The organism is Croceibacterium mercuriale, assembly GCF_000802385.1.
GTDB classification, from domain to species: domain Bacteria; phylum Pseudomonadota; class Alphaproteobacteria; order Sphingomonadales; family Sphingomonadaceae; genus Croceibacterium; species Croceibacterium mercuriale.
Genome location: NZ_JTDN01000001.1, coordinates 403,845 through 461,515, shown reverse-complemented (window position 1 = coordinate 461,515; position 57,671 = coordinate 403,845). Strand labels below are relative to the sequence as shown.

The following is a 57,671-nucleotide window of genomic DNA, read 5'->3' as shown; positions in this document are numbered from 1 at the left end:
GCCCGCATGCGGGAGCAGGTCGGCGAGCTCGGGATCGAGGTGATCGAGGGTCTGGTCGAGACGATCGGGAAGGCGGACGGCATCTTTACGGCGCAGCTGCCGGACCAGCAGGTGCGCGCCAGGACCGTGCTGCTGGCGACCGGAGTGGTGAACAATGCGCCGCCGATGGCGCCGGAAATCCACGACGCCGCGCTTGCGCGGGGACTGCTGCGCTATTGCCCGATCTGCGACGGGTTCGAGGTGACGGACAAGCGGATCGCGGTGATCGGGACGGAAACGCATGGCCAGAACGAGGCGGTGTTCCTGCGCACCTACAGCAAGGACGTCACACTGATCGCCCCGAATGCGGAACATGTGCTGGCGCCGGAGGAACGCAGCAGGCTGGAGGAACTCGGCGTCCGGATCATCGATGGGCCATGCCGGTCACTGCGCATTGATGGCGACCAGATCCTGATCCCGACGCCGGCCGGCGACCTGTCGTTCGATACCGCCTACCCCGCGCTGGGTTCGGTGATCCGCTCCGAACTCGCGATCTCGCTCGGCGCCGAGGCGACGGCGGATGGCTGCATGACGGTCGATGACCATCAGCGCACCACCATTCCCGGGCTCTACGCCGCCGGCGATGTCGTGAAGGGGCTGGACCAGATCAGCCACGCCATGGGCGAGGCCGGCGTCGCCGCGACGACGATCAGGAACGATCTAGCAAAGGAGATGACCCTGGCGCGTTGAGGACCGTCCGGTCGCACCGCCCCCGGGAAGCATGTGCGACCGGAATGACCTGAGCAGATGTCAGGCCAGCGCGCCGCCATCCACGTTGAGGATGGTGCCGGTGATCTGCCGGGCGGCCGGGCTGGCCAGGAAGGCCACCGCGGCCGCGACATCCTCCGGCTGGCCGAACCGGCCGAGCGGGGACAGGCCGCGCTGGAACTCCGCGAACTCGCCCGCATCGGGGTTCATGTCGGTGTTGGTCGAGCCCGGCTGGACCAGGTTCACCGTGATGTCCTTCGGCCCCAGCTCCTGCGCCAGTCCCCGCGTGAAGGACTGGAGCGCGGACTTCGTCATGAAGTAGACCGTGCCCGGCGTGCCGACAATCCGGTCCGCCCCTGCGGAGCCGATGGTGACGATACGCCCCCCTTCCCCGAGATGGGGGATGGCCGCCTTGGCCGTGAGCACCGGCCCGCGCACGTTGACCGCCAGCAACGCGTCGATATCCTCCACGGTGAAGTCGGCGATGTTGCTGTAGCGGGCGATGCCGGCATTGTTCACCAGGATGTCGAGCCCGCCGAGGGCGGCGGCCGCTTCCTTCACGGAGCGTTCGATCGCCGCAGGATCGGCGCTGTCGGCCCGGATCGCCACGGCCGTGCCGCCCCTTGCCTCGATCTCCGCGATGACCCCGGCCGCGCGTTCGCCGGATTGCGCATAGGTGATGGCGACGGCCGCGCCCTTTTCCGCCAGCGCAACCGCGATCGCCGCACCGATGCCACGCGAACCACCGGTCACGAGCGCGCGTTTGCCAACAAGTTCGTTCATTTCTGCAATCCTTGATTCTGTGTTGATCGACACAGAATAGATGCGGGCGTTGCCGGCAGGCGTCAACTGATTTATATGTCGATTGATGCAGAAAGATGATGCCTGTGTGAAGGAGCGTCGCGGCCGCGGCCGACCAAGGGCGTTCGATCGGGACGCGGCGCTGACCGCGGCGATGCGCCTGTTCTGGCAGAAAGGTTTCTCGGCCACCTCGATGAGCGAACTGACGGCCGCCATGGGGATCGGCTCGCCCAGCCTGTATGCGGCGTTCGGATCGAAGGAGGCGCTCTATGCCGAGGCGCTGGAGCATTATGCCCGGCTGAACGAGGCGGCCGCATGGGGCGGCTTCTTCGCGGCGACGACGGCGCGCGATGCGGTAAGCGCGCTGCTTCATGACTCGGCCGTCGGGCTCAGCCATGTCGCCAACGGGTGCATGGTGACCCTGTCGTCGGTCGGCCGGGAAGGCCATGCCGGGCTCGGCGCGCTGGTCGCCGCAACGCGCGACGCCCGGCTGACGCGGATCGTGGAACGGATCGAGGCGGGGCAGGCCGCCGGAGAGATCGGGCGGGCGGTGGACGCGAACAGTCTCGCCCGCTTCGTGCTGGCGGTGCAGAACGGCATGTCGATCCTGGCCCGCGACGGCGCCAGTTGCGAGGAGCTGACCGGCGTGGCAGAGACGGCGCTGCTGGGCTGGGATGCCCGCGTGAACGCATGATCGACACGCGGGCTGCCGGGCCCGCGGGGACATGCCTGCCCCATCGCTGACGAGGATCGCGCATGTCTGCGCGGCGCATTGACCATGACCGAAGACGACGAAGACCTGTTCCCGCGCGCATCCGTGCTGCGCAAGGTGCTCGCCTTCACCTTCCGGCTGTGGGCACGCGCGCCGCTGCTTGCCGGCGCCTGCGCCATGGCGATGCTGCTGGCGACGCTGACGGAAGTGTTCGTGCCGCTGTTCGCCGGCCGCATGATCGACGCGGTCGGCAGCGGGGACGGCGCTGCGGCATGGCGTGCCTTCGCCGCCATTGCGGGCCTGGGCGCCGGCATGGTCGTGCTGCGCCACCTTGGCTGGTGGGCCATCACGCCGCTGACGCTGAACATGATGCGCGACGTGACGCAGGAGGCTTTCGCCCGGGTACAGCGCCTGTCGACCGACTGGCATGCCAACGCGTTTTCCGGTTCCACCGTGCGGCGGATCACGCGGGGGATGTGGGCGCTCGACACCCTGAACGACGTCATGCTGCTGTCGCTGCTGCCATCGCTGACCGTGCTGGTGGGCACGGTGATCCTGCTGGCGGCGCACTGGCCGCTGCTCGGGCTGGTGACGGGTGTCGGGGCGCTGGCCTATATCGCGCTGACGGTCGGCCTGGCGACGCGGGTGCTGGCGCCGATCGCGCGCCTGTCCAATCAGTGGGACACCAGGATCGGCGGCGTGCTGGCCGATGCCATCGGCACCAACGCCGTGGTCAAGGCCTTCGGCGGCGAGGCAGGCGAGGACGTGCTGCTGGCGCGCACGGTCGCCAAGTGGCGCCGGCGCACGCACCGCACATGGATGGCGTTCACCTGGGCCGGGTCCGGCCAGTCCACCCTGCTGTGGCTGATCCGCATCGTCGTGACCGGCGCGGCGCTGTGGTTGTGGGCGGATGGAAGCGCCAGCGCCGGCGACATGGCTTATGTCATCACCACCACGCTGGTGCTGAACGGCTACCTGCGGGACATCGGCCAGCACATCCACCAGCTCCAGCGGTCGGTGAACGAGATGGAGGAACTGGTGCAGCTGCATGACGAGCCGCTGGGCGTGGCCGATCGTGCCGGTGCCCGGGCGATCCGGGTGACGGCGGGCGCGATCCGGTTCGAAGATGTGACGTTCCATTATGCCGGGCAGGACCGGCCACTGTACGATCGCCTTTCGGTGACCATCCCCGCCGGTCAGCGCGTGGGTCTGGTGGGGCCGTCAGGCTCCGGCAAGACCAGCTTCGTCAAGCTGATCCAGCGGCTGTACGATGTGGAGGGCGGCCGGGTGACGATCGACGGGCAGGATCTGGCGCAGGTGACGCAGGCCTCGCTCCGCCGGCAGGTGGCGATCGTGCCGCAGGAGCCGGTGCTGTTCCACCGCACCTTGGCGGACAATATCGGCTACGGCCGGCCCGACGCCACAAGAGCGGACATCGAGCGGGCCGCGCGGCTGGCCAATGCGCATGATTTCATCACCGCCCTGCCTCGCGGCTACCGCACGCTGGTGGGGGAGCGCGGCGTGAAACTGTCCGGCGGGGAGCGGCAGCGAGTGGCGATCGCGCGCGCGTTCCTGGTGGATGCGCCGATCCTGATCCTGGACGAGGCGACCTCCAGCCTCGATTCCGAGTCCGAGGCGGCGATCCAGCAGGCGATGGAGCGGCTGATGGTCGGCCGCACCGCCATCGTCATCGCGCACCGGCTGTCCACCGTGCGCGCGCTGGACCGCATCCTGGTCTTCGCGGGCGGCCGCATCGTGGAGGACGGCACGCACGATGCCCTGCTCCGCTCCGCCACCGGGCATTATCGCCGCCTGTTCGAGCGGCAGACCGGAACCGCCACGCCGGAGATCGTGGCCTGATCGCACCGGTCAGGCAGGGGCATGCCAGGCGGAGGGATCATCCTCCTGCGCCACCAGCGCCAGCCCGTGGGCGATGGAGGTCAGCTCCCCGCCCGACATGATCCGGCCGCTGCCGAAGCGGTCGGTGAAGATGCGGCGCACCGCCGGCACCAGCGATGTGCCGCCGGTCAGGAACACGCGATCGATGCCGCTCTCCGTCACGCCGGCATCGGCCAGCGCATCGTCCACTGCCTGCGCCATGCGGGCGATGTCGGCGGCGATCCAGTCCTCGAACTCCGCCCGCGTCACCTGCGCCTCGATCTCCACCTGCCCGCCGGCGAAGCGGAAGGTGGCGTGGTCGGCCTCCGTCAGCGCCCGCTTCAGTCCGGTCACCGCGTCGTAGAGCGGGAAGCCCAGCTCATCCTCGATCAGCGCGATCATGCGGCCGATCGCCGCCGGATCGACGGCGCTGCGCTGCAGCCGGACCAGCTCGTCCAGCGTGCGCCGGTTGCGCATCAGCGCCAGCTTCGACCAGTCGGAGAAATCGTTGAAGTAGGTGGCCGGGATCTCCAGCACCTTGTCGAAGGACCGGTACATCCCGCCCTTTCCCAGCATCGGCAGGACCAGGTGATCGACGATGCGCTGGTCGAACCGGTCGCCGGCCAGGCCCACGCCGGCATGGCCCAGCGGAACGCAACGCTGCGCCGCGCCAGGCTCGCGCACCTGCACCACCGAGAAGTCGCTGGTGCCGCCACCGAAATCCGCCACCAGCAGCGTCGCCGGGGCGGTCAGGCGGGCGGCGTAGCTGAAGGCGGCGGCCAGCGGCTCGTACACGTAGTGGATCTCGCGCGCGAAGCCGTCGAACATCGCATCATAGCGTTGCCGCGCGAGAGCCGGGTCGGGGCGCGAGCCGGCGTAATGAACGGGCCGTCCCACCACCAGCCGATCCAGCCGGTCCAGCTTGCCACCGGCGTGGGATGCCAGCTTTTCCAGGAACAGCCGGCCCAGTTCCTCGAACCGGTAAGGCCGGGTGAAGATCGACGCCCGTTCGAAGGAGCGGCTGGCGGCGACCGACTTGAAGGATTGCAGAAAACGGCTGTCGCCCGGAAACTCCAGATATTCGTGAATCGCGGCGGCGCCCGCTTCCACGTCCAGTCCGCCGCGCACACCCTCCTCGCGCCAGAAGCACAAGGCGGAGCGGAACACGTCGACCGGACCACCCTGCCCGTCCAGCGCAACCAGCTGCGGTCCCGTGCCGGCCCCGCCGGCCAGCGCCGCGACGCTGTTGGTGGTGCCGAAATCCAGGCCGGCATAGCGGGCGGTGGCGGATGTGTTCATCGGGCGGCGGCCGGGCAGTAGCGGGTCATGAATGCCGCCTACGTGCCGCACCCCCCTTCCGACAAGCCCGTGATCAGGCCGCCACGCGCCGGGTACGGCCAAGCACGCCGCCGGCGACATATACCGCCAGCCCGGCCCAGATCAGCCCGAAGCTCAGCAGCTTCGTCGCATCCAGGTGCTCGCCGAACAGGGTGATCGCCAGCACGAACTGGATGGATGGTGCCATGAACTGGAGCAGCCCCAGGGTCGCCATCTTCAGTTCCCGCGCGGCCGCCGCGAACAGCAGCAACGGCACGGTCGTCACCGCGCCCGCCAGCACCAGCAGCGTGGTCAGCCCCCGCTCCTGCCCGAAGCTGAGACCCCCATGAGAGGAGAGCCAGTACAGATAGCCGAGCGCGACCGGCGCCAGCAGCAGGGTCTCCACCGTCAGCCCCTCGAACGCCTCGACCGGCGCCAGCTTGCGGATCAGGCCGTAGAAGGCGAAACTCAGCGCGATCGCCAGGCTGAGCCACAGCCCGCCGCCCCCGGCACCCAGCGCCAGCACCGCCACGCCGGTCCCCGCCAGCACCACCGCACCGGCCTGCGGCCGGGTCAGCCGCTCCCCCAGCAGCGCCACGCCGATGGCGATGTTGAGCAGAGGGTTGAGGAAGTACGCCATGCTGGCGGCCAGCACCTGATGGTGCAGCACCGCCCAGACATAGATCAGCCAGTTCGCCGCGATCATCGCCGCACTCGTCGCCAGCATCAGCATGACGCGGGGCGACCGCAGTGCCGTCCACAGCGACCCGCCGCGGCGTAGCAGCAGGACCAGCGGCACCAGCAGCACCACCGACCACAGCACCCGCTGTGCCACGATCTCTCCCGCATCCACCTGGTCGACCAGATGGAAGTACAGCGGCAACAGGCCCCACAGGCCGTAGGCAGCGGCGCCATGGATCAGCCCGCGGCGGCTTTCAGGCATATGCGTCATGGATCGACCTGCAGTCCGGAAGGGAAAGTCCCGGATGCCGTGTCGCCAAAGCGCCGCCATGTCCACCCGCTGGTTACAAACTGTTGCTCATGGCCGGGCGCTCCGCTCGGCGGTTGACGCGTCCGGACACGTCTCTCAAAGGCGGCGAAGTGATCATGCGACCTAATCGCATTATCACCGGGGTCTGACCGGATATCCGGTCCGCTAACGGGGGAATTACCGATGTCGTTTTCACGATCGGCGCTGTCCGGCGCCGTATCCGTCCTGGCGTGCGCCAGTGCCCTGCCTGCGCTGGCCGACGATGCCGCCGATCAGGGCGCGCGCACGGACGAGATCGTGGTGACGGCGGCCGGTTTCGAACAGAAGATCACCGACGCTCCGGCCAGCATCACGGTCATTACGGAGAAGGAGCTGCGCGAGCGGCCCTACACCACGCTGATCGACGCGGTGCGCGACGTGGAAGGCGTCGATGTCGGTGAAACGTCGGACAAGACCGGTCAGCGCACGATCAGCATCCGCGGCATGGGGGCGGACTACACGCTGATCCTGATCGACGGGAAGCGCCAGAACAATCATGGCGACATCTATCCCAACAGCTTCGGCGGCAACCAGTTCAACCACATCCCGCCACTGGACGCGATCGAGCGGATCGAGGTGATCCGCGGGCCGGCCTCAACCCTGTATGGCGCCGATGCGCTGGGCGGCGTGATCAACATCATCACGAAGAAGGTGGCGGACCGCTGGACCGCGTCGGCCACGATCGGCCGGGTCATCCAGGAAGATCCCGTATTCGGCGACGACATGACCTATGACGCGACCGCGCGCGGGCCGCTGCTGCCGGGCCTCGCCGGCCTGACGCTGCGCGGCTCGCTGTACCGCCGGATGGCATCCAGTCCGGATTTCACCCCCGTGATCGACCCCGCCGGCGTCTCCCACGTCCGCAGCCTGGGGTTCGGCGGTGGTGGCCGCACGGTGGACAACACCAACAAGAATGCCGGCGTGTCGCTCAGCCTGACGCCGGTCGAAGGCCACAGCCTCATCTTCGACCTCGATTATTCGCGCCAGAAGTACGACAACACCGCGATCGTGGATCCGGATACCGGCGCGATTTCCTATCCGCTGGGCACACTGGACGGGATCGAGAGCATCTGGCGCGCGACCGGCGGCGTGGTGCAGCCGCGCGTGGGCTACACCGCTGACCAGGTGTTCGACCGGCTGAACTGGGCCGCGACCCATCAGGGCGAATATGGCGCGGTGCGCAGCTTCGTGTCGCTCGCCTATATCGAGACGAACAACAAGGGGCGCACCATGCCCTTCTCCGTCGCGGAGCGGCTGGAATTGCAGCAGATGTGGAGCGGCCGGGGCATCTATGCCGGCTTGCCCACCGCGGAACGCCGCCGCATTGCCGAGGAAACCTTCCTGCCGCGCCCGCTGCGCACGCTGGAAAGCAGGCAGTACACGCTGGATGCACGGGTCGACATCCCGGTCGATGGCTGGCTGGGCGAGCACCGCTTCATCGTCGGTGGCCAGTATATCGATGGGGAACTGGACGATGGTGTGTTCGGGCTGGAGGCCAGTACCGGCGGCGTGCAGGCGGTGCAGGACCATCGAATCTGGTCGCTGTTCGCAGAAGACAACTGGACCCCGCTGGACGGGCTGACCATCACCGGCGGCATCCGCTATGACGATCACAACCTGTTCGGCGGCCGCTTCAGCCCGCGGCTTTATGCAGTCTACACCGTGACCCCGACCGTCACCGTGAAGGGCGGCGTCAGCACCGGCTACAAGACACCGCGCACCACCGACCTGTATGACGGCATCCGCGGCTTCGGTGGCCAGGGCACCAGCCCGTTCATCGGCAATCCCGAACTCGAACCGGAAACCAGCGTCAACAGCGAGATCGCCGTCTACTGGAACCCGTCACCGTTCAGCGGCATCAACGTCACGCTGTTCCAGAACGACTTCAACGACAAGATCGCCAGCACCAACGTGCGGCCCTGCGCCGTGACGGACTTCGTGCGACCCTGCGCCAATCTGGGCGATTACTGGGAGGTGCTGGGGCTGGGCGGCAATATCAGCATTCCGGTGAACGTGGATGAGGCGCGCATTCGCGGGGCGGAGATCGCCGGCCGGTACGAGGTCTTCACCGGCCTGTCGGTCCGCGCCAACTACACCTACACCGACAGCGAACAGCTCAGCGGGCCGGAGATCGGCCTGCCACTGACCCAGACGGCCAGGCACATGGCCAACGCCACGATCAACTGGGAGCTGCTGCCCGGCCTCGCCACGCAGCTGATGGCGGAGCACCGGTCCGAACGGTATCGCGGCGTCGATGTCGATGGCAGCCACCTGTACTGGCGCCCGTACACGGTGCTGAACCTGGGCGGGCAATACCGCCTGAGCGACAATCTCACGATCGGCGGGCGCGTGAACAACTTGCTGAACCGGGATTTCACCAGCTACGACACCAGCTTCATCGACAATGGCGATGGCACCTGGACGCCCAGTTTCCAGGATCATTACAACAACAAGGACCGGGCACGCAGCTACTGGATCAACCTCAACGCGCGGATCTGACCCATCCGCGCAGGCTGGGTCGGGCCGGCTGACGGTTGCACGATGGTGCCGACCGTCCCGGTCAGGAGGTTCCCCGATGAAGGTCTGGCGTGATCGCCGCAGCGTTCGAGAAAGGCGCGGACCATCGCCGGTTCGGCCCGCCGGAGTTCACGCCCTGGTAGCGGAAACCCGCCCATTCACTCCTCGACAGATGGCGCCACCGGCGTGCGGCCGGGCTGCTCCAGGCGCTGTTCCGACAGGATTTGCCAGCAGGTGAGGAACAGGGCGGCGGCAAGCGGGCCAAGCACGATGCCGCTCAGCCCGAAGGCATCGATGCCGCCCAAGGTGGTGACCAGCACCAGCCAGTCCGGCAGGCCGGTGTCCCGCCCGACCAGGATCGGGCGCAGGATGTTGTCCGCCAGTCCGATCAGCAACACGCCGGACGCGACCACCACGATCGCCTGCCACACTGCGCCGGTCGCCAGCAGGTAGACCGCGACAGGTCCCCAGATGATCGCCGGGCCGATGGCCGGCAACAGGGCGGCGATCGCCATCAGCACGCCCCACAGCAGGGCCGCCGGCAGGCCGACGACCCAGAAGGTCACCGCACCCAGCCCGCCCTGCACCAGCGCGACCACGCCCGAACCCTTGATGGTCGCACGCACGACGCCGACGAACTTCTCGGCCAGACGCTCGGCCGCTTCCGGCTCCAGCGGCAGCGCACGCACCACGGCGGGGCCGATATGCTCCCCGTCGCGCAACAGGAAATAGGTGACGTACAGCCCGACGCCGAACGCCAGCAGGAAGGCCGCGGCATTGGCACCGATCGACAGCGCCCGGCTGGCCAGCTCGCTGGCGCTGCTGCTGACCGCCTGGGTGATGCGCGCCTGCGTCTGTTCGAAGCTCTGGAAGCCGGACCGGTCCAGCAATCCCTGCACGGGGGACGGCAGCCCGTCATAGAACCGCTGGAAATAGGTGGCGAAGTTGATGTCTCCGCTGCGGATCTGGGTGTAGACGCCAGCCGCCTGCTCGACCACCAGGCTGGAGATGATCAGCGCCGGGATGACGACCGCCACCGTGATGACCAGCAACGTCACCGCGCTGGCGATGTTGCGGTGCCCCGGCCACCGGGCCAGCATGCGCTGGAACAGGGGCTGGAACAGCAGCGCCGCCAGCGATGCCCACAGCAAGGCGCCGACGAAGCCCGACACTACAAAGGCCAGCGCGACGGTGACCAGCACCACAGCAAGGATCAGGCCGCCACGCTCCACACGCCCACGAACAATCATGACCAGCCTGCCTTTGCGGGAGAGAAGAAGTGGCGCAGCCGCGACTGGCGCCTGACCGTGGAGCATAAAGTAAACTTTGTCAGGATAGTTCCCCGCGGACGCCTTGGCGGCAGATCGGCTTGAACCCGTGCCGGCAGGGTCTAAGACCGGGACCATGACAGCACCTTCCAGCGACACGCTCCGCCACCCCCAACTCGCAGCCCGCCCGATCACCCGGCGCATCAGGCGCATCGCGCCACGGGCGCTGCTGCTGCTCTCCGCCTGCGCGACCATCGCAGCGACAGAACCAGCGGTTGATGCGGACATCTCGGCCGAGCGCCTGTCGCGCGACGTGCGCATCCTCGCCTCCGATCCGTTCGGCGGCCGCGCGCCCGGTACACCCGGCGAGACGCGCACGATCGAGTGGCTGGTCGGGGAGTTGCAGGCGATCGGCCTCGAACCCGGCGGCCCGGATGGCGCGTGGACGCAAGCCGTGCCCCTGCTGCGCACGCAGCTGGGGACCGGTACGCTGTCGGCCAGCATGCAGGGCACCACCCTGCCGCTGCAGCAGGGGGAAGACATCTACTTCAGCACGCTGCGGCCCGTGTCCGAGATCACGCTGGCGCAGGCACCGATGGTGTTCGTCGGCTATGGCGTGACCGCGCCCGAGCGCGGGTGGGACGACTTCAAGGATGCCGACCTCACCGGCAAGGTGGCGGTGTTCCTGATCAACGACCCCGACTTCCGCGCCGCGACCGGTGACGAAGCGGCAAACAGGTTCGGCGGGCAGGCGATGACCTATTATGGCCGCTGGACCTACAAGTTCGAGGAAGCCGCCCGCCGGGGCGCCATCGCCGCGCTGATCGTGCACGACACGGATGGCGCGGGTTATGGGTGGTCCACCGTCACCGCGCCCGGTGGCGAGAATTACGACGTGGCCGGCGCCACGAACCGGCTCGCGCTGCAGGGCTGGCTGAGCGGTGCCGCGGCGGACCGGCTGTTCACCGCAGCGGGGCAGGATCTCGCCACCCTGCGTACGCAGGCCGCCACGCCCGCCTTCCGCCCGGTGGAGCTTGGCACGACCTTCAGCGCCAACCTGCCGGTCACGCATGAAAGCCTGATGAGCCGCAATGTGCTGGCCCGCCTGCCCGGCACCACGCGACCGGACGAGGTGGTGTTCTATGGCGCGCACTGGGATGCCTATGGCGAAGGCGCGCCGGACGCGCAGGGGCGCACCATCCGCCCCGGCGCCAATGATGACGCGCTGGGCGTCGCCGGCCTGCTGGAGATCGCGCGTGCGTTCAAGGCCGGCCCGCCGCCGCAGCGCAGCGTCGCCTTCGGCTTCTGGACGGCGGAGGAGCGCGGGCTGCTGGGGTCCGAGACCTATGCCCGCGATCCCGTCTATCCGGCAGCCAGCACCGTGGCGAACATCACGCTGGACATCCTGAACACGGGCGGCCCGTCGCGCGACGTGCTGCTGGTGGGCGAAGGACAGAGCACGCTGGAGGACATGCTGACCGGTGCCGCCGCCGCGCAGGGCCGCACGGTCACGCCCGAGACCCTGCCCGAACGCGGCCTGTTCTACCGCGCCGATCACTTCTCCGTGGCGAAGCGCGGCGTGCCGACCCTGCTGCTGATGGCGATCAGCGGCGCACCGGACCTGGTCGAGGGCGGCCGCACAGGCGGGCAGGCGTGGCTGGACGGCTACATGGCCTGCTACCACCAGACCTGCGACGCCTGGACCCCGGAACTGGACTTCACCGGCGCCGCGCAGGACACCGCGCTCGCCTTTTACGTCGGGCGGGACCTTGCCATGTCCGACGTCTGGCCCGAGTGGAAGGAAGGGTCGGAATTTGCGCAGATCCGCAATGCGGACCGGCTGCGGAGCAATGCCTCGCAGCCCTGATCAGGGGCGATCGGCGGTCAGCATGCCACCACGTTGACCGCCAGCCCGCCCAGGCTCGTCTCCTTGTATTTGCTGGCCATGTCGATCCCGGTCTGGCGCATCGTCTCGATCACCGCATCCAGGCTGACGATGTGCCGGCCATCACCCTGCAGTGCCAGGTAGGCGGCGTTGATCGCCTTGACCGCACCCATCGTGTTGCGTTCGATGCAGGGGATCTGCACCAGCCCGCCGATCGGGTCGCAGGTCAGGCCCAGATTGTGCTCCATCCCGATCTCCGCGGCGTTCTCCACCTGCTGGTTGGTCCCGCCCAGCGCCGCCGCCAGCCCGGCCGCCGCCATGGAGCAGGCGACCCCGACCTCGCCCTGGCAGCCCATCTCGGCCGCGGAGATGGAGGCACGTTTCTTGTACAGGCAGCCGATCGCCGCCGCCGTCAGCAGCAGGGTGCGCTCACCCTCCCGGTCGGCGCCGGGCACGAACTTGCGGTAATACAGCAGGGTGGCCGGGATCACGCCGGCCGCGCCATTGGTGGGCGCGGTGACGACGCGGCCGCCGGCGGCATTCTCCTCGTTCACGGCCAGCGCGAACAGGCTGACCCATTCGAAGACCTGCGCCGGCCCGGCATTGGCGCCCTGCTGCCGCAGGCGCAGCTGGATCGCCCGCGCGCGCCGCCGGACCCGCAGGCCGCCGGGGAGCAGCCCTTCCTGCCGCAGCCCGCGCTGCACGCAGGCATCCATCACGTCGATGATCCGGTCCAACCCTGCCAGCGTTTCGCCTTCGGTGCGCCATACACCTTCATTGCGCAGCATCAGGGTGGCGATGGACAATCCTTCCCGGTCGCCCAGCACCAGCAACTCCTCGCCGGAGCAGAACGGGAACGGCAGCCGGGCATTGTGTCCGGCCATCGTCACCTGCGGGGTGAGAGATACCGCATCCCCGCTCATGATCGCGCCGCCACCGACCGAGTAGAAGTAATGTTCCACCGGCTCCGCCACCCCCTCCAGCCAGGCGGTGAAGCGCATGCCGTTGGAGTGCGCCGGCAGGAACTCGCCCAGCCGGAAGACCAGATCGGCCCGCTCCTGGAACGGGATCGCTGTGCCATCGAAGGTGCGGCTGAGCAGCCGGCCCTGCTGGCGGATATCGGCCACCATGCCGGCCATCGCGTCCGGATCGATGGTCGCCGGACTGTGGCCGGACAGGCCCAGCAGCACCGCCACGTCGGTGGCGTGACCCAGTCCCGTCAGCGCCAGCGATCCATACAGCTCGCATCGCACCCGCTGTGGCGCCTGCGGCAGCGCTTCCATGAACTGTCGCGCGGCCCGCATCGGCCCGACCGTGTGCGAACTGGACGGGCCGATCCCGACGGAGAAGATCTCCAGCGCGCTGATCGGGGATGCGGACAGTTCCTCATCCGGCATTTGCGACACGGCCTGTGATGCTCCCGACGATTGGCACGACCGCAGCACGGCCCCTTGATGAGCGAGCCTTAGCTGTGATCATGCCTGATGTCGCCGGCGATTTTGCGCGCTTTCCGCGGTCAGAGTGACGGATATGCAACCATCTTGCCGTACAGGCACACGATCTCGCTACTGCAGCAATCCTGTGGCCTGCATCGCTCCTTCAGGGGATCAGCCGGCCCGCCCGAAGCTGCTCGAACAGGGAAAAGAATGCATCCTCGGTCGGCTGGTACGCGGTGAAGCCGAGCCGCCGGCTCTTGCTCATGTCGGTCACCACCTCGATCGGTCGGCCCAGATCGGCATCGGTGTGCCATGGGGAGGCCAGCCGGGTCAGGTCCGCCTCCGCCAGCCCTTCACGCTCCGCGATCGCACGCCACACCCCGGCATCATCCGCCATCTGCTGCTCCAGCGGACGCACGATGCCGTCGAACGGCGCCGCCTCCACCCCGAACCATCCGGCGATGCGGCCCCACATCCACTGCCAGCGAAAGATGTCGCCATTGACGACGTTGAACGCCTCGTCATGCGCCGCCTCGGTTTCCGCCGCCCACAGCAGATGCTGCGCCAGCTGCCCGGCATCGGTCATGTCGGTCAGCCCCGCCCATTGCGCGGCCGATCCGGGGAAGGTGAACGGCCGCCCGGTTTCCCGGCACAGGCTGGCATAGGCAGCCAGCGTCGTACCCATGTTCATGGCATTGCCGACGGCCAGCCCGATCACCGTATGCGGGCGATGCACGCTCCAGCTGAAGCCATCGCGCGCCGCGGCGGCGAACACCTCGTCCTCCTGCGCGTAGTAGAAGTTCTCGACATCCAGCCGCCCCTGCTCCTCGCGGAACGGGGTCTGCGGCAACGCGCCCTTCCCGTAAGCCTCGAACGGGCCGAGATAGTGCTTCAGCCCGGTGACCAGCGCGACATGGCGCGGTCCGGTCGGTTTCGGCAGGCCGTCCAGCAGGTTGCGCACCATCGCGGAATTGACGCGGATATTCTCCGCCTCGCTGTCCTGGCGCAGCCAGGTGGTGATGAACACCGCATCCGGGTTCAGGTCGCGCAGGGCCGCGGCCGTCGCATCCCGGTCCAGCAGATCCGCCGCAACCGGCTGCACGCCCGCCTGTTCGCCGGGTCGGCGCGCCAGGCCGTGTACCGTCCAGCCCTGCGCCGCCAGCAGCTTCGCCGTCGCGCTGCCGACGATCCCGCTCGCGCCCACCACCAATGCCGTCTTCGCCATGAATACACTCCTTCGTTGCCGTACAGCTAGGCACCGGCCCGGCGTGGTTCTAGACGGCACCATTCACGTCCCCAGGCACCAGGAGGTAACCACATGCAGCCCGGAACCCCCGATGACGACTGGCGGGAGGATTGCGCCCCGCGCCGCGTGCTGGAACTGTTTGCGACCAAGTGGACCAGCATGGTGCTGCACACGCTGCATGCCCGCCATGACGGTGCAGCCCGCACCGGCGTGCTCCAGCGCAGCCTGCCGGGTATTTCCAAGAAGATGCTGACACAGACGCTACGCGACATGGAAGGCAGCGGCCTGCTGGACCGGCTTGTCCGGAGCACGATGCCGCCAGCGGTCGAGTACCGCCTGACCGAACTGGGTCGCCGCTTCGTCGAGCCGGTGGAGCTGCTCTATGGCTGGGGCCGGGACAATGCCGATGCGCTGGACCAGCTGGTGCCGCGCCCGGGTTCACGCCGGACGTAAGCCGGGCTCAATCGTCGCCGCACCGGAACGCCGCCGATTTTGCCGGGTTCAACCTATCCATCTTCAAAGGATAGCAGCTTGGCAGCGAAGTCATCGGAAGCTCATGCAGGAGTGAGCGACATTGTTGCCGGACTGCTCACATCGCTGGAAGACGGTGACCTCCTCGTCATCACCAGGGACGATCCGGATGCGGCGGAACTGGCACGGGCGCTGGCGGCCGGCGCCCCGGATGCGGTGGTGGTGTTCTGCCCGGGCAGCGATGCCCTGCCGGGTGACAGCGCGCCGCCCTCCCCGGCCAATGTGGGCCAGCGCGCGACAGCCCTGCGCCGCGTGCGGGCCGCCCTGTCCGGGGCCGAGCGCCCGACGATCGCGCTGGTAACCACCGGCGAGGCGGTGACGCGGCTGTACCCGCGTCCGGAGGAGTTCGACGCCGCCCCGCCGATCCTGCGTGACGGGCAGGAGATCGAGGTGGAGGCCTTCGCGGCCATCCTGGCCGACAGCGGCTACGTGCTGGATGACCGGGTGGACGAGCCTGGCGAGATGGCCGTCCGCGGGCAGGTGATCGACCTCTACCCGGCCGATGCCGGGGAACCGTACCGGATCGAAGTGCAGGATGGACGCATCCTTTCCATCCGCCCGTACGATCCGGTGACACAGCTGACCCATGGCGAGTGCAACAGGCTGGAGGTCGGCCGGGCAAGCGAGCCGGACCTGCGCCATCCCGTCACCCTGCCGGACCATCTGCCCGGTGCCCGGATCGCCGTGCAGCCCGGTGCCGAGGACCGCCGGCAGCGCTTCCTCGCGCTGGCGGAGGACGCGGTCCGGCGCCGCCCCGAACGGGCGGTGCGCGACGTATGCCCGGGCGAGCGCTGGAACGCCGCGCTGGATGGCCGTGACGTGCTTGATCCTGCGGACGATGCCGGTGACCCGCCGCCACGCTTCGTGGAACGCAAATGGCCGCTGCGCGCCCTGAAGACCTTCGCCGGACAGGCAATCGAGGCGGGTGACCGCGTGCTGCTGCTCGGAAGCCCGCGCGACCTGCGTTTCCTTGCCCGCCGCGTGACCAAGGCGCTCGGGTCCGATCCCGCGCCTGTGCGCAGCTGGGCTGACGCCATGGCCGCGGCGCCCGGCGCGCTGCTGATGATGGAGATGCCGCTGCGCCGTGGCTTCCGCCATGACGGGCTGGTGGCGATCACCGCCGCCGACCTGCTCGGCAGCCGAGCGCAGCGCGACATCGATGCGCCCTCCGCCGACGCCGCCCAGATCTTCGCGATGGGCGAACTGCATGTCGGGGACGTGGTGGTGCACGAGGATCACGGTGTCTGCGTCGTCGCCGGTCTGGAGCCGCTGGCGGATGAAGGTGATGATGCAGTCGTGCTGCGCTTCGCCAATGACGCGCGGCGGATGGTGCCGGTGGCGGAGGCGGCCCGGATCTGGCGCTATGGCGCGGACGAGGATGCCGTCACGCTGGACAAGCTCGACGGATCGAGCTGGGAGAAACGGCGTCGTGCGGTGGACGTGGCGGTGGCGGAAACCGCGCGCGGCCTGATCGCGCTGGCGGAGGAACGGCTGGCCAGCTCCGCCCCGGAACTGGTGCCCGATGCCGCCGCCTACGAACGGTTTGTGGCCGGCTTTCCATTCACCGAGACGGCAGACCAGGGCCGGGCCATCGACGCGGTGCGCGACGATCTCGCCTCCGGCAAGCCGATGAACCGGCTGGTGGTCGGCGATGTCGGCTATGGCAAGACGGAGGTTGCGCTGCGCGCCGCCGCGATCGTCGCGCTCGGTGGCAGCCAGGTGGCCGTGGCGGCGCCCACCACCGTGCTCGCCCGGCAGCATCTGGAAAGCTTCCGCGCCCGGTTCCACGGGCTCGGCATCACCGTCGCCGGCCTGTCGCGCTTTACCCCGGCCGCGGAGAAGAAGGCGACCCTTGCCGGCCTGGCGGATGGATCGATCCACGTCGTCATCGGCACCGGCGCGGTCGCGGGCAAGGCGGTCACCTATCATGACCTCGCCCTGACCATCATCGACGAGGAGCAGAAGTTCGGCGCCGCCGACAAGGCCAAACTGCGTGATCTCGGCGCGGGCCATGTGCTGACGCTGAGCGCCACGCCGATCCCGCGCACGCTGCAAAGCGCACTGATCGGTCTGCAGCAATTGTCCGTCATCGCCACGCCACCCGCCCGCCGACAGCCGATCCGCACCGCCGTGGACACCTTCGACCCGCAGACCGTCCGCACCGCCTTGCTGCGCGAACGCAGCCGCGGCGGGCAGAGCTTCGTCGTCGTGCCGCGGGTGGAGGACATCGCGCCCATGGCCGAACAGCTGGGCAGGCTGGTGCCGGAACTCGACCTGCTGCAGGCGCATGGCAAGCTGCCGGCGGCCGAGATCGACGAGGCGATGGTGCGTTTCGCCGCCGGCGATGGCGACGTGCTGCTGGCCACCAACATCATCGAATCCGGTCTGGACGTGCCGCGCGCCAACACAATGATCGTCTGGCGCGCCGACCGCTTCGGCCTGTCGCAACTCCACCAGCTGCGCGGCCGGGTCGGGCGCGGTGCGCGGCGGGGGCAGATCTACCTGCTGACCGATCCAAAGGCGGAGATCGCGGCGCATACCCTGGCCCGGCTGAAGACATTACAGGCGCTGGACCGGCTGGGGGCAGGCTTCGCGATCAGCGCGCGCGACCTGGACCTGCGCGGCGCCGGCGACCTGCTGAGCGAGGAACAGACCGGCCATGTGAAGCTGATCGGCGTCGATTTCTACCAGCATATGCTGGAAGGCGCGCTGCGCACCGCGCGTGGCGAGCCGGTCGAGATCTGGACACCTTCGCTCAACTTCGGGGTCGGCGGGCGGATCAGCCCGGAATGGATCCCGGAGGAGGATGTGCGGATCGGCCTCTACGTCCGCCTGGCCCGCCTCGGCAGCCTGCACGAACTCGACACCTTCGAGGAAGAGGTGACGGACCGCTTCGGAGAGCCGCCGGAAGACGCCCGGCACCTGCTCGCCCTCGCCCGTCTGCGCGTGCTGGCGCGCGATGTCCGGATCGAGCGGATCGATGCCGGCCCCGCCGCGATCGCCTTCACCCCGCACCGCCAGTTTGCCGGCGATCCCGCCGCGGCTGGGCTGGAGGAATCCAAGGGCCGCCTGTTGCTGCGCGAGACGATCCAGGAGCCACACGAACGGCTGACCCGCGCGGAAGCGATCCTGACGGAACTTGTCGCGGACGTCTCCTGAACAGACGGGGAGCGGCACAGGACCGCTCCCCTGCTCCACCTCAGTCCTGTGGTACGGCCACGCTGTTGTTGCGCCGGGTCACCTCCGGCGCATCCTGCGGCAGTGCCACCTCCACCCGCAGCCCCTCGCTCCCGCGCGGGACCTGCAGCCGGACGGTCGCGGTGCGCGGCATGAGGTCGGCCGGTGCCTCCAGCGGCGGAATGGCCGTGCGCGCCACGACCGTGCCGCCCGCATCCACCAGCCGGGCCTCGCCGCCGGCGGTCGCCTGTGCCCCCAGGCTGTGCACCGTCACGTCCAGCCGCGATCCGCGGCGACGCAGATCGGCAGGCCCGATGCCCAGATCGGCCCGGCCCTCCACGGGCGTGCCCGCCTGCACCAGCTGGAAGTCCAGCACGGTCGTTGTCCCCGGCGCGAAGGTCACCGGCACCTGCGCGCCCCGCTCCAGCGTGACGGTGTCGGCCGGCCCGGTCGCGGTCACCGTCCTGCCCTCGTCCGCGCTGGTGCCGGCCTGCATCGTCCACTGCCCGGCCGTGACGTTCCAGCTGTCCATCAGCGCCGCCTGCGGCACGTCCGACATGTTCCAGGCGATCACCCGGAAGCGGTCGCGCGTGGCGCCAGGCATCAGGATCGCGACCTGCTCCGCCGCGCCTTCCTCGGCGAAGCGCCAGCTGACCGTGTTGCCGGGCACCGTCTGGTTGCGGCCCAGCGCCACACCGCCCAGCCGCTCGCGCTGCAGGATCTGGCTCGGCAGCTCGACCCGGTCGGACCACCAGTGCCCTTCCGTCATCATGTACATCCGCTGCGATCCTTGTGCGATCGCATCGGCATGCAGCGCGCTCAGCTGTCCGGTATCACCGGTCTCCGCCCAGGCGGCATAGCGTGCAAAGGGATCGCCTGATCCGGCACCACGGGCAATGCGGCCGCGCAGCGCCGCGCCATCCGGCAGCAGGTCGAACAGGTTCTCGTTGAACTCCGCCGCGCCACCGGCGCTGCGCGCCAGCCGCGCGGTGACCGGCTGCAGATACCGCTGGTCGCCGCTGAAGCGCCATGCGGCGAAGGCGGATTGCAACGGCAGGGTCGCCCCGCCGCCGTCGCCCTGCCGCTCCTCGTCGGTGCGCCAGTTGATCTCGTTGGGATAGGTCCAGCTGCCGTCCGCCCCCTGCTTGCCATGCGCCAGCAACCCGTCGACCAGCCCCGTCACCAGCCCGCGCGAGGTCGGATCGCCGTTGAACATGCCCAGCAGGATCGGGCCGTGCATGACGGTGAAGGCATAGGGCTTCTGCCATTCCCAATGCGGATCGCGATACATGGCGGTCGCGCCGTACCAGCTGCTGGCGAAGTGCAGATGTCCGGTCGGATTGGGCAGGATCACGCGCGACAGGCCACGGACATTGTCCATGATCCGCTCCACCGCCAGCGGCTCGCCCCAGTTCAGGTACAGCCGTGCCGCATTGCTGTTCAGCCCTTCCTCGTAGGCGTGCAGCTCGTCCGTGGCGATCGTCCCCAGACCATCGGTGATCATGCCGTCGCGATAGACCGCGTCCGACACCGCCCGCAGCGATGCGTTGATCTTGTCCGGCAGGATGCCCATCAGCGCGACGCCCGGCCATTGCTGGACCAGGTCGGTATCATCCGACAGGCCGCCGCCGAAATCGCCATACGGCACCTGACGTTCGTCGATCCACCATTCGATGAACTGGCGGACCTGCTTCAGGTCCTCCACCTGGCGGAAGGCCCACAGCGGCACGCCGGCCGGCGGCTCCGCCATGGTGACGACGGGAATGTTCTCCGGCCGGTAGTTGATGTCCGACCAGTAGGCGCGCCCCTGTTCGTGCTCGGGATCGGCCGCCAGCAGGTCGGTGATGTCGGCGTACAGCCGCTTGTACAGACTGGCCCGCTTGGAGGCGGTGTGCTCCTCCACCAGGAAGGCCCAGTTGTCCTTCACCTGGTTGAAGCGGTCGGCGACATGCTCGGTCAGGGCCTGGTCGCGCGGCTTGAACACCAGCCGGATGTTGGCGCCCTTCAGATGGTCGGCGGTGAAGCCTGCATTGGCGGAGGCGATGCTGATCAGCATCGACCTGGCCGGCAGGATGCGGTCGCGCAGGTCCAGCCACAGCGTCCGTGCCTCCCGCGGGCGGACCGAGACCGACAGGTCGATCATGTCCCGTTCGGGCCACAGCGGATCGCGGACCCGGATGTTGAGCGGGATGCGCCCGTCCGGATCTGCCGGCAGGTCCAGTGCGGGCAGGTCGATCGCCACGCCGTCCAGCCCGTCATGCAGGTTTTCCCACCCGTAATCCCAAGCCCGCGCGATCGGCCGGTCCGGCTCCGCATTGCCGAAGCTGGACGGGATCAGGATATGCGCGACCGGCGCATCGCCGCGCACCCGCAGCGCCGCGCCATCGGTGGCACTGCCCGCGCCCACCGCGACACGGATACCGCCGGTCGGCAGGGCGACAACCGTGCTGCGCTCCTCCCTGGGCAGGCGCCCGGCGATGAAGCCGCGCAGGGGCGCCAGCGCCGCCAGGTCGATCGAGGCGGCGGGATCGACCGTGTAGGACAGCCCGAAGCTGCCCGCCGGTTCGGTACCGGCCCCGATATCGTAGGCCCACAGCTCCTGCACCGGCTGCTCCTGCATCCGGTTGGTCAGGCGGATGGTGCCGCCGGTACGCGGGGCGAAGTCGGTGACGCTGCGCACCACGCCTTCGGGCCGCTGCGCCAGCTCCTCCGCGCGCCCGCCCGGACCGGTCCAGTCGAGCGTGCCATAGGCTGCGCCGCGCAGCTCGATGCGGTTGATCTGCTCGCCATCGGGCACGGTCAGCACGTAGCTCTTCCCGCCCTCGGCATAGGTGTTCCAGTCCGGCAATTGGAAGTAGTCGTTGCGGCCCGTCAGGCGGGACCGGTTGTACACGCCGGGCCAGGTGGTTTCGGCGATGCCGTCCACCCCCTTCCACATCCACTGCTTCAGGTCACGCGCATCGGCGAACTCTACCTTGCGCACCCGCGTCACCGCATCCGCCAGCACGGGTGGTGTGGCGCGGTCCCAGCCATAACGGTGCAGCCACGCCGCCCGCCGTGCCCGTTCGTCCGGCAGGATTGCCGCCATCGGGCCGGCGGCGGGATCCTGCCGCGCGGCCAACGCGGCGATCGCCGCCGGATCGAGGATGCTGTCATAGACCCGCAGTTCGTCCACGTCCGAACCGCGCATGAAGTTGTAGCGGCTCTGCACCTGATGCGGCGACAGCACCCGCCCGGCCAGGCCGAACCCGTCCAGCCCGCTGTCGAGGTCAGCCTGCTGGTCGCGCCGCGCGACCTCCTGCCCGTCCACGAACAGGCGCACCCCGATCGTTTCGTCCCAGGCAAAGGCGATGTGCAGCCAGCGGTCGGGGGCGGGCCGCTCCGGCATCTGCCACGATACGCGCACGCGGGACAGGTTGGCATCGGTGACGAAGGCATCAAAGCCGTGCCCGTTCCAGTCGATCCGCAGGAACGCCATGTCCCAGCTGCTGTGGTCGGAGAAGCTGGCGCGGAAGATGTTGAACGGCGCCTCCCCCACCGGCTCGCGGGCGCGCCAGAAAAAGCCCAGCGTGCCCCGCGCCGCCTGCATGTTGCCGCGCGCATTCCACGCCACATAGCCTTCATCCGCCCAGCGTGCGGCGCCGCCGACCGCGCCGTCGGGCACGATGCTCATCCCGCTGCGGAACTCCGGCTGTGCCTGCCCCTGCGCCGCATCGGCATCGAAGGTGTCATCCAGCGAGGCATGGAACAGCAGGCCGGGTGCAGGTGCGGCAGGTCCGGCAGCGGCGCCGGTGTCCTGCGCCTGCAAGGGCGATGCGGCGAGCGCCAGGGCAAGCGCGGCCAGGGAGGTGTGGGGGAATCTGGACATGCTTACCTCTCGTCGGGTCAGCTTCTTGCCGGCAGGTGGCGGCTGATCCCGTTTCACCACATGCTTAGATACCGGTGTCATAGGGGGCAACCCCTCGTCAGCCGGATCCGGCGCCACTACCTTTTGACGACACGTTTGAACCGGCAGCCGCCCGGTGCGTTCAATGACCAAAGCGCATCGCCTTTCCACGGCGGGTGCATCAGCTGGAAGGATCAAGATGGCGTACCAGAAGACCGAGGAAGCCGTCCGGCGCCTCACGCCGGAGCAGTTCCGGATCACGCAGCAGAGCGGGACGGAGCGCCCCGGCACCGGCGAGTATAACGATCACAAGGAACCCGGCATCTATGTGGACATCGTTTCGGGCGAACCGCTGTTCGCGTCGTCCGACAAGTTCGAATCCGGGTGCGGCTGGCCCAGCTTCACCAAGCCGATCGAGCCGGCGCATGTCAGCGAACTGCGCGATTCCACCCACGGCATGATCCGCACGGAGGTGCGATCGACCCATGGCGACAGCCATCTGGGTCATGTGTTCAATGACGGGCCGATCGATCGCGGCGGGCTGCGCTACTGCATCAACTCCGCATCGCTGCGCTTCGTGCATCGCGATGCCATGGAGGCCGAAGGCTACGGCGCCTATCTCGATCAGGTGGAATAAGGCCGACGGCGTCCATCGTCCGGCGCGGCGCCGCCTGTCGGTCTAGGGAGACACTTCCTTGCCTTCGAAGTCGAACAGCTTGCCGCTGTCGATGACCTTCAGCCCCTCGATCACGTCGAGCAGCTGAAGGGCGGCGCGGTCGGGCGTGAACAGCCGGCCGGCGGGCACATTGCCCTGGAACGGGCGTGACAGCCCCGTATCCACCGTGCCGGGATGCAGGGCCACCACGATGGCGCGGTCGTTGCGGCGGCGTTCCTCGATGGCGAGGTTGCGGATCAGCATGTTCAGTGCCGCCTTGGATGCCCGATAGCCGTGCCATCCACCCAGCCGGTTGTCGCTGATCGAACCGACACGCGCGGAGAGTGCGGCAAACACCGCCCGCCCGGTGCGCGGCATGATCGGCAGGAAATGCTTCGCCACCAGTGCCGGGCCGATCGCATTGACGGCGTGGACCTGCGCCAGCCAGACCGGGTCGAGGTCGCGCAATGCCTTTTCAGGCCCCTTGTCGCTGGCGTGCAGCAGGCCCGTCGCCACGATCACCAGCGCCGGCGGCGGTCCGCTGGCGACATGCGCCGCGGCGGCCGCGATGCTGCCTTCGTCCAGCAGGTCCAGGTGCTGCGCCCCGCTGCGCGACCGGGCAAAGCCGTGGACCGTGTGAAACGCGTCCTCCTCGCTCAACGCCGTTTCGAGCGCACCGCCGATGCCGCCGGATGCGCCGATCACGACTGCGGAGGTTTCAGGGGCCTTGCTCATGGGAAATCGCCTTCGTTGGTAAGCAACAGATGGTCCGGCTACCGCCGCCGACTGGCCTGCACCAGCGCGTAGCCGGCCAAGGCGCAACTCGCCACGGCCAGCACCAGGCCGATACCCGCGCCCCACAATGTCGCATTCCCGCCACCCAGGTACGCACCGCCCATGAAGCCGAGCAGCGGCAGCACCACCAGCAGCAGGCATCCGAGCGCAACCATCCGCCGCCTATCGGCACGGTCGCGGCGATTGGCAAGCGCTGCCGGACCTTCTATGCCGGCCCCCATGACCCGCCTGCGCCATCTCGGCCGGACCCACGCGCTGCTTGCCGGCCTGCTGCTGGCATGCGCGCTGGTCATGCGGCTGGCGCTGCCGGCGGGCCTCATGCCGGTGTCCGCCGGGGGGCAGATCACGCTGGCCCTGTGCACCGCCGCCTCGTCGCATGCAGGCCCTGCCTCCATCACCATCGATCTTCCGGCAAAGGCGGCGTCCGATGCACCGGACGGTGCCGATGATGGCCCGTGCCCCTTCGCCGCTTCCGCCGCCCCGGCGCTGGCCGATGGCGAGGGGCCGGACCTCGCCGCGCCGGCCCTGCTGTTCGCCGAATTCGCCCTCCCTCCGCCGGCCGTGCCTGCGCCGCCGCGTCTGGCCTTCCTGACACCGCCCTTGCGCGGACCTCCGCTGCCGGCCTGAACGCCGGAGCTGACCGACCGTCTCCGGCCGCCGCGCACCGTGCGCGCCCCTGCCATGCCGGAGACTATCCTTGCCCTATCTTCCTCGGGACCAGCGCACGCGCCTGCCCCGCCTCCGCCAGATCGTGCGGAAGTTCCATCTGTGGCTCGGCCTGACGGCCGGCCTGCTGTTCGTGCTGCTGGGCCTCACCGGCTCGGCCCTGGTCTTCTATGTGGAGCTGGACGACACGCTTCACCCGATCGCCCGGAATGAGCCCGCCAGCCCTGCCCCCGGCTGGGAGTCCCCGGTATGGGATACAGCCCTGGCCACCGGGCGCGCCCACTATCCGTATGGAGGCGGCAGCTGGAACCTGGAGGTGACGCATCACGGCGGACCGATCCCGGCCCGCTACTACTACCCCGCGGATGGTGCACAGCATGGCAGCCATCACGGCGCCGGGCGGGACATGGTGTGGTTCTCCGCGGACGGCACGCGCATCCTGCGCAGCCAGCCATGGGGCGGCTACCTGATGAGCTGGCTGTACCGGCTGCACATGGACCTGCTGCTGGGCGATCCGGGCATGCAGATCGTCGGCTGGGCAGGTGTCGTCATCCTGCTGCTGCTGCTTTCCGGCATCGCCGCCTGGTGGCCGCGCGGCAGCTGGCGCAAGGCGCTGGCCTTCAAGCGGCCTGCCGGGCGCCTGCGCCGGTTGCGAGACCTGCACAAGCATTTCGGCCTGTGGAGCGCCGGCCTGCTGGTCCTGCTGGCCGCCACCGGCGCGCTGCTGGCGCTGCCAGACATCAAGGCGGCCCTGTTCACCGCCACCATCGCCACGCCCGATCCGGTGCCCTCCCCCATCTCCACCGCCGCCAGCGGACAGCAGGTCAGCATCGCGCAGGCGCTCGCAACCGCGCGTTGGGCGCTGCCGGATGCCCGGCTGGCTTTCATCAACGTACCCGATGGCGGCAGCGATCCGATCCGCATCCGCGTGCAGGTGCCGGGCGACCCGCATGCCCGCTTTCCGGGCAGCTCGATCTATCTCGACCAGTATTCGGGGGAGGTGCTGGCGGTGCACGATATCCGCCGGGGCAATGCCGCGACGAGCGTCAATGCTTGGATCCGCGTCCTGCATGACGGCTCCGTCGGCGGGCTCGCCACCCGCATCCTAGCGGTGCTGCTTGGCCTGGTACCCGCCGCCCTCTTCATCACCGGCCTGCTCCACTGGCGCCAGCGCCACCGCGCCGCCAACCCCATCGAACAGGATTGCTGACCATGCGTGCTTCCCCGATCGCCATCGCCGTGGCGCTGCTGGCCACCCCCGCCGCGGCGCAGGACAGCATCATCGTCACCGCCGCCGGCAAGCCGCTGGACCGGGAGGCAGACACCGCCAGCCGGCTCGGCCTGACGCTCCGCGAGACGCCGGCCACCGTGGAGGTGCTGGACCAGGCCGAGCTGCAGTTCCGCGGGGTACGCACCGCGCGGGAGGCCTTTGCCGAGGTCCCGGGCGCCATCGCCGGCAACGTGCCCGGCAACCCGGCGGTCATCACCTTGCGCGGCTTTGCCGGCAACGTGGTGTCGATCCTGCAGGATGGCGTGCGCATCTCCGCCTCCACCGTGGTGCAGCGGGACACCGGCATCTGGCACTTCGACCGGGTCGAGGTGATCAAGGGCCCGGCCTCCGTGCTGTTCGGCGAAGGCGCGCTGGGCGGCGTGATCAACAAGGTGACGCGCAAGCCGCGCCTTGATGCCGCTGCCCTTGACGCGCTTGCGAGCCATGGCAGCTTCGACACGCTGACCGTCGCCGCCGGAGCCAACCTGCCGCTCGGCAACACCGTGGCGCTGCGCGCCGATGCCAGCCACATGCGGTCCGACAGCCTGTACGATGTGGAGCGCAACCGCACGGTGGCCGACGGGCTGACTGCCAGCCTGCTGTTCCAGCCCTCGGCCAGCCTGTCCGTCCTGCTGGCGATCGACAATTATGCCGACCGCTACGACACGCCATATCAGGGCGCACCGCTGATCCCCGCCGCCTTTGCTCGCGATGCCAGCGCCGTGGTGCGCAGCGACGCCGGGCTGGTGGTGGACCGGGCGCTGCGCCGCCGCAACTACACCCCGGAAGGCGGCACGTCGGGCGCGACCGAGACAACGCTGCGATCGCGCATCGACTGGCGGGTGGGCGACGGCTGGGCACTGGCGACGGACCTGATCTGGTACGATGCCGAGCGGGACTTCCTGAACAACGGCACCCGCACCTTCGCCCCGCCGAACGGCGCCTTCCCCGATGGCAGCTTCGTGCGCGGCCTCACCCGCTTCACCCACGACCACCGGTTCTGGAATGGCCGCCTCGCCATCAGCAATGCAGGTACGATCGCCGGCATGCGCAATCGCTTCACCCTGGGCGCCGAATACAACCACACGGATTTCGCCAGCCTGCGGGAAACGGCCACCAACCAGCTGGTTCGCCCGGTCGACCCGTTCGCGCCGGTGGTCGGCACCTTTCCCACGGACGGCGCGCTTTATCGCGCCTCCAACGTGAACTTCGATTCACGCCTGAGCACCGTCTCGGTCTTTGCGGAGGATGCCCTGAACATCACGCCCGCCTGGCTGCTGGTTGGCGGCGCGCGGTTCGATGACATGGAGCTGGACCGCTCGATCACGGACCTGCTGGTCACGCCGGCCCCGGTCACGCGCGCCAGCCCGACCTACCGGCCATTCTCATGGCGCGTGGGGTCGAGCTATGCCGTGCGGCCTTCGATCACGCTCTACGCACAATACACCACTGCCGTGACGCCGGTGTCTTCCATCCTGCTGCAATCGATCGCGAATACCAGCTTCCGCCTGACCAAGGGGTATTCCTACGAAGCCGGGTTCAAGGCGGATGCACTGGACGGACGGCTGACCCTGACGGGCGCGGCCTACCGCATCGTGCAGGACGATATCCTGACCCGCGATCCCGCCAATCCGCAACTGACCGTGCAAGGCGGCACGCAATCCTCGCAAGGTGCGGAACTGACGCTGGCCGCATCTGCCACGCGCCAGCTGACCATGGGTGCGACCGTCACCTACACCGACGCGCAATATGACGATCTGGTAGAGGCCGGCGGCGCGGTGCGCACCGGCAATCGCCCGGTGAACGTGCCGTCGACCACGGCCGCGGCCAATGTCGCCTGGATCCTGCCGCGTCTGCCGGTGACGCTCAGCGGGTTCATCCGCCACGTCTCCGGCTTCTACACCGATACGGCGAACACCATCTTCGTGCGGGGACGTACCACCTTTGACGCGGCGGTGAACTGGCAGGCCACGCCGCGGCTGACGCTCGCCCTGCGCGGTCGCAACCTGACCGATGCGTTCTATGGCGAATATTCCGGCTACGGCGCGACCGACATCTATATCGGCGCGTCGCGCAGCGTGGAGGTGTCCGCGGCCGTGCATTTCTGAGCGCACGGCCGGCGGACAGCCGCATCACTTCTTCTTCAAGGCGTCCGGCTTGTGCACGGCTTCCTTGCCGGACTTGTCGCTCTTGACCCGATATTGCGGATCGTCCTTGCTGGCCTTGGCGGTGTGACCCCCGGCCTTGGTGGTGCCGGTTTCCTTTTTCACCACCTTGCCGGTCGTCTCGCCCTGTGGCGTGTCCCACTTCACGTGATCGCCGGCTTTCAGGTCCTTGGTCATGCGATACTCTCCCGGCATCGCCGGACACGGCGATACTTCGCCCTGACAGCGAGCGATGGGCCGGTCCGTTCCGTACCGCGGACATGGAAAAGGCGGTCCCATCGGGACCGCCTCAACCATCTCAGCACTGAGATGCGTCAGGTCAGAAGCGCAGGCGCATGCCGGCATAGAAGCGGCGGCCGAACGTCTCCAGGATGGTGCGGCGATATTCGCTGTTGGCGTTCTCGATCCGCACCGCATTGGTCAGGTTCACGGCCTCCACGAACAGCGAAGCCTTCTCGTTGATGTTGTAGCCGGCCGATGCGTCCAGCTGGCCATACGCCTCGCCGAATTCCGGATTGTTGCCACGGCCCAGCGCGGTGATCAGGTACTTGGACCGCCAGTTGTACGAACCACGGATGCTGAATACGTCGTCCTCGTAGAAGGCCGACACGTTGTAGCTGTGGCGCGACAGGCCCGGGAAGGACAGCGGACCGCCGGTGAAGAAGTCCTTTTCCTCGTAACCGCTATCGTCGGAGAAGGTGTAGTTCGCCAGCAGGCCGAGATTGGCCAGCGGACCGGGCAGGAAGTCGAAGATGTACTGGCCACCAACCTCGGCGCCGTTGATCGTCACCTTCTGCGTACCGTTGGACGGCACGTTGATGGCATAGACAGCGCCGCTTGCCGGATCGGTGTAGGGTTCGGTCACGTTCTGCACGAACGAGCCGATCTCCTTGCGGAAGTAGGTCGCCGACACATAGCTGACGTTGTTGAAGTAGTATTCCAGACCCAGATCGTACTGCCGGGCGCGGTACGGCTGCAGATCGGGATTACCGCGCGAACCGGTCAGGCCGACGACATCCAGCGTGAAGCGCGGCGCCAGCTGCTGCGGCAGCGGACGGGCCAGCACCTCGGTGGCAGTGGCGCGCGCCTGCAGGCGGTTCGGGATCAGCTCTGCCGTCAGGTTGATGGAGGGCAGGAATTCCGTGTAGCCGCCATCGAACGACACCGGGGTGACCCTGCCGCCCTGGACCTGGAACCCGTCCGAGGTGGTCCTGGTGTCGACCACGCGGGCGCCGACAACGCCCTTCACGATCACGCCGAGATCGGCCTCGAATGCAGCCTGGGCATAACCGGCCCAGTTGTCCTCGTTCACTTCCCAGGTGTCGAGCGGGACCGGATTGTCATAGGCATCGGGCACGCCCACGGCATCGGCCAGGTTCATGCCGAGGTTCACCCAGCGCCGGATCCCGCCATCATAGCCAAGGTTCGCGCCGCCGAAGAAGTCGTGGTCGCCCAGCGTGGCGTTGTTGGCGACGATGCCCTGGATGCGCTGGATCAGCGCCAGCGGAACTTCCGTCGACTGCACAACCGTGGCGCTGACGCCGCTGTTGAAGTTGTTGAGGGTCGTCTGGCCAGTCACGCCGTTCAGCGTCAGTGCCTTGTCGTAATAGATGCTGTCGGCCGTCAGCTTGCGGTACTGGCCACCCACCTTGAAGGAGGTGAAGAAGCCGCCGGTCGGCTCATACTCGGCATCCAGCTTGCCGCCGATCTCTTCCTGGTTGTTGAACCGCGGACGGCTCAGCACGATCAGCTGGGTAATGCCCTGCGCGGTCGTCGGGTCGATCGGCAGGGTGATGTTCGGCGCGTTCTGATCGTTGTTGTAATCGATCGTCAGCGAGGACAGCCCCTGCGCCGTGGCGGTCGCGTTGACCTCGTCGTTGAAGGCGCGCGCCTTGGCATAGCTGCCGCGGCCGCTCAGCGTCAGCTGGCCGGTCGTCCATTCGAAGCCGGCCTGCGCGTTGGTGGTCCGGCGCTCCTGCGTGCCCAGGATGTTGCGGTACGCAGCGCTCAGCCCGCCCGGTGCGGCGACGCCGCCCACGAAGGTCACGCTCTGCGCCGTGTTGTCCGGGCCGATGACGGTCCGGCTGGGGTCCACGCCGCCATTGATGATGTTCTGCACCGTGCCCAGCTGCAGGAACTGGCTGTCCAGCTCCATGTCGGAGCGGGTGTGCGTGCCTTCCACGAACATGCGCAGATCGTCGGTCGGGCGCCATTCGAAGATGCCGTTGATCGATCCGCGCTTGGTCAGCTCGCGGTTGATGATCGGGCGCGGGATGTCGGGGTAGAAGTCGCCCACGCCATCATTGTTCAGGTCCAGCGCCTGCACGCCGGCGACCGCCGGATTGCGGTCGATCTGGCGCCAGCCGGTGGTGCGCAGCTGGTCGTACCACAGGCTGCGCTCCTCGTAAGTGGCGGAGACCAGCAGACCCATTGTGTCGTTGTTGAACAGCGTGCTGCCGATCAGCGCGAACTTGGGGTCAATCCGCTGCGACAGCTCGCTGTAGATCGCCTGGGCGGAGCCGGCGACGTAGGACTCGCCGTTGCCGTCAAACGGCCGGCGGGTGATGATCCGCACGGTGCCGCCAAGGCCGCCTTCGGTCATGTCGGGAGTGGCGGACTTCACCACCTCCAGCCGGTTGACGAATTCCACCGGCAGGTCGCGGAATTCGACCGCGCGGCCACCGCCGACATTGGTCGACAGGGCCGTCTGGCCGTTGATCTCCACGCGGTTCAGCGCGGGCTCGGCACCACGGATGGAGATGCTCTGCCCTTCACCACCAGCACGGCTGATCTGCACGCCGGTGACGCGCTGCAGCGCCTCGCCGATGTTCTTGTCGGGGAACTTGCCGATGTCTTCGGCAGAGATGGCGTCGATCACCTGCGCGGAATCGCGCTTGGCGCTCAGCGCGCTGGCAAGCGAGGCGCGGATGCCGGTGACGACGATCTCGTCGCCCGCTGGGGCGTCGGCAACCGGCTCGGTCGGCGTCGCTTCACCGGCGGCCTGGGTGGAGGAATCCTGCGCCGCGGCCGGCAGGGCTGTCACCAGGGCGATCGCCAGGGCGGCGACAGACGTGCGGGTGACCGAAACGAGGGGCGTGGAACGCATGGCGGAGAACATCCTCTGAAGTGTTGGCGGTTCTGTGACCGCCGATCCTGAGGGCGGGTTAACCCCACCATGCCGCCTTGCCTAGCTGTCAATCTCAGATTGTGGTGGCGCACCGCACAGTTTGGGATGGCATTGTTGCACATTTGCCGCGCTTTGTGCCTGCTTTTCAGGCAACCTGGCTTCCCTACTGCGCCTGCGCGGTGGCCGCACTTCTCCGGAGGCTGGTCAGGGGTCCAGCGGATCGCGCGGGTCGATCCGGGCGGAGGCCGCGTCGGGTCGCCATGCCAGCAGCGTCGGACTGATCCGCGCACCTGCCACGCCCGGCGCATAACCGAGCTCACGCTGGTTGCGCTCGACAAAGGCCGGGCTGCCGATGGCGGCGCTCTGCACCGGATTGCACACGACCAGCGTGTCCCGCTCCAGTGGCGCACCCATCGCCACCAGCAGGCGGGCGGCGTTGCGCAGGTTGGTGGTCGTATGCCGGGCGTGCGGATCGATCACGATCCGGTCGGCGGGGATGCCATAGCGTTCGATCAGCGCGGTGCGCATCTCCACCGCCTCGGTGAAGCGCGTGTTGAACGGATGGGCACGCCCGCCCGATACGATGATGAACGGCGCGTCGCCGGCGGCGAACTGCTGAGCGGCCAGGCGCAGGTGGTACTTGCCGCCGGGGCTCAGCGGCATGTCGGCCAGCTCCGGCCCTATGCCGGTGACGATCAGCGCGGTGTAGCGGTACTTGCCCCAGTCCGTCCTGCGTGCCCGGGTGAACGCTGCCTCGTTCATGCCGCCTTCGATCGGCAGGTGCGCCACGGCATCGGTGCGCGTGCTGCCGTCCAGCAGGGCCAGCGCGAAATCGAAGGACAGGTCCATCCCCTGCAAGGAACCGCCGCGCGGGGTGCCCGACAGCCACAGTGCCGCCTGCAGCCAGGCGCGCCGCTCGGCCGGGTCCAGCACGCCTGCGCCGTCGATTGCCGGATACGCCGGCACCTGACCCAGGCCATAGGTACCCAGGATCACGTTCACGCCCTGCAACTCGCGGGTGGCCTGCGCCGCCACGCCATCGTCGAAGGCCGGCAGCGTGGCGGGGAGCGCCGCTGCCAGCGTGGCGATCTCGGCCTCCTGCCACAGCAGCGCCTGGGCGACGCAACCGGTGTCCTGCCGGCAGGTGGCCTGCCGCGTAGCTCGGGCGGACATGATGTCCCGCGTGCCCGGGTCCGTCATCAGCGCCGACATGGCCGCAGGGTCCTGCGCCAACGCGGTGAACAGCGGGAACAATCGCTGCGACAATGCGGCAAATGCCGCATCCTCCACCGCGACCGGCTCCGCCGCCTGCGTCAGCACGGGGCCGGAAAAGACGCAGGCGGCGGCCAGCGCCGCCCGCACCATCAGGCGGAGCGCGCTCACCAATCCAGGCCCACGACAAGGCGAACATTGCGGCCGAAGATCGGGCGGCCATAGATCGCCTCCGCATTGCCCTGCCCTGCCAGCGAGTCCGTGCGGGTATTGCCTTCGGTCAGGCCACGCTCGTTGAACAGGTCGTCGCCTACGACCTGCACCTGCCACGGCCCATGGTTGACCGTGATGCCTGCACCCACCGTGCCGTAAGCCGGCAGCGCGGTGTTGTTGTACAGGTCGACGAACCGCTCCCCCATATAGGTGTAACGGCCATAGACCGACACATCGGTGTCGTTCACCGCGAAGTCGAAGGTTGGACGGATGTTGCCGTACACCTTGGGCTGGCGGGTGATCTGGTTGCCTTCCACCTGTTCCGGGTCGGCGCCGGTCGCGGACTGGAAGTTCTTGTACTTGGGATCGCTGATCGTCAGCGCGCCGTTGAGCGTGAACCACGAGGTCAGCGACAATGCACCGTCCAGCTCCACGCCCAGGATCTGCGCCTCGCCGATGAAGGGCACGTTCACGTCGTTGCGGCCCGTGGTCGGATCGAACGCCAGGAAGGAAGCGTTCAGCGGGTCGAAATTGGAATAGAAGCCGGTGGCGTAGAGGTACGACCGGCCGCTCGCCAGCTTCAGACCCACTTCGTACTGGTCCGCTATCGTGGTGATGAACACCGGATTGGGGTTCACCTCCATGACCGACTGCACGTTGGGCGGGGTCTCCAGGTGCGAAGCGCGGGCATAGATCCCGACCACGTTGCTGAAGTCGTAATTGGCGCCGACCGTCCAGTTGGTCGCTCTCGTCTTCATCTCCCGGTTCAGGATGCGCCCGGTGAAGCCGCGCGTGGCATCGTCGGCCAGCGTGGTGCGGTCGCCCAGATCGACCTGCTCGGTCAGCGCGCCATAGCCGGAATAGTCATATTCCTCGTGCCGGATGCCGGCATCGATGCGCAGGCCGGGCACGATCTCCCAGGTGTCGTTGGCGTAGATGGCGAACATCTGCGCATCGCTGTCGCCGCCGTTCAGGGTGGCGGCATAGTTCAGCACGCCGTTATCGGTCACCCGGCCGACCTCCGCCCCGCCGGCGTTGTAGGCGACCAGGTCCAGCGTGCGCGGCGTACCCGCCACCTCGATCAGGTAGTTCTGGTAGGCGTAGAACCGGTCCATTCCGTACAGGCTGCCATACAGGCCCACGGTGATGTCATGACTGCCCAGCGCCGTCTCGAACCGCTTGGCGACGGACAGGTTGCCTTGCGCCGAGTAGAAGTCCGACGCGACGTCGCGATACTGGCCCTGCATCACCAGCCCGCTGTCGTCGTCCGGCAGGTAGACGTCGTTCGTGCCTGCCAGCGTGTAGCCGAACGACACGACCGGGCCGAACGCGGCGGCGGCGCGGGCGCGATATCCGGCGGCGAACACGTCGGCATCGGCCGGGTTGGTGGTGGAATAGAACGCGGTGAACCGGTTCTTGCCCTGCGTGTAGCCCAGCTTGGCGGATACCAGCCAGTCATCGAACTCCGCCTCGTACTGCAGGCCGGCATTGAACACGCGCATGTGGCGCCCATCCGCCAGATCGGTGGTGCGGCTGTCGGTCTGCCCGGTGCCGGTGCGATAGGGAATCGTCACACTGCGGAACGCGGGCGAGTTCATCGTGCCGTCGAAATAGTCGATGAACGGATCCAGGCTGACCGACGGATTGCGCGGATCGGCGATCGGGATCGGCAGGTAGAACACGTTCTTGTCGTTGACGTAGTTCGCGCTCAGCTTGACGAAGCCGTTTGCCAGATCGTGCCGGATGTTGGCGCGGATCTGCCCGCCGCGATCATTGGGGAAGCCGTTGTCGCGGTAGCCATCGTGATGGCGGATGAACCCGCCCACCGCGAAGTAGGTGTCGTTGCCCAGCGGGCCGGACTGGTATGCGTCCAGCCGGTACAGGCCGGTGTCGCCCAGCGTCACCTGCGCACCGCCGGCCGGCGTATCGCTGCCTTCGCGGGTGATGGCGTTGATGATCGCGCCGGAATAGCTGGCGAAGACCGGTGCCGGCCCGCCACGCACGACCTCCAGCCGCTGCGTCATGATGTCCTGCCGCAGGATCGCGTCGCCGCGGAAGAACACGCCGTCATTCTCGTGGAACAACGGCAGGCCGTCCTGCTGGAAGGAGACGAACCCGCCATCGTTGGGCAGACCGCGGATACGATAGATGTTCTGCACCTCGCCCCCCGTGCTTTCCGTCTGGAAGCCGGGCAGCTGGCCGATCAGGTCCGCAAAGTTCAGCGGCGCGATCTTGGCGATCGTGTCCTGGTTCAGCGTGTTGATGGCGTAGGACGCATCGAACCGGCGCTGCGCGCGGGCGGCCCCGGTGACGATGATTTCCGATCCCGCCGGGCTGTCCGTCGCGGTGCCGGTCCCTGCCGCCGCGGCGCGGGCATCGGCCTGCGTGGCGGCGCCAGCCTGTGTGACGGCGTCCTGCGCCTGTGCGGTCATGGAGGCGCTGATCGCGATGATCGCGGCACCGGAAACGGGCATGTTCTTGTACATTGTGACCCTTGTCGCATCGGCGTGCATCGCCACCCTGCTGGCGGCACGTGAGGCGCAAGTGGCGCCGGTTTGTGACGGGTCCGTGTCGGATCGACCGGATTTCTTACATTTGTGAGAAGAATTCAGCGGCAAGTCGCTGCGACCATCGCAGCGCTGTCACAAACCGGCCATAGGCGGCGCATCATGCCTGTTCCCCTGCCCTGCATCGCCCCGCCCCTTGCCGCCCTCGCCGCGTCGCTGCTGATGCTATCGCCGGCCTTGGCCGAGACACCCGCGCCCGAACCGGTCGACCTGGTCGATCCCTTCGTCGGCACGTCCGGCGACCATGGGCAGCTCACCCCGGCGGCGACCGGACCATACGGCATGGTGCAGCTGTCGCCCGACACACGGCCGGCGCAGCATGCCGGATACGATCACGCCGCAATGCAACTGACCGGCTTCTCCCACACCCGCGCCGTGGGGGTGGGCTGCGGCGGCGGCGGCGGGGACCTGCATGTGGCCCTGGCCTACGCCGGCAACAGCGGCCCGTGGCTGATGGACAAGGCGACCGAACGGGCCGGCCCGGGCTGGTACGGCGTGACCTATGGCGACGGGATCGCGGCCGAGCTGGCGGCGAACGGCGCGGCGGGGATCGTGCGCTTCACACTGCCCCGTGCCGGCACGGTGCGCCTGGTGATCGACCCACGCCACAGCTACACCGTGCGTCACGCCGTCGAATGGATGCAGGCCGGTTCAGGCGCGGACCTGCAGGCGCGCATGTCCGCCGGGACCGTGTGCGACGAAGGCATCTACCACCTGTCCTCCGCATCGCAGCTGCTGCTGAACGGCGCGCGGGTGAACGACGCGCCGATCATGCTGGAGGGCGACAGGCTGGCCTTCGACCTTGCCGTGGCAGCTGGCGACAGGGTCGAGCTGCGCACCGGCCTGTCGGTGGTCGACTCCGCCTCCGCCGCCCGCGTGCTGGCGGCACAGGTGGGCGGTCGCTCGCTGGAGGACTTGCGCGCCGAGGTCCGCGCCGCCTGGAGCCACGAACTGGCCCGCGTCGCGGTGCCCGGCGATGGCGAGGCGTCGCGACTGTTCTACACCCACCTGTTCCGCGTCATGCAGACGCCCGCGCAGATCGACGATGCCGATGGCCGTTATCGCCGGTCGGACGGATCGCTGCAGCAGGTGCCGGAGGGACAGCACCGCTATGCCGGCTGGGCGGTGTGGGACAATTACCGCACGCAGCTGCCATTGCTGGCACTGCTCGATCCGCAACGCTCCGCCGACATCGCCGCTTCGCTGGCGGAGCTGTATGTCGCCGGCAAGATGCAGTGGGCGACCGACAGCGAACCGTTCATCACGGTGCGGACCGAACATGCCGGCGTCGCGCTGCTCGATTTCCGCCGCAAGGGCATCACCGGCTTCGACGCGGCCGAACTGCTGCCGCTGATGGAGGCGGAACTCGCCACCCTGCCCCGCGCCGCACCGGATCAGGAGATCGAGACGGCCTACGACATCTGGGCCGTGGCCGAACTCGCCGGCGACCTGGGCGACACGGCCCGCGCCACCCGCCTGGGGACAGAGGCGCTATCCTACCGCCGGATGTGGCGCGACACCTTCCGCGATGTCGCGCCCGACTTCGACGTGGTGAAGGCGCGCGGCCTGTATCAGGGTACGCTGTGGCAATATCGCTGGGCTCCGGTGTTCGATCTCGCCTGGCTGATGGAGGACGGCCTTGGTCGCGACCGCTTCACGGCCGAGCTCGACCGCTTCTTCGGCGACGGGCTGTTCAACATGACGAACCAGCCGGACATCCAGACGCCCTTCCTGTTCGCCGCCGCCGGGCAGCCGGACCGGACCCGCGCGCTGGTGGACCGGATCCTGCACCGGCCGATGGACCACTGGTACACCAATGCCGGCAAGCGCCCGGCACCTTGGCATGGGCGCAGCTTCGCGCTGGACCCGGTCGGCTATGCCGACGGGATGGACGACGATGCCGGCGGCATGGCGGCATGGTACGTGTGGGCATCCATGGGCCTCTACCCGCTGGTACCCGGCCGGCCCGAATATCTGGTCACCACGCCTGCCTTCGACCGGGTTACCATCAGGCTGCCGGAGGGCCGCACCCTCGCGATCACGCGGGGCGATGCAGGGCAGCCGCCGCGCTGGAACGGGGCGCCGCTGGACGGCGCCTTCGTGCCGCATGCCGCGCTTGTCGCCGGCGGCGAACTCAGCGCCGGCAGGTAAGCGGCAGGGTGGCGGAAACCCTCGCCCCGTCCCGACCGTTCGGCGGGATCACCTCCAAGCAATCGGATCACCCTGCCCCATGACAAACCTACGTGGCTGACACCCTGACCTGCGATGTCGCGGTGATCGGCGCCGGTACTGCCGGGCTCGCCGCCGAGCGCGCCGCCCGCCACAACGGCGCCTCGACCCTGCTGATCGATCCCACCTTCAACGGCACGACCTGCGCCAATGTCGGCTGCATGCCATCCAAGCTGCTGATCGCCGCCGCGACGGAAGCGCACCGGATCGCCGGCGCCGACCTGTTCGGCATCAGGGTGGGCGCGGTCACGATCGATGGGCCGGCCGTGATGGGGCGGCTCCGCTCCGAACGGGACCGCTTCGCCGCGGGCACCCGCCATGCGATAGACCGGCTTGATCCCGCCACCACCCTGCGCGCGACCGCCCGCTTCATCGGCCCGGACCGGCTGCAACTGGATGATGGCCGCATCGTGCAGGCGCGTACCATCGTCATCGCCACCGGCTCCAGCCCGCTGGTACCGCCACCCTTCGCCGCGCTGGGCGACCGGCTGCTGACCAGCGACACCGTCTGGGACCTGCCCGACCTGCCCCGCCGGCTGGCGGTGGTCGGCTCCGGCTCGATCGGCATCGAACTGGCGCAGGCCTTTGCCCGGCTGGGCGTGGAGGTCTCGCTGTTCGATCGCGGCCACAGCCTGATCAAGCTCCGCTGCAAGAAGGTCCACGCCGCGCTGCAGGCGATCATCGAGCGTGACCTCACGGTCCATCAGGGCGTCGCCATCCTGCCCGACCGCACCGCCGAGGGCGTGCGCATCCGGTGGAATGGGGACAGCAGTGGAGAGGCCGGGTTCGACATGGTGCTCGCCGCGCTCGGCCGGCCGCCGAACCTCGACCGGCTCGACCTGGACAAGGCCGGGCTGGAACTGGACGAGGATGGCGTGCCCTGCCACGACCGCAGCACCATGCGCTGCGGCGACAGCGCCATCTTCCTGGCGGGCGACGTCGCTGCCGACCTGCCGCTGTTGCACGAGGCATCGCATGACGGCGCGATCGCCGGGCGCAACGCCGCCGCCTTCCCCGCACCGATCCGCACCCCGCGCCATGTGCCCTTCAGCCTGACCTTCACCGATCCCCCGGTCGCCACCATCGGCGATCCGGAGGCGGAGGGCGCGGTGACCGGCACCGCCGATTACGGCGACCAGGGCCGGGCCCGGGTGGAAGGGCGCAACGAGGGCCTGCTGACGCTCTACGCCGCCGCGCCCGATGGCCGGCTGATCGGCGCTGACCTGGTGGCGCCGGGCGGGGAGCATCTGGCCCACATGCTCGCCTGGGCGATCGAGCGTCGCCTCACCGGCAGCGAGATGCTGGAGCTGCCGTTCTATCATCCCACGCTGGAGGAAGGGCTGAAACAGGCGCTGCGCACCATCTGCGCCGCCACCCCGATCGAACTGCCGGTGGATCAGGACTCGGGCACACCGTCCGGCGCCTGACCGCGGGACGGGTTCCGCCCCAGATGCGCGTGGCCCTGCGCGGCGGCCAGCGTGATCTGCCGGTGACGTTCCCGGTAGGCGGCCCGCTGCGCCTCGGTCCGCTCGCCATGGCAGCCGGCGCAACTCACCCATGCCTCGAACAGGGGGGAGGCCTGATCCTCGGCGCTCAGCGGACGCTGGCAGGCGTGGCATAGCTGTGCCGTGCCGGGTGCAAGACCGTGCCCGACGCTCACCCGCGCATCGAACACGAAGCACTCGCCCTGCCACAGGCTGTCCTCTACCGGCACAGCCTCCAGGTAGCGCAGGATCCCGCCCTTCAGGTGGAACACCTCCTCCACGCCTTCCCGTTTCAGGAAGGCGGTGGATTTCTCGCACCGGATGCCGCCGGTGCAGAACATCGCCACCTTCGGCTGGCGCCCGTGCCCCAGCAAGGCATCGCGCTGCTCGCGAAACCACGCCGGGAAGTCGCTGAAGCTGCGCGTGCCAGGGTCGATCGCGCCGGCAAAGCTGCCGATCGCCACCTCGTAATCGTTGCGGGTGTCGATCACGATCGTGCCCGGATCTGCGATCAGCCCGTTCCAGTCCTCCGGCTCCACATAGGTGCCGGCTTCCGTTTCCGGATCGATCGCCGGCTCGCCCATGGTGACGATCTCCCGGCGCACACGCACCTTCAGCCGATGGAACGGCATCGTGTCCGCGCCCGAGAACTTGACGTCCAGCGCCGCGCAACCGGGCAGCGTACGGACATGCGCCAGCACGGCGTCAACGGCTGCCGGTTTGCCGGCGATGGTGCCGTTGATCCCCTCGGCCGCCAGCAGCAACGTGCCCCGCACGGCATGGATGCGGCACACCGCGTCCAGCGGATCGCGCAGGGCCGCCGGGTCGGTGAAGCGGGCGAACCGGTACAGGGCCGCGACCCGGATCGGCGGCTGCGGCATGTCAGTGGAGGCAGGCATCGGCGCCCGATAGCACCGGTGCCTGCCCAAGTGGAACGCCTAGTCGATGCCTTGCGCGCGGGCGCCGGTGATCATGCGCCGGGCAATCTCCCGCACCCGTCCGTCATCCTTTGTCCCGTCATGCGCCGGGTCGCCCAGATGATCGAGGCTGCCTTCCAGGAAATCGAGCAGGCCGGGGCTGTTCGCTTCCACATATTCGATCAGCTTGAACAGCAGGTGTTCGACGGCGATCTCCCGCTGGCGGGCATCAACGGCGTTATCGTCGGCCATGGACGTCTTCCTTTCGCTGGTTTTCGACCGAACGAACCAGCCCCGGCATCGGTCCGGCGTCATGCTGCCGACAGTTCAGCTTGCCCACGCGAAGGTAAAACTCTTCACCCGCAGCCTGCCGGATTGATTGTCAACTAAGCTGGTGGAGTTTAGGTCGCCGACAGTTTCGATAGCCCAGACCGGACCGCCGGATGTGCCAGCCCTGAGAGGGACCTGATGCATCCGTCGCGTTTACCGTCATCTTCACGCCGCTCCGCCACCCTTTTGCTGGGTGTCGGCCTGACCGCCCTGACTGCCTTTCCTGGCACGGCCACCGCACAGGACAGCGGCGACGAAGGATCTGCCGCCATCGTGGTCACCGGCTCCCGCGTGCGGACGGACGGGATGCAGATGCCCGTGCCCGTCACCGTGGTGAGTGCGGCGGAGATCGAGACGCTGTCCCCAGGATCGCTGGTCACCGGCCTCAGCCAGCTGCCGCAATTCTACGGCAACCAGACGCCGGCCAGCGGATCGTCGCGCGGATCGCTGAACCTGCGCGGGCTCGGCCTCAACCGCACGCTGACTCTGCTGAACGGCCGGCGTGTGCCGGCCACCACCGCATCCGGCGGCGCCGACATCTCCCTGTTTCCCGAGAGCCTGATCCGCGCGGTGGAGACCACCACCGGCGGCGCCTCGGCCGCCTACGGCACCGATGCGGTGGCGGGCGTGGTCAACTTCATCCTCGACACCGATTTTACCGGGCTGGAGCTGCAGGCGCAAAGCGGCATCACCTCGCGTCGGGACGGCCAGAACCAGGAACTGTCCGCCGCCTTCGGCACGCCCTTTGCGGATGGCCGCGGCCACCTGCTGCTGGGCGGCGAATATGCCCGGCAGTCCGGCATCGACAATTACCGCAAGCGCGACTGGTACCAGGGCTGGGGCACCTTCGGCAGCGGCACGGCGGCCGATCCGTATCGCTTCGCGCCGGGCACGAAGTCACGCAATGCCAGCTTCGACGGCAACATCCGCGCCCCGGGCACGGTGATCGACGGTCTCGCCTTCGATCGCGACGGTAATGTCGCCCCGTTCGTGAACGGTACGGAGGTGCAGGGCGTGTTCGGCACCCCAGCCGCACGCCATGCCGGCGGCGGCAGCGGGGAGGATCTGGGCGCGCAGATCAACACGCTGATCCCCGATGCGGACCGCTACTCCCTGTTCGGCTATGCCGAGTTCGAGGCGACCGACAATCTGACGCTGTTCGCGCAATACATGCACGGCAACAGCGACAGCCGGCAGCAGGGCGCCACCCGCAGCAGCTTTACCGGCAGCCCGGCCACGCTGACGATCTTCCGCGACAATGCCTTCCTGCCCGATGGTCTGCGGCAGACCATGGCAGGCAGCGGGATCAGCAGCTTCACGCTGCGCCGCGTCGGCAGTGTGGAGGATATCGGCATCCTCTCCAGCAGCGAGAACACCGTTCAGCACATCGCGACCGGTGGCTTCGCGCTGGGGCTGGATACGGGCGGCATGCTGGACGGGTGGCAGGTGGACGGCTTCTACCAGTATGGCCATTCCCGCCGGACCGCCCGCCAGTTCGGGCTGCGGCTCGACCGGGTCTATGCCGCGATCGATGCCGTGACCGATCCGGCCACCGGCGATGTCGTATGCCGCGTGTCGCTGTTCTCCGACGCGTTCCCCGGCTGCCAGCCGCTGAACCTGTTCGGGCGCGGCAATGCCTCGGCCGCGGCGATCGACTACGTCACCGGGTTCGAGCCGGGGCAGCAGGTCGCCACGCCGATCTACTTCAGCGACACCGGCTACAATCTGGGAGAGGAGCTGTCCTACACCTCGTCAAAAGACAAGGTGAACGTCACCGCGTTCGAACAGCAGCTGGCCGAGCTGTCCGCTGCGGGCGACCTGTTCGATGGCTGGGCCGGCCCGGTCGCGGTCGCGCTGGGCGGATCGTGGCGGCAGGAGACGATCCGCCAGGTGATCCAGGACGTGACCAACCCGGCATCCGACCACGACACCTTCTTCCCGGTGGCGTGCAGCGGCGCCGTGCCGGGCCTGCGCGGCGTGACCCCGACCGACTGCGCCAACACCGTCGGCGTGCAATATTCCAAGCTGTCCAACATCAACGGATCCGCCCGTGTATGGGAGGCGTTCGGCGAGTTGCTGTTCCCGCTGCTCGATACGCAGGCAGTGGATGCCAGCCTCAATCTGGCCGGGCGCTGGGCCAGCTATTCCGGCTCGGGCACGATCTGGGCGTGGAAGGCGGGCCTGGATGTCGGGCTGATCGACTGGGTCCGCCTGCGCGGCACCTGGTCGCGCGACGTGCGCGCCGCGAACCTGGCCGAACGGTTCGACAAATCCGGCGGCAGCGCCGTGATCGACGATCCGCGGACACCCGCGATCGAGACGCTGAACGTGATCCGCTATTCCGGCGGCAACCCCGCGGTGGACCCGGAACGGGCCGACACCTACACCGCCGGGATCGTCCTGCAGCCGCCCGTGGTGCCGGGCCTCAGCCTGTCGGTCGACTGGTACGATATCCGCATCAAGGACGCGATCGGCCAGGTCGGCACGCAGGCCGTGATCGACCGCTGCTTCCGGGAGAACGCGCCCGAGTTCTGCGCCCTGGTTACCACCGACCCGGCCAGCGGCGACATCCTGCTGGTGGGCGACGTGTTCATCAACGTGGCGCAGGCGCGCGTATCGGGCGTGGACGCCGAACTGTCCTACGCCACGGACCTCTCGCTGCTGGGCGGCGGGGACGAGCGGCTGAGCCTGCGCGCCTTTGCCAGCTGGCTGACGAAGCGGTCCGAGACGAACTCCTCCGGCGTCACGACCGACTATGCCGGGCAGATCGGCGCCACACAGAACTCGCAGGCTTACCTGCCCTATGCCGACTTCAAGGCGATCGGCAGCGTCACCTATCGCAATGGCGACACGTCCGGCATGGTGCAGGGCCGCTATGTCGGGCCCGGCACGCAGGATGCCACGCTGACCGACGGCGTCACCATCCTCGACAATTCCGTGGACGATGTCCTGTATGTCGATGCGCGGCTGGCGCAGCGGGTTTCAGCCGGCGCGCAGGACGCCGAACCGTGGCTGACCGTCACCAACCTGTTCGACCAGGATCCGCCGATCACACCATCATGGAACGCATCGGGCGGGTTCGCGACCCAGACCAACGCCGCCGTTCACGACCTTCTTGGCCGCCGCTATACCGTCGGCGCGACCCTCCGCTTCTGACCAGAGGAAACCTTTCCATGACCGATCGCTTCAAACAGATGCTGCTGTCCCGCCGCCATGCGCTGGGCACGCTGGGCGCCACCGCGCTGGGCACCGCCACGCTGGGCCACGCGGTGCCGGCCTTCGCGCAAGGCGCGGCGCGCCAGCCGAACTTCCTGTTCATCATGGCTGACGATCTGGGTTACGCCGACCTGTCCTGTTACGGCCGGCGCGATTACCGGACGCCGGTGCTGGACGCGCTGGCAGCGAGCGGTACGCGCTTCACCCACGGCTACGCCAACAGCGCGGTCTGCTCCCCCACCCGCATGGCGCTGATCACCGGGCGGTATCAGTATCGCACCCGCGCCGGGCTGGAGGAACCGCTGCGTGGCGACCTGGGCCTCGACCCCTCGCATCCGACCCTGCCCTCCCTGCTCAGGCAGCAGGGCTACCACACGGCGCTGGTCGGCAAATGGCACCTCGGCAGCCTCCCTGCCTATGGCCCGCTGCAGAGCGGCTATGACGAGTTCTGGGGCAATCGCGGCGGCGCGGTCGATTATTTCGGACATGATGCCGGCGACCGGGGCGACCTGTGGGATGGCGACATCCGGATCGAGGAAGCCGGCTACTACACCGACATGCTGGCCGAACGCAGCCTGGAATTCCTCGACGCCCGCGCCGCAGCGGCGGAACAGCCATGGCTGCTCTCACTCCACTTCACCGCACCGCACTGGCCTTGGGAAGGGCCCGGCGACCAGGCGGAATCGGACCGCATCGACGGGCGCCTGGTGCATTTCGACGGCGGCTCGCTCGCCACCTATGCGGAGATGGTCACCAGCCTCGATGCCGCGATGGGCCGGGTGGTGGAGCGGCTCGCCGCGCTTGGCCTGGACGACAACACGGTGGTCGTCTTCACCAGCGACAATGGCGGCGAGCGGTTCAGCGACAACTGGCCGTTCAGCGGGGTGAAGAGCGAGCTGCTGGAAGGCGGGCTGCGCGTGCCGATGATCGTGCGCTGGCCCGGCCTGTCCACCCCGGGCGCGACCAGCGAGGTGCCCGTACTGTCGATGGACATCCTGCCCACCTTCCTGGCCGCGGCGGGTGGCGCGCCCGACCCGGCCTTCCCGGCAGACGGACGGGACTGGCGCCCGGCCCTGTCCGGCGCGACCCTGCCGGACCGGCCACTGTTCTGGAAATTCGGCAAGCGCAACCAGAAGGCCGCGCGCCTGGGTCGCCACAAATACCTGTCGATCGACGGCAACGAGTTCCTGTTCGACATCATCGCCGACCCGCTGGAGCGCGCCAACCTGAAGGATCGCCAGCCGGACATCTTCGCGCAGCTGAAGGCCGATCATGCGGCATGGGACGCCACCATGCTGACCGACCCGGCCGCGCGCAGCTACGGCTTCGGTGCCAGGGATCTGGCCGACCATGTCGGTGCCGGCGACTGACAACGCCCTTGCGGCTCCTCCGCCCTCCGGACGCGCAGCGTCGGAGGCGGACCAGCGGCAGGCTGGTGGAGGGGATATGCGCGGTGCCCGGCATCGGGCACGGCATACCCCTCCATCATCTCGATCCCGGCTCTGTGACCCCGGCGCGCCGCGGCGAGGCTGGCGTGCGCCGGATCAGGGCTGGCGACCCAGCCCGGTGGCGGTCCAGTGGATACCGCCCATCAGGTGGGCGATGTAGGTCGGATCACGGTACATCTCGCCATTGTGGCCCAGCGTGGTGACAAAGACGCGGCCCCCTTCATACTGATGGTGCCAGGCAATCGGGTGATCCGCCCCCATCCGGTGCGATACCTGGCCCGGCCAGATCTTCGTGGGGTCGTAGCTCGTCTCGTCCACGTTCAGGACCGGATTGATGGCGATCCCATGCGGATTGGTCGTGACGTAGAACTCGTCGCTCCACAGCCAGCGTTCCGGCAGGCCATAAGTGGCGGGGAACCCACGATCCACGGTGGTCACGACGCCGGTCTGCAGCATCGGATGGACGCCCACGGTACGCCCGACCAGCTTCTCGTACCACGGCCAGTCGTCCACCGGCATGATCGCCGCACGATGGACGATCATGGCGTTGCCGCCGGCCCGCATGTATTCCTCGAACCTGCGGCGTTGTGGCTGCGTCAGTTCGCTGCCGGCAGTGTTCAGGAACATGATCGCGGCATATTGCTGCAGGTCATCTTCAAACACTTCGATCTTGTTGGTGTAGACCAGATCGAACGCGTGCAGCCGGGCCAATCGCTCCAGGCTGTCGCGCGCGATCGGAATGTATTCGTAATGGTAGGTGGACGGCCGGGCAAGAACGAGCAGCTTGTACTGGCTCTGCGCCGCGGCCGGCAACGGCAGCAGCAGCGCGAGCACGCTGGCAAGGATTGCTACAAGCCACTTCACCGAAACCGCTCCCTCTCTGTGCACCCGTCATCCCCCGACAGGCAGATTGCCAATCGCCCTGGAAAGGCGCAACCTCCGTCGGCAAACAAATCGCAGGTCGCCGGATCAACCTGAAACGCCATCCGGTCATGCCGTGGCGACGCCCGGATGGGAGCAGGGCATGGCGACGCGACCCGAACCTGTTGCCGGCGGTCGGCAGCCGATACCCGGACCTGTACTGCTGCGCTGGTCACCATCGCGGCGGGTCGCGTGCGCGCGCGACCTGGTGGCCCTGTGGGTCAACTGGCGCGGGCTGAACATTGTCGATGCCGCCCGGCGCGATGCGCCCCGGGGCACGGGCGCTGGTTGATGAGGAAGGCGCCCCGGGGCAACCCTTCGACCTGCGCATCTATCTGAAGCGGCCATGGTATCGCACCGGCGAGGAAGAGTAGCTGGCGGTGATCCTGGCGAGTATCGGGGAGGCGACCAGCAGCGCGCAGGCCGACATGTCGCTGTGGGGTGCGGATCCCGCCTGGCTGAATGCCGGGCCGGAAACTCCCTATGTCGCCTGGTCGCTGGAGGACCTGTATGCCGGGACCCGCCAACTGGATGACCGTTACGGCAGCGATCCGCGCATTTCCGCCATGGCGCTGCAGCCGATGGGCCTTCGTATCAGGAACGCACGCCCCATCTCGACCAGATCCGTCTGTAAGCTCGCGCATCGCTTGCCTCTGCAACGGCAAGACCGGCACCTGCTCGCCTGATCCGCCGATCCGCGCTATCAGGCCGGCAGGAGAGTATACGATGCGTATGATGCTGGCCGCTATTGCCTTGCTGACGATGGCGCAGTCAGCGCCGGATCCCCATCGGCCGACGCCCACGCACGATGCCGTGGCGCCTGTCCTGCCTGAGGGGCTGCAGCAGGCGGTCCTGATCGTCTCCAAGACCAATGGCTGGCGGCACCTCGAGCATATCCCCCACTCGAACGACGTGCTGGCCGGCATCGCGCAAGACCTCGGCCGCGCAAGCTACGTCACCGAGAATGCAGCGGTGTTCAACAACGAGCAGTTGCGGCGCTTTTCCGTGGTCGTGCTCAACAGCGCCAGTGGCGATTTCATGACGGAGGATCAACGCGCAGCTCTTGCCGGCTTCGTGGCGCGTGGTGGAGGCGTGGTGGCGCTGCATGCCGCAGGCGACGGCAGTCACACCGACAGCTGGTATGCCGACACGATCATCGGCGCAGAATATCTCGGCCATCCGGGCGGCATCGACCAGTTCCAGCCGGCCCGGATCATCGTCGACCAGCCGGATCACCCCGCCATGGCTGGCATCACGCTGCCCTGGTCGCCGGTCGATGAATGGTACTCCTACGCTACGAGCCCGGCCGCGCGGGGCATGGTCGTGCTCGCCCGGATCGACGAGGCGAGCTACCGGCCGGGGACCAGGCTGGCGATGAGCGTGCACCCGGTGATCTGGATAAACCCGGCGACGGAGGGCCGGGTGCTCTACTCCGCGCTCGGTCACAATCCGGATGCCTATGATGATCCGAATTACCGGCGCATCCTTGCCAATGCGATCGGCTGGGCGGCGCGAGCGGACCATGGCGGGCAATGACCGTATGGCCGGAGGGGCAGGAAGCATGACGGACGCCCCCGCCGGATCCGGGCGCGCTCGCCTGGCGGTATCGGCCGATGTTCCCGCACTCCATGCCCTGGTGAAGGCGGCCTATCGCGGGGATACGGCGCGACGTGGCTGGACGCACGAAGCCGACCTGCTTGGCGGACAGCGCACCGACCCGGATGAGCTTGCGGGGCTGGTCGCGGCACCGGGATCGGCCATCCTGATGGCGGAAGCATCCGGGCGGCTGCGCGGCTGCGTCCATGTGCAGGCCAGGCCGGACGCCCTCGCCTATCTGGGTCTGCTCAGCGTCCATCCCGATGCGCAGGCGGGCGGGCTTGGCCGCCGCCTGATCGCTGCGGCCGAACACCACGCCGCGCATGTCTTCGGGGCAAGCGTCATGGAGATGACCGTCATCCGGCAGCGCCCCGAGCTGATCGCGTGGTACGAACGTCGCGGATACCAGCGAACCGGGGAGCAGCGCCCCTTCCCGCTGGACGACCCGCGATGCGGCATTCCGACCACGCGCGAACTGGCGTTTGTCGTGCTGGCTAAGCATATCGCACCAGCCTGATCGGCGGCCGAATGCGCCGGCAAGCCGCGCTCAGTTCCTGAATACGACGGTCTTCCGGCCGTTCATGATCACCCGATGCTCCACGTGCCAGCCCACGGCATCGCCCAGCACATGGTTCTCGACCTCCCGGCCCTTGCGGACCAGATCGTCCGCGGAATCTTCGTGGGTCACCCGCTCGACCGCCTGATGGATGATCGGCCCCTCGTCCAGTTCGGCCGTGACGTAATGCGCGGTGGCGCCGATCATCTTCACCCCGTGCGCATGGGCCTGGTGATAGGGCTTCGCCCCCTTGAAGCTGGGCAGGAAGCTGTGGTGGATGTTGATGCAGCGGCCCGACAGGTATGTGGCGAGATCGTCCGACAGGATCTGCATGTAGCGCGCCAGGACCACCAGCTCCGCGCCGCTCTCCTCCACCAGCTCCTTGATGCAGGCCTCCTGCTCCGCCCTGGTATCCCGGGTGACCGGCAGATGATGGAAGGGGATGTCGCGGATGTCGCTGGCGGTCAGCGCGGATGCCGGATGGTTGGACGCGATGCCGACCACCTCCAGCGGCATCTCGCCCATTCGCACCTTGTACAGCAGATAGGCCAGACAATGGTCGAACTTCGACACCAGGATCAGGACCTTGACCGGCTGGCCGGTCCGCACCAGCCGCCAGTCCATCGCGAATTCGGTCCCGAGCTTCCCCAGCGCGTCGGCCATCACGGATTCCTCGGCATCGCTCTCGAACACGATGCGCAGGAAGAACCTGCCGGTCTCCCGGTCCTCGAACTGGCGGGATTCCAGGATGTTGCCGCCATGGGCGAAGATGATGCCACTGACGTTGTAGACAATGCCCGGCCGATCCGGGCAGTTGATGATCAGCGTATAGGATCCGGACATTCGGCACTCTCCGCGATGGTGTCAGCTGTGTGACTTGCTGCGCGCTTAGATCGAGACGCCGCCGTCGTCCATCATGGTGCGGATATTGGCAACCCATCTTGCCGAACATGCCCGGTCCTCGGATCATGCACTGGTGTATAAGCATATAAAGAGTTGCTTATATTCGGTTGACGCCGCATCGCCGTTGGTGTTGAAGCGCATCGTCGAGGTTCCCCGCCACAGGCATGTGGCGGGGCTAAGACGGGAAGCCGGTGATGTCCCTGAAGGACAAAATCCGGCGCTGCCCCCGCAACTGTAAGCGGCGAGCGGCGGTTCCTTTTCGTGTCACTGGGCCTCGCAACAGGTTCGGGAAGGCCGGGACTGCCGTGTTGACCCGCAAGCCAGGAGACCTGCCTCCGACGCGATAGATGTCCTCGGACGGGGGTTCCTCCGGTGGATCGCGCTCGACGCAGGCAGGTGGCTGATGGGCCATCCGGGCCGGCGCATGTCTTGCGCGCTCTGCCTGCGGCTCCCACCCGGCAACAGCAGGTGAGTCATGACGAGCAGCGGCTTCACGTTCACGCTAGGCAGCATCCCGTTCGACGAGGATTACCGCCCGGCCGACAACACGCGCACCACCACCAACTTCGCCAATCTGGCACGCGGTGCAAGCCGCCAGGAAAATCTGCGCAACACCCTGCGGATGATCGACAACCGGTTCAATGCCCTGGTGCACTGGGACAATCCGGCAGGGGACCGATATTCCGTGGAGCTGGCCATCCTGTCGGTCGGAATGAGGCTGCATACGCAGGACCATGCCTTCCCGCTGATCGAGATCCTGCAGACGACCGTGGTGGACGGGCGCACGGGCGAGCGCATTCCGGGCATCGTCGGCAACAACCTGTCCTCCTATGTCCGCGACTATGATTTCAGCATCGTGCTGCCGGACCATCTCGCGCAGAACCCCCGCGGCGGCGCACCGGAAGGCTTCGGCGAGCTGCATGGGAAGCTGTTCAAGGCTTTCCTGGCTTCCGAAACCTTCCAGTCACACTTCGCCAAGCCGCCGGTCATCTGCCTGAGCGTGTCGAGCAGCAAGGTCTATCACCGCGCGGCCAATACCCACCCGGTCCTGGGCTGCGAATACAGGAACGACGAACCGTCCACGACCGACGACTATTTCGCGAAGATGGGCATGAAGGTGCGATACTTCATGCCGCGTCATGCCGTCGCACCGCTGGCATTCTACCACATCGGCGACCTGATCGGCGACTACACCGATCTCGAGCTGGCCAGCACGATCAGCACGATGGAAAGCTTCCAGAAGATCTACCGGCCCGAAATCTACAACGCCAACTCGGTCGCGGCGGAGCGGTACCAGCCCAGCCTGAAGTACCAGGACTATTCGCTGACCCGCATCGTCTACGATCGGGAGGAGCGTAGCCGGCTGGCGATCGAGCAGGGGAAGTTCGCGGAGGAGCACTTGATCCGGCCCAACGCGGCCCTGCTCGAACAATGGTCGGCCACATGCGCCCGCTGACCGATACCAACACCACAGGGGTACCCAGCATGACGACCTTGTTGCCGACCACCACCGCGGGCAGCCTGCCCAAGCCTTCCTGGCTCGCGCAGCCGGAAACGCTCTGGTCCCCGTGGAAACTGGAGGGCGCGGAACTGGCCGCTGGCAAGCAGGACGCGTTGCGGCTGGCCGTGGATGACCAGCGGCAGGCCGGCATCGACATCGTCGGCGATGGCGAACAGACGCGGCAGCATTTCGTCACCACCTTCGTCGAACACCTGACCGGGGTGGATTTCGCCAGGCGTGAAGTTGTCCGGATCCGCGATCGCTACGATGCCAGTGTGCCGACCGTCACCGGCGCCGTGTCGCGCCCCCGGCCGGTCTTCGTCGAGGATGCCAGATTCCTGCGCGCCCAGACCGACCAGCCGATCAAGTGGACGCTGCCGGGTCCGATGACGATGATCGATACCCTGCACGACGCGCATTACCGCAGCCGCGAGAAGCTGGCGTGGGAGTTCGCCACGATCCTGAACCAGGAAGCCCGGGAGCTGGAGGCGGCCGGCGTCGACATCATCCAGTTCGACGAACCGGCCTTCAACGTGTTCTTCGACGAGGCGAATGACTGGGGCATCGCCACCCTGGAACGCGCGGCGGAAGGGCTGACGGCGGAGACCGCCGTGCACATCTGCTACGGCTACGGCATCAAGGCGAATACGGACTGGAAGAAGACGCTGGGATCGGAATGGCGGCAATATGAGCAGACCTTCCCCAATCTGCAGAAATCCACGATCGATATCATTTCGCTGGAATGCCAGAACTCGCGCGTGCCGATGGAACTGATCGAGCTGGTACGCGGCAAAAAGGTGATGGTCGGCGCCATCGACGTGGCGACAGATCATGTGGAAACGCCGGAACAGGTGGCCGACATCCTGCGCAAGGCGCTGGCCTTCGTCGATGCGGACAAGCTCTACCCCGCCACCAATTGCGGCATGGCGCCCCTGACCCGGGGCGTCGCCACGGGCAAGCTCAGGGCGCTGGGCGCGGGCGCGGCCATCGTGCGCGAAGAGCTTCTGGCCTGACCGGATGCAGGAGCGGTCAGCAGCGATATCACCCTTGCCCCGGACTCCCGAGGTTCTTCTTCCCAGCGTCACGGAACTGACATATCCGCCCGCCTGACTCGGGCTGAAGGACAGGACATGGCGGCGCACCGTCTGCATCTCATCGCGCTCGCCGCGACCGCAATCTCGATTGCCGCACCTGTCCGGGCACAAAGTGTGGCCGACCTCCAGCGCCAGATCGATGCGTTGAAGGCGCAGGTCGAGGCGCTGCAGCAGGCGCTGCAGGCACCGGAGCAGCCGGCGGCAGCAGTCGCAAGTGCTACTCCGGCCCCGCCGACGGCACCCCCCGTCCAGCCGGCGACAGGGCAGGTCGAAGCAGGCGTGCCGGACCTGCCCGTGCTGGCGGAGACCCTCCCCTCCGGCGGCGTGGCGCAGCCGCCTACGGATTCCTGGTTCGAGCGGCTTCAGCTCCGCGGCTACACACAGCTTCGCTACAACGGCGTGCTGGATGGGGACGTGACGGCGCCTGCCGGCCAGTCGCGTCTGCGATCGGTCCATGATTCCTCGATCAACGCCGATGGCGGGTTCTCCCTGCGCCGGGTGCGCCTGGTCCTGCAGGGCGATGTCACGGACAATATCGAGCTGTACCTGCAGCACGATTTCGGCACCGCCGTGAACAGCCAGTCCAGCGCGGAACCGCGGCAGGGCTTCGGCCAGTTGCGCGATGCCTATGTCGATGTGTTCCTGGACCGGGAGCGCAGCTTCCGGTTGCGGTTCGGGCAGTCCAAGGTTCCGCTCGGCTGGGAGAACCTGCAATCTTCCTCCAACCGGATCCCGCTCGATCGCTCCGACGCGATCAACAGCGCGGTTCCGGGCGAGCGCGACCTCGGGGTCACGGCATATTACACACCCCCGCACGTCCAGCGGATCTGGGACCGCCTGGCCGAGGACGGGCAGAAGCTGTTCGGCAATTACGGCGCCTTCGGTGTCGGCCTCTACAACGGTCAGGGCACCAACCGGGTGGAGCGGAACGACAGCCTGATGAAGGTTGCGATGGCCACCTGGCCCTTCGCGCTGGACGGACTGGGTCCTCTGTTCCGGGGTCAGGTGCTGGAACTCGGCGGCTCGGCCATGCTCAACCGGTTCCGGCCGGAGGTGCGCACCGGTGGCGTGAGCGCGGTCGATTACCGCGAAGACCGGATCGGCCTCCACGCCATCCTCTACCCCCAGCCCTTCGGCATCCAGGCCGAGTGGGTCTGGGGACAGGGGCCGCAGTTCGACACCGCCACCCAGCGCATCACGGAGGCGCCGCTGGAAGGCGGCTATGTGCAGCTGACCTATGATCTGGGCGAGACAGGGATCGGCCGCATCCGTCCCTACGGGCGCTGGCAGCGCTATCGCGGCGGCTGGAAGGCGGCCACCAATGCGCCCCGGCTGGAAACCGACGAGATCGAGCTAGGGCTGGAATGGCCGTTCATGGATGCGCTGGAACTGACGGTCGCCTATGCACGCATGAAGCGCCGCGAGGCCGACGAACGGCGGCTGGGCCAGGCAGAGGGTGACCTGATCCGGACGCAGTTGCAATGGAGCTATTGAGCCGGGACCGACGCATCTTATCCGCGTCTTGATCGTTGGGCTCACTCTTCCCCCATGGTCGCAACGATCGCAGCATGACGACATCGCGCTTGTGCGCGCCCCGTCCTGACAGATACAGGCTCCGTCCGAACAATGAGCACCGTCAATCCGAACCCGCCGGGCATGCGTGGAGACCCGGCGAACGGGCCTCGTGATCTTCGCACGATCGCGCGTCACCTTGCCACCTTCCGCAAGCCCAGCAACGGCCGCGCATCCGCGGAGCTGGTGGCAAGCGCCGTGCCGCTGGTGCTGCTCTGGCCGCTGATGTGGCTCTCGCTGGAAATCCATTATGCGCTCACGCTGCTGCTGGCGGTGCCCGCGGCCGGCTTCCTGCTACGCCTGTTCCTGATCCAGCATGATTGCGGACATGGCGCATTCTTCCGAGGCCGCCGGGCGAACGACTGGGTGGGCCGCGCCATCGGCGTGCTGACGCTGAGCCCTTACGAGCTGTGGCGCCGGGGTCATGCGACGCATCACGCCGGGACGGGCAATCTCGACCGGCGTGGCACGGGCGACGTCGACACGCTCACGGTGGCCGAGTTCACGCAGCTCAGCTTCGCGGCCCGGCTGCGATACCGCCTGTATCGCCACCCCGCGGTGATGTTCGGGCTTGGCCCGGCATGGCTGTTCTTCCTGCGGTACCGCCTGCCGCTGGGCCACATGCGCGAAGGCTGGCGGCCCTGGATCAGTGCAATGGGGACGAACCTGGCCATCGTGATCCTGTCCGCGGGCCTGATCTTCCTGGTCGGACTGCCGGCCTTTCTGCTGATCCAGCTGCCGATTGTCCTGCTTGCGGCCTCCGCCGGCGTATGGCTGTTCTACGTGCAGCATCAGTTCGAGCATACCTACTGGAACAGCGGCAGGGAGTGGGCCTTCCACGAAGCGGCGCTGCATGGCAGCTCGCACTATGCCCTGCCCGGGATCCTGCGCTGGTTCAGCGCAAATATCGGCATGCACCACATCCATCACCTGTGCAGCAACATACCCTTCTACCGGCTGTCGGCGGCGCTGAAGGCGCAGCCCGAGCTTGCCGACATCAACCGGCTGACGATCCGCCAGAGCCTGCGATCGGTGCGGCTGGTCCTGTGGGATGAATCCGCCGCCCGCCTGGTATCATTCCGCGAGGCGCGGCTGACCAGCAACGGCTGAGCGCCGCCCCTGCCTCAGTCGATCCGTCGGTCGGCAACGCCGCGCACCAGCGCGGCGCTGAAGCCCCGCACGCGACGGATCTGCCAGGGGTCGCCCGGAGGCAGGCGCAGGCGATGGAGGTCCACACCGGTCATGTCCTGCAACCACATGGCAGGCCGGGGATCGGGCGCCGCCACCTGCACCTCCAGATTGCTGATGGTCAGCCCGCGCACATGGCGGGCGAACAGGCCGGTGGCAGGCAGGTCGCCGAACATCGTCGCCTCGGGATAGCCAAGCTCGTTCTCCGGCGGATCGAGCGCGGCCATCGCGGCGGATGCGCCGCCGACCTGATGCAGCAGCGTATCGCTGATCATCACATCCTCGATCGGCCGTTCCGCCAGCCCGGCGATCACCGCCGGCAACTGGCTGGCGCCCGAACTGACCAGATTGCTGATCGCGATCCGCTTCATGCTGCCGACCGGCACACCGGCCGGTCCGCGCATCCGCTTGCCCAGCCGCAGGAAGAACGGGCCGTGCACCACGCCGCGCATGGCGATGTTGCTGATCGTCACGTCCTCCAGCACGCCGCCATCCACCGTCTCCAGCGCCAGCCCCCGGCTGTCCTCGAACAGGCAGTTGGTGATCGTGATGTTGCGGAAGCCACCATTCGTCTCGGTCCCGAACTTGATCCGGCCGTGGATCAGCGGGGCGAAATCCGCCGGCATCCTGCGCCAGCTGCCATCCAGCACCGCGCCGACCTGATAATTCCCGGTGACCAGGCAGTCGCTGATCGTCACGTTCTCCGTCACCCGGGCATAGCCGAGCGCGAAGCTGGACTTGGGGCAGATCGCATCGTCGTAGGGCGCATTCACCGTGCAGTTGGTGACCCGCACGTTCTTGCAGCAATCGATGTCCAGCCCGTCCCGGTTGGTGTCGATCAGCAGATTGTCGATCGTCAGGTTGTCGACACCGGTCGCCAGCAGCGCGAACCAGCCGCCTTCCAGCAGCCTGAAGTCGCGCAGCAGCACGTTGCGGCAGTTCCTCAGCGCAATGGCCTTGTTGGCGGTGCCGGGGCCGGTGGGGTCCTGCAGCCAGTTGTCCTTGCCGTCTCCCCGGCCCAGCCCCTTGCCCCAGATCAGCCCTTCGCCGGTGATGGCAATGTCGTGCAGTCCGTCACCCCAGATCAGGCTGTTGCGCCAGTGGCTGTGGCCGAAATCCTGGAAGCCGACCGCACGCGGATCCTGCTCCTCCGCCAGATCATAGCCGCCCTGCCCGTCGGCCGGCGCATCTGCCGCCAGGATCACCGCGCCGGGCGCCAGGTGCAGCGTGATGCGGCTGCGCAGGCGGATGGTGAAGCTGCGATAGGTGCCGGCGGGAAAGTGGATCGTGCCGCCGCCCGCCGCAGCCACCTCCTCGATGGCGCGGTTGATCGCCGGGCTGTCGATCGCCAGACCGTCCCCCCGCGCGCCGAAGCGGCGGACGTCGACCGGATCGCCGCCGGAAGCGGAAGGCGCCTGCGCCCGCGCGGGGTGCGCGCCGATGCCGGGCGCGGGATGCAGCAGGCCGCTGCCGGCAAGCGCGAAGGCAGTGCCGATGGCGGCGCGGCGGTGGAACAGCATGAACCCGTCTCCCCGATCAGAACCGCAGCGTCGCGCCGAGGAAGAACTCCACCCCCAGCACGTCATAGGTCGCGGCCCAGGTATTGCTGTTCGGTCCTTGCGTGGTGATCGGCGGGTTGTTGTTGAACAAGTTGTTGGCGCCGCCGAACAGCTCGAACCGCTCCGCCGGGGTCCAGTTGAACGACAGGTCGACATAATGCTGCGCCGGCAGGCGGGGATAGGCGATGTTCCCCAGCTGCGGCGTGGTCGCCGATCCCTGCCGCAACGGCACGATGTAGCGGTCGGTCACCACCGGTCCCAGATAGCGGTGCCGCAGGCTGAGCGCGACCTCCCCCACCGTCCAGGTCGCGCGGGTGGTCCCGCGCCAGCGTGGCAGCGGCTGGCCGCAGTTCGGCCCGAACGATCCGGCGCACTGATTGATGATGTCGGGGAAGGCGGCAACCGGGGTAACGTCAAAATCCTGCAGCCAGGTGAAGTTGCTGGCGAGATCGAGCCGGCTCGTGGTGCCCAGCGCGGGAAAGCCAAAGCCCAGATCGGTGCTGTAGCGTGCCGCCAGGTCCACGCCGCTGGTGTGCAGGCGGCCGGTATTGGCATTGAGCACCTGCAGGGCATAGGGATCGTTGATCTCCCCCGATTGCGGATTGCGCTGCACCGCCTGGCAGAACTCGCTGCCCGCATCCTGGATCACCAGGTAGCACAGGTTCAGCGCGTTCTGTGCATTGCCGCCCAGCGGCGCGATGGCCCCGTCCAGGGTGATGTCGAAATAATCCGCGCTGAAGAACAGGCCCGGGGCGAAGCGCGGCGTGACCACGATACCGCCGGTCCAGGTGTCGGACACCTCCTCCTGCAGATCGGGATTGCCTCCGAAATCGGCCGGGAAGATGTTGTTGGGCTGCACCCCGGCACCGAACACCAGGCCTGCCGGCACGCCGGTGGCGATGCACAGCTGGCGCACCGCGTCAGTCCGCTCGCTGGAGTTGCCGCGGCTGGAGCACGGATCGTTGGCCGCGCCGACCACGCGGTTGCGGCCCCCGAACAGCTCGCCCACATTCGGCGCGCGGATCGCCCGCTGATACTGGCCGCGCAGCATGACGTCGCGCACCGGCTGCCATTCCAGCCCGCCCAGATAGGTCCACACGCCGCCGACACCGTCCAGATCGTAGCTGGAATAGCGGAACGCGCCGTTTGCGGTCAGGCTGTCGATGAACGGCACATCGGCGATCAGCGGCACGCGCAGCTCGCCGAATATCTCCGTCACGCCGACGCTGCCGCTGGTGGGCAGGCCGGGATTGAAGCCGGCGACGTCGCCGGATCCCAGGAAATTGTCCGGCACGAACCGGGTGGAGGTATCGCGCCATTCCGCGCCAAGGGAGAAGCCCAGCGGTCCTGCGGGCAGCTCCACCGCGGTGCCGGTCAGGCTCGCCTGCGCGACCTGCTGGGTCGCCACTGTGCTGTTGCTGGCGGTGATGGCGATGGCGCTGCGGCAGGCCTCGTCGATGTTCTGGCCGAAGATGTTGCACACCGGCGCCGCGCCGCCCTGCGACAGCAGCGCCGCCTGCAGCCGGCTGCGCGACAGGGCGTTCTCCAGCAGCAGAGTGCCCTCGCTGCGACTGTAGGTATAGTAGATGTCATAACGCAGATCGGTACCGAAGCCTTCGCTCAGCGAACCCAGATCGCCGCGCAGGCCTGCCGCCACGCGGAAGACGTTGCGCCGCTCCGTCGCCATGCGCGGACCGACCTCGACATAGCGGCGGCCGGCGGTGATCACCGCCAGCCCGTCGCCCGGCGTGGTGCTGCGGGTCGCCGTGCCGGTAGTCACGTTGATCCGCCCGGTCTCCGCCAGGTCGAGCTGGCGCAGCACGCCCTGTAACGGCGCCGACAGATAGGGATTGTTGACGTCGAACAGCGTGGGCGAACCGACATTCGTGGGCGCAAGCCGGGCGGACACCTCGTTGTTGGAATAGTGCAGTTCCAGGTAGCCGGTGATGTTGTCGGTGAAGTCGTAATGGCCGAAGCTGTTGATCATCCAGCGGCGCTGCGGCTGGCGCAGGTAGTTGTCCGGCCCGAGGTTGAAATCGTCCTGCGGGGTCAGCGC

Annotated in this window: 43 protein-coding genes and 1 riboswitch (2 of these 44 cut by a window edge); of the genes, 24 read left to right on the top strand and 19 right to left on the bottom strand. The window is 68.0% G+C overall.

The window, feature by feature from the left end; translation table 11 throughout:
• Positions 1-729 carry the 3' portion of an NAD(P)/FAD-dependent oxidoreductase gene (locus PK98_RS02075; protein WP_407637597.1) on the top strand. The gene continues 207 nt to the left of window position 1, outside the view, so 729 of the gene's 936 nt are visible here — the last part of the coding sequence; the start codon falls outside the window, past its left edge; the stop codon is at positions 727-729.
• 60 nt (positions 730-789) lie between these two features.
• Here PK98_RS02075 and PK98_RS02070 read toward each other — a convergent pair whose 3' ends face one another.
• Entirely contained in the window at positions 790-1,530 is a 741-nt protein-coding gene (locus PK98_RS02070) for an SDR family NAD(P)-dependent oxidoreductase (protein WP_039093913.1), read from the bottom strand.
• A gap of 85 nt (positions 1,531-1,615) precedes the next feature.
• On the opposite strand from PK98_RS02070, the gene PK98_RS02065 reads away from it, so the two are divergent.
• Together PK98_RS02065 and PK98_RS02060 are read left to right on the top strand one after the other, a co-directional pair.
• On the top strand, positions 1,616-2,242 hold the full coding sequence (locus PK98_RS02065) for a TetR/AcrR family transcriptional regulator (RefSeq protein WP_039093911.1): 627 nt from the start codon (positions 1,616-1,618) through the stop codon (positions 2,240-2,242).
• Between the two features lie 84 nt (positions 2,243-2,326).
• Positions 2,327-4,120: an ABC transporter ATP-binding protein gene (locus PK98_RS02060; protein ID WP_052207908.1), complete on the top strand. Its 1,794-nt coding sequence runs from the start codon at positions 2,327-2,329 to the stop codon at positions 4,118-4,120.
• A gap of 9 nt (positions 4,121-4,129) precedes the next feature.
• Here the strand turns inward: PK98_RS02060 and PK98_RS02055 are convergent, their stop codons facing one another.
• Together PK98_RS02055 and rarD are read right to left on the bottom strand one after the other, a co-directional pair.
• A complete protein-coding gene (locus PK98_RS02055) occupies positions 4,130-5,437 on the bottom strand; it encodes an Hsp70 family protein (RefSeq protein WP_039093910.1) in 1,308 nt (435 codons plus the stop codon).
• Between the two features lie 73 nt (positions 5,438-5,510).
• On the bottom strand, positions 5,511-6,398 hold the full coding sequence (gene rarD / locus PK98_RS02050) for an EamA family transporter RarD (RefSeq protein WP_326998647.1): 888 nt from the start codon (positions 6,396-6,398) through the stop codon (positions 5,511-5,513).
• Between the two features lie 231 nt (positions 6,399-6,629).
• On the opposite strand from rarD, the gene PK98_RS02045 reads away from it, so the two are divergent.
• Positions 6,630-8,984 (top strand): TonB-dependent receptor domain-containing protein, encoded by a 2,355-nt coding sequence (locus PK98_RS02045; protein ID WP_039093908.1) that lies wholly within the window; start codon positions 6,630-6,632, stop codon positions 8,982-8,984.
• 176 nt (positions 8,985-9,160) lie between these two features.
• Here the strand turns inward: PK98_RS02045 and PK98_RS02040 are convergent, their stop codons facing one another.
• Positions 9,161-10,252 carry an AI-2E family transporter gene (locus PK98_RS02040; protein WP_052207904.1) on the bottom strand — a complete coding sequence of 364 codons (1,092 nt, stop codon included), beginning with the start codon at positions 10,250-10,252 and terminating at the stop codon, positions 9,161-9,163.
• A gap of 154 nt (positions 10,253-10,406) precedes the next feature.
• Here PK98_RS02040 and PK98_RS02035 point away from each other — a divergent pair, with 154 nt between their 5' ends.
• Positions 10,407-12,137, top strand: coding sequence for a M20/M25/M40 family metallo-hydrolase (locus tag PK98_RS02035; protein WP_081995997.1), 1,731 nt, complete (start codon positions 10,407-10,409; stop codon positions 12,135-12,137).
• Between the two features lie 17 nt (positions 12,138-12,154).
• Here the strand turns inward: PK98_RS02035 and PK98_RS02030 are convergent, their stop codons facing one another.
• Positions 12,155-13,552 (bottom strand): L-serine ammonia-lyase, encoded by a 1,398-nt coding sequence (locus PK98_RS02030; RefSeq protein WP_039093906.1) that lies wholly within the window; start codon positions 13,550-13,552, stop codon positions 12,155-12,157.
• Between the two features lie 202 nt (positions 13,553-13,754).
• On the bottom strand, positions 13,755-14,816 hold the full coding sequence (locus PK98_RS02025; RefSeq protein WP_039093904.1) for an SDR family oxidoreductase: 1,062 nt from the start codon (positions 14,814-14,816) through the stop codon (positions 13,755-13,757).
• 93 nt (positions 14,817-14,909) lie between these two features.
• Between PK98_RS02025 and PK98_RS02020 the strand changes: the two genes are divergently transcribed.
• Complete coding sequence (locus PK98_RS02020; RefSeq protein ID WP_039093902.1) at positions 14,910-15,290, top strand: winged helix-turn-helix transcriptional regulator; 381 nt, start codon at positions 14,910-14,912, stop codon at positions 15,288-15,290.
• 111 nt (positions 15,291-15,401) lie between these two features.
• Positions 15,402-18,527, top strand: a complete 3,126-nt coding sequence (locus PK98_RS02015) for a helicase-related protein (protein ID WP_235425365.1) — start codon at positions 15,402-15,404, stop codon at positions 18,525-18,527.
• A 40-nt stretch (positions 18,528-18,567) separates the two neighbouring features.
• On the opposite strand, the gene PK98_RS02010 is transcribed toward PK98_RS02015, so the two are convergent.
• The gene (locus PK98_RS02010; RefSeq protein ID WP_039093899.1) at positions 18,568-22,413 is read right to left on the bottom strand and encodes a LamG-like jellyroll fold domain-containing protein; all 3,846 of its coding nucleotides are present in this window, start codon (positions 22,411-22,413) and stop codon (positions 18,568-18,570) included.
• A gap of 217 nt (positions 22,414-22,630) precedes the next feature.
• On the opposite strand from PK98_RS02010, the gene msrB reads away from it, so the two are divergent.
• Positions 22,631-23,068 carry a peptide-methionine (R)-S-oxide reductase MsrB gene (gene msrB, locus PK98_RS02005; RefSeq protein WP_039093897.1) on the top strand — a complete coding sequence of 146 codons (438 nt, stop codon included), beginning with the start codon at positions 22,631-22,633 and terminating at the stop codon, positions 23,066-23,068.
• Between the two features lie 42 nt (positions 23,069-23,110).
• On the opposite strand, the gene PK98_RS02000 is transcribed toward msrB, so the two are convergent.
• Positions 23,111-23,821, bottom strand: coding sequence for an SDR family NAD(P)-dependent oxidoreductase (locus PK98_RS02000; RefSeq protein WP_039093895.1), 711 nt, complete (start codon positions 23,819-23,821; stop codon positions 23,111-23,113).
• Between the two features lie 38 nt (positions 23,822-23,859).
• Entirely contained in the window at positions 23,860-24,036 is a 177-nt protein-coding gene (locus PK98_RS17195; protein ID WP_162835545.1) for a hypothetical protein, read from the bottom strand.
• Between the two features lie 64 nt (positions 24,037-24,100).
• Between PK98_RS17195 and PK98_RS01995 the strand changes: the two genes are divergently transcribed.
• From PK98_RS01995 to PK98_RS01985, 3 genes are all read left to right on the top strand, one after another.
• Positions 24,101-24,508, top strand: a complete 408-nt coding sequence (locus PK98_RS01995; protein ID WP_039093893.1) for a hypothetical protein — start codon at positions 24,101-24,103, stop codon at positions 24,506-24,508.
• A gap of 70 nt (positions 24,509-24,578) precedes the next feature.
• Positions 24,579-25,757, top strand: a complete 1,179-nt coding sequence (locus PK98_RS01990) for a PepSY-associated TM helix domain-containing protein (RefSeq protein WP_039093892.1) — start codon at positions 24,579-24,581, stop codon at positions 25,755-25,757.
• A 2-nt stretch (positions 25,758-25,759) separates the two neighbouring features.
• Positions 25,760-27,925 carry a TonB-dependent receptor gene (locus PK98_RS01985; protein WP_039093891.1) on the top strand — a complete coding sequence of 722 codons (2,166 nt, stop codon included), beginning with the start codon at positions 25,760-25,762 and terminating at the stop codon, positions 27,923-27,925.
• 24 nt (positions 27,926-27,949) lie between these two features.
• Here the strand turns inward: PK98_RS01985 and PK98_RS01980 are convergent, their stop codons facing one another.
• From PK98_RS01980 to PK98_RS01965, 4 genes are all read right to left on the bottom strand, one after another.
• Positions 27,950-28,159 (bottom strand): hypervirulence associated TUDOR domain-containing protein, encoded by a 210-nt coding sequence (locus PK98_RS01980; RefSeq protein ID WP_039093890.1) that lies wholly within the window; start codon positions 28,157-28,159, stop codon positions 27,950-27,952.
• 142 nt (positions 28,160-28,301) lie between these two features.
• Positions 28,302-31,088, bottom strand: a complete 2,787-nt coding sequence (locus PK98_RS01975) for a TonB-dependent receptor (RefSeq protein ID WP_039096113.1) — start codon at positions 31,086-31,088, stop codon at positions 28,302-28,304.
• A 225-nt stretch (positions 31,089-31,313) separates the two neighbouring features.
• Entirely contained in the window at positions 31,314-32,492 is a 1,179-nt protein-coding gene (locus PK98_RS01970) for a YdcF family protein (RefSeq protein WP_235425363.1), read from the bottom strand.
• A complete protein-coding gene (locus PK98_RS01965) occupies positions 32,489-35,020 on the bottom strand; it encodes a TonB-dependent receptor (RefSeq protein ID WP_039093887.1) in 2,532 nt (843 codons plus the stop codon). The genes PK98_RS01970 and PK98_RS01965 overlap by 4 nt, the downstream gene beginning before the upstream one ends.
• A gap of 183 nt (positions 35,021-35,203) precedes the next feature.
• Here PK98_RS01965 and PK98_RS01960 point away from each other — a divergent pair, with 183 nt between their 5' ends.
• Together PK98_RS01960 and PK98_RS01955 are read left to right on the top strand one after the other, a co-directional pair.
• Entirely contained in the window at positions 35,204-37,252 is a 2,049-nt protein-coding gene (locus tag PK98_RS01960; protein ID WP_052207901.1) for a glycoside hydrolase domain-containing protein, read from the top strand.
• Positions 37,253-37,344: 92 nt separating this feature from the next.
• A complete protein-coding gene (locus tag PK98_RS01955; protein WP_039093885.1) occupies positions 37,345-38,757 on the top strand; it encodes a dihydrolipoyl dehydrogenase in 1,413 nt (470 codons plus the stop codon).
• Here the strand turns inward: PK98_RS01955 and trhO are convergent.
• Positions 38,727-39,713, bottom strand: coding sequence for an oxygen-dependent tRNA uridine(34) hydroxylase TrhO (gene trhO, locus PK98_RS01950; protein WP_052207898.1), 987 nt, complete (start codon positions 39,711-39,713; stop codon positions 38,727-38,729). The two genes, PK98_RS01955 and trhO, sit on opposite strands and share 31 nt — an antisense overlap.
• Before the next feature lie 39 nt (positions 39,714-39,752).
• Complete coding sequence (locus tag PK98_RS01945) at positions 39,753-39,983, bottom strand: hypothetical protein (protein WP_039093881.1); 231 nt, start codon at positions 39,981-39,983, stop codon at positions 39,753-39,755.
• On the opposite strand from PK98_RS01945, the gene PK98_RS17480 reads away from it, so the two are divergent.
• The 3 genes from PK98_RS17480 to PK98_RS01935 all read left to right on the top strand — a co-directional run bounded on the left by PK98_RS17480 (position 39,982) and on the right by PK98_RS01935 (position 44,647).
• Positions 39,982-40,110 carry a hypothetical protein gene (locus PK98_RS17480; RefSeq protein WP_268745933.1) on the top strand — a complete coding sequence of 43 codons (129 nt, stop codon included), beginning with the start codon at positions 39,982-39,984 and terminating at the stop codon, positions 40,108-40,110. The genes PK98_RS01945 and PK98_RS17480 overlap by 2 nt on opposite strands.
• A gap of 137 nt (positions 40,111-40,247) precedes the next feature.
• Positions 40,248-43,217 (top strand): TonB-dependent receptor domain-containing protein, encoded by a 2,970-nt coding sequence (locus PK98_RS01940; protein WP_039093879.1) that lies wholly within the window; start codon positions 40,248-40,250, stop codon positions 43,215-43,217.
• 17 nt (positions 43,218-43,234) lie between these two features.
• Complete coding sequence (locus PK98_RS01935; protein ID WP_039093877.1) at positions 43,235-44,647, top strand: sulfatase family protein; 1,413 nt, start codon at positions 43,235-43,237, stop codon at positions 44,645-44,647.
• Positions 44,648-44,821: 174 nt separating this feature from the next.
• Here PK98_RS01935 and PK98_RS01930 read toward each other — a convergent pair whose 3' ends face one another.
• Complete coding sequence (locus PK98_RS01930) at positions 44,822-45,589, bottom strand: ThuA domain-containing protein (protein ID WP_039093875.1); 768 nt, start codon at positions 45,587-45,589, stop codon at positions 44,822-44,824.
• A 160-nt stretch (positions 45,590-45,749) separates the two neighbouring features.
• Here PK98_RS01930 and PK98_RS16635 point away from each other — a divergent pair, with 160 nt between their 5' ends.
• The 4 genes from PK98_RS16635 (at position 45,750) to PK98_RS01915 (ending at position 47,759) form a co-directional block, all read left to right on the top strand.
• A complete protein-coding gene (locus PK98_RS16635; RefSeq protein ID WP_152608510.1) occupies positions 45,750-45,938 on the top strand; it encodes a hypothetical protein in 189 nt (62 codons plus the stop codon).
• 88 nt (positions 45,939-46,026) lie between these two features.
• Entirely contained in the window at positions 46,027-46,332 is a 306-nt protein-coding gene (locus tag PK98_RS01925) for a hypothetical protein (RefSeq protein WP_039093873.1), read from the top strand.
• Between the two features lie 40 nt (positions 46,333-46,372).
• A complete protein-coding gene (locus PK98_RS01920) occupies positions 46,373-47,182 on the top strand; it encodes a ThuA domain-containing protein (RefSeq protein WP_039093871.1) in 810 nt (269 codons plus the stop codon).
• A gap of 25 nt (positions 47,183-47,207) precedes the next feature.
• Complete coding sequence (locus PK98_RS01915; protein ID WP_039096111.1) at positions 47,208-47,759, top strand: GNAT family N-acetyltransferase; 552 nt, start codon at positions 47,208-47,210, stop codon at positions 47,757-47,759.
• 30 nt (positions 47,760-47,789) lie between these two features.
• Here the strand turns inward: PK98_RS01915 and purU are convergent, their stop codons facing one another.
• A complete protein-coding gene (gene purU, locus PK98_RS01910) occupies positions 47,790-48,641 on the bottom strand; it encodes a formyltetrahydrofolate deformylase (protein WP_039093869.1) in 852 nt (283 codons plus the stop codon).
• 187 nt (positions 48,642-48,828) lie between these two features.
• A riboswitch (cobalamin riboswitch) is annotated at positions 48,829-49,052 on the top strand.
• A gap of 124 nt (positions 49,053-49,176) precedes the next feature.
• Between purU and PK98_RS01905 the strand changes: the two genes are divergently transcribed.
• The 4 genes from PK98_RS01905 (at position 49,177) to PK98_RS01890 (ending at position 53,978) form a co-directional block, all read left to right on the top strand.
• Positions 49,177-50,157, top strand: coding sequence for a DUF1852 domain-containing protein (locus tag PK98_RS01905; protein WP_039093867.1), 981 nt, complete (start codon positions 49,177-49,179; stop codon positions 50,155-50,157).
• 29 nt (positions 50,158-50,186) lie between these two features.
• Positions 50,187-51,215, top strand: coding sequence for a methionine synthase (locus PK98_RS01900; RefSeq protein ID WP_081996128.1), 1,029 nt, complete (start codon positions 50,187-50,189; stop codon positions 51,213-51,215).
• Positions 51,216-51,332: 117 nt separating this feature from the next.
• Positions 51,333-52,790, top strand: coding sequence for a porin (locus tag PK98_RS01895; protein ID WP_039093865.1), 1,458 nt, complete (start codon positions 51,333-51,335; stop codon positions 52,788-52,790).
• 132 nt (positions 52,791-52,922) lie between these two features.
• Positions 52,923-53,978 (top strand): fatty acid desaturase, encoded by a 1,056-nt coding sequence (locus tag PK98_RS01890; protein ID WP_081995994.1) that lies wholly within the window; start codon positions 52,923-52,925, stop codon positions 53,976-53,978.
• 14 nt (positions 53,979-53,992) lie between these two features.
• On the opposite strand, the gene PK98_RS01885 is transcribed toward PK98_RS01890, so the two are convergent.
• A complete protein-coding gene (locus PK98_RS01885) occupies positions 53,993-55,576 on the bottom strand; it encodes a rhamnogalacturonidase (RefSeq protein ID WP_039093863.1) in 1,584 nt (527 codons plus the stop codon).
• Positions 55,577-55,592: 16 nt separating this feature from the next.
• Positions 55,593-57,671 carry the 3' portion of a TonB-dependent receptor domain-containing protein gene (locus PK98_RS01880; protein ID WP_039093861.1) on the bottom strand. It continues 987 nt past the right edge of the window, so only the last 2,079 of its 3,066 coding nucleotides appear in the window; its start codon lies off the right edge, out of view; it ends in the stop codon at positions 55,593-55,595.

Excerpts from the sequence above, each read along its gene's own strand:
- PK98_RS02070 (WP_039093913.1), bottom strand. The coding sequence starts at position 1,530 with ATGAACGAACTTGTTGGCAAACGCGCGCTCGTGACCGGTGGTTCGCGT.
- PK98_RS02065 (WP_039093911.1), top strand. The coding sequence starts at position 1,616 with ATGCAGAAAGATGATGCCTGTGTGAAGGAGCGTCGCGGCCGCGGCCGA.
- PK98_RS02060 (WP_052207908.1), top strand. The coding sequence starts at position 2,327 with ATGACCGAAGACGACGAAGACCTGTTCCCGCGCGCATCCGTGCTGCGC.
- PK98_RS02055 (WP_039093910.1), bottom strand. The coding sequence starts at position 5,437 with ATGAACACATCCGCCACCGCCCGCTATGCCGGCCTGGATTTCGGCACC.
- rarD (WP_326998647.1), bottom strand. The coding sequence starts at position 6,398 with ATGCCTGAAAGCCGCCGCGGGCTGATCCATGGCGCCGCTGCCTACGGC.
- PK98_RS02045 (WP_039093908.1), top strand. The coding sequence starts at position 6,630 with ATGTCGTTTTCACGATCGGCGCTGTCCGGCGCCGTATCCGTCCTGGCG.
- PK98_RS02040 (WP_052207904.1), bottom strand. The coding sequence starts at position 10,252 with ATGATTGTTCGTGGGCGTGTGGAGCGTGGCGGCCTGATCCTTGCTGTG.
- PK98_RS02035 (WP_081995997.1), top strand. The coding sequence starts at position 10,407 with ATGACAGCACCTTCCAGCGACACGCTCCGCCACCCCCAACTCGCAGCC.
- PK98_RS02030 (WP_039093906.1), bottom strand. The coding sequence starts at position 13,552 with ATGCCGGATGAGGAACTGTCCGCATCCCCGATCAGCGCGCTGGAGATC.
- PK98_RS02025 (WP_039093904.1), bottom strand. The coding sequence starts at position 14,816 with ATGGCGAAGACGGCATTGGTGGTGGGCGCGAGCGGGATCGTCGGCAGC.
- PK98_RS02020 (WP_039093902.1), top strand. The coding sequence starts at position 14,910 with ATGCAGCCCGGAACCCCCGATGACGACTGGCGGGAGGATTGCGCCCCG.
- PK98_RS02010 (WP_039093899.1), bottom strand. The coding sequence starts at position 22,413 with ATGTCCAGATTCCCCCACACCTCCCTGGCCGCGCTTGCCCTGGCGCTC.
- msrB (WP_039093897.1), top strand. The coding sequence starts at position 22,631 with ATGGCGTACCAGAAGACCGAGGAAGCCGTCCGGCGCCTCACGCCGGAG.
- PK98_RS02000 (WP_039093895.1), bottom strand. The coding sequence starts at position 23,821 with ATGAGCAAGGCCCCTGAAACCTCCGCAGTCGTGATCGGCGCATCCGGC.
- PK98_RS17195 (WP_162835545.1), bottom strand. The coding sequence starts at position 24,036 with ATGGTTGCGCTCGGATGCCTGCTGCTGGTGGTGCTGCCGCTGCTCGGC.
- PK98_RS01995 (WP_039093893.1), top strand. The coding sequence starts at position 24,101 with ATGACCCGCCTGCGCCATCTCGGCCGGACCCACGCGCTGCTTGCCGGC.
- PK98_RS01985 (WP_039093891.1), top strand. The coding sequence starts at position 25,760 with ATGCGTGCTTCCCCGATCGCCATCGCCGTGGCGCTGCTGGCCACCCCC.
- PK98_RS01980 (WP_039093890.1), bottom strand. The coding sequence starts at position 28,159 with ATGACCAAGGACCTGAAAGCCGGCGATCACGTGAAGTGGGACACGCCA.
- PK98_RS01975 (WP_039096113.1), bottom strand. The coding sequence starts at position 31,088 with ATGCGTTCCACGCCCCTCGTTTCGGTCACCCGCACGTCTGTCGCCGCC.
- PK98_RS01965 (WP_039093887.1), bottom strand. The coding sequence starts at position 35,020 with ATGTACAAGAACATGCCCGTTTCCGGTGCCGCGATCATCGCGATCAGC.
- PK98_RS01960 (WP_052207901.1), top strand. The coding sequence starts at position 35,204 with ATGCCTGTTCCCCTGCCCTGCATCGCCCCGCCCCTTGCCGCCCTCGCC.
- trhO (WP_052207898.1), bottom strand. The coding sequence starts at position 39,713 with ATGCCTGCCTCCACTGACATGCCGCAGCCGCCGATCCGGGTCGCGGCC.
- PK98_RS17480 (WP_268745933.1), top strand. The coding sequence starts at position 39,982 with ATGGACGTCTTCCTTTCGCTGGTTTTCGACCGAACGAACCAGCCCCGG.
- PK98_RS01945 (WP_039093881.1), bottom strand. The coding sequence starts at position 39,983 with ATGGCCGACGATAACGCCGTTGATGCCCGCCAGCGGGAGATCGCCGTC.
- PK98_RS01935 (WP_039093877.1), top strand. The coding sequence starts at position 43,235 with ATGACCGATCGCTTCAAACAGATGCTGCTGTCCCGCCGCCATGCGCTG.
- PK98_RS16635 (WP_152608510.1), top strand. The coding sequence starts at position 45,750 with ATGGCGACGCGACCCGAACCTGTTGCCGGCGGTCGGCAGCCGATACCC.
- PK98_RS01920 (WP_039093871.1), top strand. The coding sequence starts at position 46,373 with ATGCGTATGATGCTGGCCGCTATTGCCTTGCTGACGATGGCGCAGTCA.
- PK98_RS01915 (WP_039096111.1), top strand. The coding sequence starts at position 47,208 with ATGACGGACGCCCCCGCCGGATCCGGGCGCGCTCGCCTGGCGGTATCG.
- purU (WP_039093869.1), bottom strand. The coding sequence starts at position 48,641 with ATGTCCGGATCCTATACGCTGATCATCAACTGCCCGGATCGGCCGGGC.
- PK98_RS01905 (WP_039093867.1), top strand. The coding sequence starts at position 49,177 with ATGACGAGCAGCGGCTTCACGTTCACGCTAGGCAGCATCCCGTTCGAC.
- PK98_RS01900 (WP_081996128.1), top strand. The coding sequence starts at position 50,187 with ATGACGACCTTGTTGCCGACCACCACCGCGGGCAGCCTGCCCAAGCCT.
- PK98_RS01895 (WP_039093865.1), top strand. The coding sequence starts at position 51,333 with ATGGCGGCGCACCGTCTGCATCTCATCGCGCTCGCCGCGACCGCAATC.
- PK98_RS01890 (WP_081995994.1), top strand. The coding sequence starts at position 52,923 with ATGAGCACCGTCAATCCGAACCCGCCGGGCATGCGTGGAGACCCGGCG.
- PK98_RS01885 (WP_039093863.1), bottom strand. The coding sequence starts at position 55,576 with ATGCTGTTCCACCGCCGCGCCGCCATCGGCACTGCCTTCGCGCTTGCC.